Source organism: Chryseobacterium sp. 2P, from assembly GCF_059579425.1.
In genome coordinates, this window is record NZ_CM184194.1 from 4,321,537 (window position 1) to 4,379,207 (window position 57,671).

Sequence of the window (57,671 nt, forward strand, 5' to 3'; positions counted from 1 at the left end):
GACACGGAGTCGGAAAGATTTGTTCAGGATGCACTCGAAAAAATGATGGAAAACAGAACGTCTCTTGTTATTGCGCACAGGCTTTCTACTATTCAAAAGGCTGACTGGATTGTGGTAATGGAAAAAGGAGATATTGTAGAACAGGGAACGCATCATGATCTTATTGCGAAAAAAGGAGTTTATCACAAACTTGTGGAACTGCAGAACTTCGATTAATATCATAAAAAATATATCAGGAAAGAGTATTTCGAAAGGTTTTCAATTCCTTTGGAAATACTCTTTTTCAGGTTAAAAGATTTGATACTTTACAAATATAAATGTATTAAACTTACAGCAAAAAGCCTCAGTAAAACCAATTACTGAAGCTTTTAGATGTATATTAATTTGTGCTTATTATTGGGTATTTATCCCATTGGTTTCTGCCTGCTTTATTGCCCATGCTAAAGCATTTGCAAAGATGATAGAATTCTGTACCTGCATTCCGCCCAATGCATATCCGTTGCCTGCATATCCATACGTCGACTTTTGTACCGGCAAATATCCTCCTGAACTTGGTGCAACAAATGGCTCAATAGTATTACTTGGATATTGATTACCATTGGCATTTTCGTTACTTAAAAATCCACCGTCTCCGAACCAGATAAAATTAAGCGAACTGTGTCTTAACCCTGAAATTCCCGTTCTGGGAGTTGTGCTGTTAATGGGCTGTGCATAACTGTAAGGAATAAATCCACTGGTAAGACCTGTAATATTAACCGTTGTAGAAGCGTCTTCTCCCCAGTTCTTTCCTCTCACATCTCCGAAAGGTCCGTTAAGTATCGGATCATTTGTATTTACAAGAGCATATACCGAACCGGCTCCTGCTCCATTAGCTGCTGAAATAGTAGGATCAGAGAAAATTGCGCGCATCATATTTTGGGAAGAAGCAGCATCATCCTCAAACGCAATTACAACCCCTTTATTATTTAAATAATTTGCAATATACCCCGAAGCTGTTGCGTCTGGTGTATAAGCATAGCCGACAATAACAATATCCGGTTTGGTGTTCAGTGCTGCTAATAATGTTGCATTAGAAGGTGCACCGCCTAAAGAAGTATGAGTATAGCCGCCAGATTTTACAACACTGGCTGCTGAAGTTCCAAAGTTTGTCGGAGAATCCATTAAACTTCTCGATGGTCCTGTAAAAGCACTGTAGCCGTAAACTGTTTCTAATCCGATGTGTAAAATTTTCTTTGATGGTATTGTCATTACTACCGTTACATTACAGGTAGATTCACCATCCGCACTGTTGGATGTAATCGTTATTACTTTATCAGCTGTGGATGTTGGTTTGCCCGTGCCGGATAATGTTATGTTCTGATTTCCTGTAGCAGTAAATATTCCTGATCCGCTGAAAGAAATTCCGTCTACTGTATTTGTTGTGATAGAATAACTTCCCAACGCTGTTACTGTAACGGGTAGTGTTATCGTATTGCCCGCGCCAAGAGCCGTTCCTTTTGTGTAAACGCCATTTACTGTTGCACTTCCGCATGAGACAGAATAGATTGCTGCTGAACTTAGTACATTCACCGTTACTGCCGGTGTACAGCTTACACTTACACCGTTTGCAAACAACTGAACAGTATCAGACTGAACTGCAGAAGGTGTTCCCTGCCCTGCAACCTGCACTGTCTGTATTCCTGTGTTTAGAAAAACACCTGTTGCGTAAAAATTATAACCATTGGTTGTGGTTCCCGTAATTGTATAGCTTCCTTTTTTGGTGACATTTACGGTTACTGTAAGATAATGTGAAGTGTTAAGTGTTTTTCCCTGAATATAAGTACCACTGGCTTTTGTATTCGCACAATCTATTGTAAAAACAGACTTTCCTATTTGCCCGCAGACGCTTTTCCATTCATTGTCTGCAAGACTCCAGTAATTAAGACAGTCTTCTGTAGTATTGTAAACCGTAAGACCGTCATCATTCGCGGGATTGATGGTAATTGCATCCCGCTGTGTTACTGTAAGACGGGGAATTAAAATACCTTTGTTATTATTGACGGAAACAACGTCTAATACAGAATTTGGGTTGGGAGAAGCAGTATTAATCCCTACAGCACCATTGTTTTGGGCGAAAAAGTTTCCGAAAGAGAAGAACAGGGCAAAAAACAGAGTTCTTACCAAAAATTTTGTAGATTTTGTATTCATCATGTTTTATTTATGGATTAAAATTTGAAATAAAATATTTATTTTATAAGCAGAAGCAAAGTTATCATCTATCAGCTCGTTTATTAGCAAATTGTGGCACGCAATATCACGCGTACGTAGTAAAACTTACTGTTTTTCAATATCTGAAGAGAAATCATAATGACGAATAGTTATATCTTCATAAGAAAACTGTTAATATTGACATCCGAAGGAATATTCAGTTTTTTTCGTATTCTGTATTTTTTACTCTCTACTGCTCTTATGCTGTTATTAGTACACTGAGCAATTTTTTTCGTATCGAAATCCAGTTTCATTAATGCACAGAAATATAATTCAGAATGAATAAGATTAGGGTTAATCTGTAAAATTCCCGGAATAAAACCTGGAAAGAAAACCTGAAACCTCTCAAAAAACATTACCGAATTTTTCTCTGCCAGTCTGAATATTTCATCAATATTTTCATCGGTAAGCTGATTAGCCTGCATCTGACTTTTCATTAATCTAGAATTGGTCTTCATCAAATCTTCAATGGTTGAATCTTTAATTTGTGTATTTTCGAGAAGTCCATTTATTAACTCGTCTTTTTGGCTTATAAAAACAATATCCATTAAAAAAGAAACGACAGAAAATAAAATGTTAAGCAGCTTTATGGTAGAGTAATCCTTTTCTTTCAAAAACTTACTTCTCGGTAAAAAACTGAAATCAAAGTAAAGGCAGGCAATAAAATTAAAACTGATAAAAAAAGTCAGAAAATAAATTTCTTTTTTGTTTTTTCTGTAATTTAAAAAGAAAGGAATTGCAAAGAGAATACTGAAATAAAAATATTCTACTCCAACTTTTTTTGAACTGTAAATATTAAAAAAACTTACAATAAGGGTAAGTAAAACCAAAATGCCTACCACTCCGAATTTGAGGGTTTTACGAAATGTTGTGGTTTTATCTTTAATTGAGATTAAAAGAATCCAGAATAAGGTAATAGTAATAAGGAATATAGAAATAATAATATCCCTGAAAAAAGTAATGATAAAGATAGCATAGAATAGAAAAAGAAAAAAAAGAAAAAATAAATAACGATTGATAAGTTGGTTATAATCATTTTCAAAATTACTTCTCTCTCCTTTATTGAAGATAAGCTTGTAAATCATTTTATGTTTTTTTATTTGTAGTTCAAGTAGCTATTTGTACAATTATTCTATACAATACCCAAATTATTCTTAGTTATAAACAAATTTTACAGAAAACAACGAATTGATTCTGAAAATATCAATCTTAAAATGATTTGTATTTAAAATAATTGAAGATCAGCTATTTAATTATATCAAAACTCTACATTACAAATATAAATAATTAAATATTTACTATAATTTTGAAAATATTATTTTTTATTTCTAGCAAATCAAAAAAACAACTAATGAATTTTTCTGCAAAATTAGCTATTGCAGTCAGTTTTTAAGTTTTTACAAATACTCAATTCTACTCACGCGTAGTAAAGCGTAGCCTTTTAAACCTTTACAGAAAGTGTTTTGACTTTTAAAATTGATTTTAGCCGTTTATCTCTTTTAAATATTCTCTGGGAGATTTGCCCATAATTTTTTTAAAAGCTCTGTTAAACTGAGATTGATGAACGAAGCCTGCACTTGTATAGATAACCTTTAAAGTGTATTTTTTATGAATATCTTTTTCAAATTCCTGTATAACAAAATTTATTCTGTAGGAATTGATAAAATCATTAAAGTTGGTTTTCCCTTTTTGGTTCAGAGCTGCTGAAATATAAGTTCTGTTGGTGTTTAACGCCTGTGTTAAGTCATAAATACTGGCATTAGAATTCAGGTAAAATTTATCCTTTTCGGTATAATCAATAATCCGTCTGTATAAAAGCATTAATTTATCTTCTTTTACTTCGGAGACGGATAATAATGGAGTTTCTTTCTCTAAAGTTTCATTTTTCTGTTCAAAATTGTTCTGAATTTTTACACTATTAAATTCTATTGCATAATAGATATGGAATGTTAACAGAAAGAGGAAGAAGAAAAAGTGGAAGTATAAAGAAAATAAATTGTAAATCCAGAGGAAAAAAACAGTATTAACGTCCTTGCTTTTCCAGCTTGGGAAGCTGTTCCATTCGAAAGAGCTGTACACCAATAGAAATACAATGAAAAAAAATGCAGAATAAAGAAAAGTATATTTAAAATTATTTACATAAGAAAAAGATATAGGGAATAAAATTAAATAAATAAGAGTAATTGGAAAATCCGGAAATTTAGATATTGAATTATATACGATCATTGCCATCTGAACGCAGTTGTTAAAATTCACAAGATGTTTGAATTTGAAATTATTTAAAAAATCTATTTTCCACAGCAAAATCAAAGACGATAAAAAACTTACTAGCGCAAGCAGGGTATTGTATTTGGTAACAATACCATAGAAATAAAAATCTAAAATTTTTATCGTTATAATTACTAAATCTAAAAATAATTTAATCCACAAATATTGTCTGATGAATACCTGACGTTTATTATACAGAATTTCCTTACTATAATTCATAAATATTAAGTGCCTATATACTTTATTAAATAAACAGAAAATTTAAACATAAAATTGTAGTGAAATGGAGTTCTTATAATGTCTATCAGTATAACTGATAAAAGTATTTATTTTTTGAAACTATAGATTAATAACTGCCGTCATTATTATTTATCATGCTATACATTTAAAAATGACAAATACTAAATTTAATAACGGCTCCTTCGGAATATTGAATATTCAAAGAACGGCTTATTAAAAAACAATAAAATCATAATTATAAAAATAAACTCGAAATACGAAGCTGATTTATGTATCGGCAGAAATATTTCTGTCGATATAAAATGTCTGCAAATTTAACTGCTGCTCACAGTCTCTATTATTTATGAAAGAATCATTTTTAGAATTTGCTTCAATAAAGTATTTCGGATCATAAGTATTAATTCCTACTTGAGCGAAAAAAACCATTGAAGATATTAAAACCAGAGGAATAATATTTTTTTTCATTGTTGTTCTTAGTGTAAATATTAAATAGCTTTGAAATTATAAATAAGCAAAACAAAAATAACAGTTTTAAAATTATGTCACCCAAATGAAATTTTTCCAAGGTGATAAATTAAACTATTTAGTAAAAAACAAAGATAAAAAATGCTATTTTAACAAAACGAAATATTTACAAAAACTGCTGCTATACAATATTTTAGGCAGTAAATGAACTCATTCATCAATCCTCCGTTTATTTTTACATTTTAGTTTTTATTTGTATTTACTTTTACAAATGGATCAAACAATGAGGTTAACTCAAGTGTATGTATAATTTCAATATTAAATACTGCCGTTAAATAATTTCCACTTTTCATATCAATATATTATCAAAACTACAATTGTATTTTACCATATAATTCGTCTTCTAATGAAAGTATTGTGAACTTTATTGAGCAAAGTTTAGACTTTCTTTTATAATAATTTGGTAATAGTCTGCGCTGTTTTTGTTTCAGAATATGCTTGCAAAATCCATTTGGCTCTATCATTTCATGCGCAATGGCTATCAGAAAAAGTCAAAACAATGAGCAAAAACATTAAAATAAAAGGTAAATTATATCCTTCTACTATAAGTTTAGCAATGGATTTGGTAGGCGGTAAATGGAAAGCTTTGATATTATACCATCTAAAAGATGGTGAAAGACGCTACACTGAACTTAAAAACGAGATGGATTTTATTACAGATATGTCCTTAAGTTTATATTTAAAACAATTACGTGATGATGGTCTGGTTTCAAGAAAAGTTTACGGAAAGAAACCTCCATTAAAAGTAATCTACAGTTTAACCGATTTTGGTAAAACACTTATTCCTTTACTGGAAGCTATAGATAACTGGGGAAATCTTATATTAGAACAACAAAATAAAAACACATGATGAAATTTTACCAACCTTATTCCACGAAATTCAGCAGACAGATTGCCAATACATTCATCTGTCATGTTAAAATTAAATAATTGATCTCGGGATTTCCTTCAACGTTATAGTCTTTTCACGGAAAAAGCTCTTAAGGATAAACATTAAGAGCTTATATTTGTTTTCTAAGAACTCAGAACATTATGGAACCCTGAACTGTTCTATTCTAAGGTATCCTTTTGTTGCAGGACAAGTACCACTTGGGCAGCTAGTAGAGTTAAGATAAGGTGTACTTGAATAAACTGGACTTGAACCATCATTGGAAAAAAAGCACGTTAATACATAAACGATTTTTGAATTATCCAATGTAGACCAAGTATATGTCCTATATTGTGGTCGAGACCCGGCGAAGAATTCTTTATTACCCCAAATTGCTTGTGTGCCTTCTACAAAATCTCCCGGATAACTTTCACCAGTACCTCCGTTCCAAGCTCCTTGTGCTGTAAATACATTTACATTGAACGAATTTCCTCCACCATTCCAAGTTATACGCGGAGTACCTACATTACTTCTTATCTGCAATTTTATAATATCTATTAAAGCATCAGGCTCTATAAACATTCTTACGGAAAATTTTCCATCTGGGGAAGTGACATATTTATGATATCCTGCATAGGGACTAGAAGTTGAAACCAAAGGTCCCAAAATAATCGATTGGCTATATTCAGCAGCATCCTGATCGCCTACTGCAGCACTGCAATTCTGACCACTGGTAAGAAATGGCACTAAACCATTGCCGGAACTTCCCTGTATAGGAAAAGTAATTGCTGTAGGGGAAGAAACAGAAGGTGTTCCCCATACTGAGAAAGAAAGCTGACCACTGCCTGTTGCAAGCTCTCCCGGAAGAAGTTTTATGTTCAATCCATTTACGGTAACTGTAGTTCCTTCCTGATAGAGACCGCCGTTACCTTCTGTATACGGGATTTTTAAAATCCCATTATAAGCTACCCCGCTGGTATAGGTTGCAGGAGATAAAGTCGCAGCGTTGCAGGTTAAAGAAGTTATGGTAGGCGCTTTTGTAGATTGATTATTAATTGTTCTCCATTCGGTTCCATTCCAAAAAACAAATCCTTTATAAGTTAAAGCTGCTGATCCGTTATTGTAGACTAACATACTGGTTAATGGATTAGGAATGGTAACAATATCTGTGGTACTTGTAAGAGCAACTCTAGGAATTAAAATACCTTTATCTGCGGCTGTTAAATCTAATAATGCCGATGTATTCGGAGTTTCAGTTCCAATCCCCAGATTTCCGTTATCTTTTATAACAAAGGCGGTATTTAATGGTCTTACGGTAGATCCGTCAGATTTAGTTCCCAGTTTTACCATCTGGTTGGTATTGTCATTTACAAATGCATCATTTGTAAGATCTCCGGCACTTCCTCCCCCGCTTAAACCTACCCAGGAAGAGATTCCATCCCAATAGTAAAATCCTTTATTATAAATGCCGGAATTGTTTATTAGATATACCAGCTGTCCATTCACAGTACCGTTTACATTCAGTGCTGTAACTCTGGGAACAAGAATACCATCTTTACCGTGTACAACACCGGGAATGGCTACCCCCGCATTTCCGGTATCATTTTTTCCTCTGATATCCAGCGTCGCCTCAGGAGATGACGTATTAATTCCCACTTGGGCAAAAGAAGAACAACTCAGCCCGATCAGATAAAAAATATAAAAATTTCTCATTTCGTAGTGTTTAAGTTAAGGTTATTAAAAAAGCAGCTAATTACATAAAAGAAAATTAGATGAACTGAATCATGCCGTAATAATGCATAAACTAATTATTCATCTGATTATCCCACACTTAATGAGACAAAATTATAGTATATATCAATCTCTACCAATACCTATCATTTTTGATAGGTTAAAATATTTAAAGCTTTTTTTAAATTTAAATTTCAAAAAAATTTGGAAATCCTTTCAGATATTGATTTTTGAAAAAGAAAAAGAGAGGCTGAAAAACCTCTCTTTGTATTATAATAATTTTGTATCAATTTCTATTCATCCTTCATTCTGGCGATTACATCAAGACCTCCTTTCGTGATATCACCAATTTTACATACAATTTCTGTATCTAAAGGAAGAAATACGTCCATTCTGGAACCGAATTTAATGAAACCGAACTCATGCCCTGCTTTTGCAGTATCGCCTTCATTACAGTAGAAAACAATTCTTCTTGCCACATATCCTGCAATCTGTCTGAAAACCACTTTATGATTGGTTAAACTTTCCACCGCAACGGTTGTTCTCTCGTTTTCCGTAGAAGATTTTTCATGCCACGCTACAAGATATTTTCCCGGATGGTATTTTTTATAAATTACATTTCCTGAAACCGGATACCGGCAGATATGTACATTCAGCGGAGACATAAAGATAGAAACCTGAATGGCTCTTCCTTTGATAAATTCATCTTCTTCCACTTCTTTTATCATTACTACCTTTCCGTCTACCGGAGCAATCACATTCTCTTTGTGATCGAGAATTTCACGATTCGGAACTCTGAAGAACCAAAATACTAAACTGTAGATTACCAATAAAGGCAGAATGATCACCAACGACCACATTTCAAGAAAATAAATAGCCAGCGCACCCAAAATGATGAACAGGATAGTCGCAACGGTAATGGTTCCTTTTGATTCTCTGTGTAATTTCATGAGATTAAATAAATTTTTCTAAAATAAAGTACAAATATACGACAGGAACACAAATAATGAAACTATCCAGTCTGTCTAATACGCCTCCATGTCCCGGAATGATGTTTCCGCTGTCTTTCACGGCGAAATTTCTTTTCAGTTGGCTCTCCACCAAATCCCCGATCGGCGCGAAGGCAGCCACCAGAAAACCTACCACCATCCAGTTTCCGCGAAGATCCGGATGATAATGTTCTACAAAATAAGACAGGATTAAAGTAAGAACAACACCGCCAATATAACCTTCCCATGTTTTTTTAGGAGAAATTTTAGGCGCCATTTTATGTTTACCGAAGAATTTTCCGGTTAAATACGCAAAGGTATCGCTGCTCCAGATCAGGATGAACAGAAACAGAACTTCTAAAGAAAAACTGTTATCATAGCTTCTAAATTTGGGAAGTCCCAAAGCAAAGCTGAAAGGCAGTGCCACATAAATTACCGTGAAAATAAGCTTTCCGCTGTCAAAATATAATTCGTTCGGGAATTTAAATAATGTAACGGCTGCAATAACGATAAGAACCATCGCAAGGATTTCACTGAGTCTGAAATCGAAAAAGAAACCGTAATTAAAATACCTTTTCGAAAACACATAAAAAATAAAAATCACCAAAGGAAAAACAACAAACCGTTCATAGCCTTTCCCGAATTTCATGATTTTAAAACATTCCCAAGAACCAACTCCCATTAGAAGAGTGATTAATCCGTAATAAAGATATTGCTGCTTTACAAGATCCGGAGAAATACTGTTGATTAGCTGGGCTCCAAGCGGAGTGGTACAAAGAATAATAACTGCTACGTAAACAATTCCTGATAAGGTTCTTTGAATGAGATTTTTGTCCAAGATATTAAATTTTAAATCTGATGCTTAATCTTCAAGCAACAATAAAAACAGTTTTGTGTTGGTATGGGAAGAAGTATCCATTTTCGACTGTCCACCGCTGATGGAAGTCAGATTTTTAATATTTCCGTTTCTTTTGATCTTTCCCATGGCATCATTCAGGTTGTTCACGATCTGTGAAATATTCGCCATGATGATAATTTTATCCGGCAGTCTGGAAGAATGATAATGGAGGATATTATTGTGAGAAAGCATAATTCTTCCGTCGTACGCAATAAGATATTCACAGGTAATGAAACTTGCATCGTTATTGCTCTGGAGTTCAGAAGTATAAGGCGTTTTTACGACATTCAGGAAATTCTGAAGGTCTTTATCCCAACAGAACATATTATGTATTCCTTCAATTTTAATAATCTGGTTCAAAGTCTGTAACGCCTCCGCTTCATCTGCACAGTAATTAAAAAAACCTCCGGAATGCGTAAACAGTTGGGCAAACTTATAATCGAGATCCGCATTTTTCAGCGAATCCCCTAGCTTTTCCAGGCTTTGTCTTTCATCCTGCTCCGGCTGGTTCGTAAGTTTGCTTACAATCTTCTTAAATAAATTCAATTTGATCTATTTTTAGTCAACTTTATACAAAAATATAAATTAATCGTATAGAAATCCAAAAACATACCGAGAAATATAAAAAAACCCGACAATTTCAGAACTGTCAGGTTTTGTGTTATTTAAATTTAAAGAAATTTTAAAGCTGTGTCGGGCTTTCAGGAGCCTGAATTTCACTGTCTCCTTCTTTTTCTTTAGTCAGAATCTGTTCTTGCGGTTCCTTAGCATCCGGAATCGTATTGGTAACAGGTTTCTCTGTTAATTCAGGATCCCATGCTCTCTTTCCGAAAATTTCTTCAAGGTCTTCACGGAAGATCACTTCTTTTTCTAAAAGCTTATTCGCCAGAGCATCAAGCTTATCTTTATTTTCAGTTAAAATCTGAACCGCTCTGTCATACTGATTTTCGATAATTCCTTTGATCTCAATATCAATTTTCTTCGCAGTTTCTTCAGAATAAGGCTTTCCGAAAGAATATTCAGACTGACCTGAACTGTCATAATAAGAGATATTTCCAATATTCGGACTCAAACCATAAATGGTTACCATTGCCTGAGCTCTTTTGGTTACACTTTCAAGATCAGAAAGCGCTCCGGTGGAAATATTATTGAATATCACCTGCTCTGCTGCTCTACCTCCCAATGTTGCACACATTTCGTCCAACATTTGTTCTGTAGTTGTTAACTGTCTTTCTTCCGGAAGATACCAAGCCGCACCTAAAGAACGTCCTCTCGGAACAATCGTTACTTTCAATAGTGGTGAAGCGTGTTCTACCAGCCATGAAATCGTAGCATGTCCTGCTTCATGATAAGCAACTCTTCTTTTTTCAGAAGGTTTAATAGCTTTATTTTTCTTTTCAAGACCACCGATAATTCTGTCTACCGCATCAAGGAAATCCTGTTTCGTTACCGAAGCGTGGTTGTTTCTTGCTGCAATTAAAGCTGCTTCATTACAAACATTTGCAATATCTGCTCCACTGAATCCCGGTGTTTGTTTTGCCAGGAATTCTCTGTCTACAGTATCATCAAGTTTGATTTTCTTTAAATGAACATCAAAAATCTGTCTTCTTTCGTGCAGTTCCGGAAGGTCTACATAAATGGAACGGTCAAAACGTCCGGCTCTCATTAAAGCTTTATCCAGAATATCCGCTCTGTTGGTAGCAGCCATTACGATAACATTGGTATCGGTTCCGAAACCATCCATTTCAGTTAACAACTGGTTCAGCGTGTTTTCTCTTTCGTCGTTTCCGCCAGAGAAATTATTTTTCCCTCTTGCACGTCCGATGGCATCAATCTCATCAATAAAGATAATCGCAGGAGATTTTGCTTTTGCCTGAGCAAAAAGGTCTCTTACTCTTGAAGCTCCTACCCCAACAAACATTTCCACAAAATCTGAACCTGAAAGCGAGAAGAAAGGAACTTTCGCCTCTCCCGCTACTGCTTTTGCCAATAATGTTTTACCGGTTCCCGGAGGACCCACCAAAAGAACTCCTTTCGGAATTTTACCTCCCAGTTTGGTATATTTTTCTGAGTTTTTAAGGAAATCCACGACTTCCTGAACTTCTTCTTTCGCTCCTTCAAGACCTGCAACATCTTTAAATGTTACCTGAATTCTTTCTTTTTCATCAAAAAGTTTTGCTTTCGACTTTCCGATGGAGAAAATTTGTCCGCCGGGTCCGCCTCCGCTTCCCATTTTTCTGAAAAGAAGGAAATAAAAGATCCCTAGAATCGCAATCCAGATTAATGCCTGAATTAAAAAGCTCGTTAACGGGCTTTCGCCTTCCGCATAATCTTTAGACGTTTTTATCGCCGGATTTTGCATTCTGATGGCATCAAATTTTTCAAGGAAAAGTCTAAGATCTCCATATTTAAGCGAGTAATCTGCCTTTGGAGCCATTACAAGCCCCGAAAAAGGATTCGATTTGTCGTCTTTTTTTACAGTTGCCGTTTTGGCAGCCTGTGTTAAAAATACATCGGCTTTCTGAGCCTGTTTGTCAATTAAAACTCTCTGGACTTTTCCTGCCTGCATTTCTCTGAAGAAACCATCTTCATCGATTGTCTTACCACTGCTGTCGCCCATAGAATTGGCTACAAAGAACAGCACAAGTGCCACAATCATGATAGGAAAAAACCAGTTAAATCCTTTATTGTTCATTTATACTTTTTAAAATTTAATAATTAATTTTCGATTTTCGTAATCACAGCATCTCCCCAAAGTTCTTCAATATCATAATACTCTCTTACTTCTTTCTGGAAAATGTGGACTACTACGGAAACGTAATCTACCAAAACCCACATAGAGTTTTCGGTACCTTCTACGTGCCAAGGTCTGTCTTTAAGGTCGTTTCTTACTTTTTTCTCTACACTTCCCGCTAACGCCGAAACCTGTGTATTTGAGTTTCCGCTGCAAATGATGAAAGTTTCTGCTACTGAATTTTCGATATTGGAAAGATCAAAGATCATGATATCTTCACCTTTTACATCCTGGATAGCCTCTACAATTTTATCTATTAGCGCTTGTTTTTCTACTGTTTTATTCATTAAAAAATACTATAATCTGCAAATTTATTGTTTTTCTTTTACTTTAGCCTTATTTTTAGCCTTTTAAAGTCTTAAAGTTTTCTTAAATGAGCGCACTGTTTTATCTGAAAGAATGTTCTTCTACTAATGACGAAATATCTAAGTTTTTACTTTACGAAGATTCAGATTTTATTGCACTTCACACATTCAATCAGACGAAAGGTCGCGGACAGTACGGAAATACATGGTCTTCAACGGCTGAAAAAAATCTGGCGTATACTCTTGCTGTAAAGGCTGAACACTTTACAGTCTCGGGTTTTATGTTCAATTATTATACCGCAATTGTCATAAGGGATTTCCTTGCCAATTTGACTGACAGCGATGTGAAAATAAAATGGCCGAATGATATGATTGTTAAAGGTAAAAAAATCGTCGGAATCCTGATTGAAAAGAAAAAATTTAATCAAAATCAATATTTTATTGCAGGAGCCGGATTTAATATTCTTCAGGAAAAATTTGAAATTTCCAATGCAGGATCGCTTTTAACGCAGACCGGAAGGAGTTTTAACCTGAATGATTTCACTTTACAACTTCATGATTTTTTAACCGAAAAACTGAAAAATATTCCTTCGGAAGAGGAAATCCTCAAACTTTTCAATGAAAACCTGTTCCGAAAAGACGAAATATCGGTGTTCGAACTCGAAAAAACACGCCAAAATGGCATCATCAAAAAGGCTGATGAAAATGGTGAACTCTGGATTGATCTTGAAAATGACGGACTACAATCTTTCTATCACAAAGAAATAAAATTACTTTACTGATTGGCTCTTTTAATGTAAAGAAAAGCAGCAAGCGGGAAAAAGATCATATTGGGAAGCCACATCGCCAAAGCCGGAGATATACTTTTATTTTCCGAAACCACTTTTAAAGCTTCAAAGGAAAATACGAAAACAAAGGCTAAAGAAATCCCTAAAGCTAAATTAATCCCCAATCCGCCTCGTTTTTTCTGTGAAGAAAGCGACAGCGCCAAAAAGGTAAGAATAACGATGGAAAATGGCATCGAAGTCCTCTGATGAAGCTCGTTTAAGTGCGCATTCAAGTTGCTGTTTCCTTTTTCGGTTTCTCTTTTAATGAATTTTATCAGTTCCGGTGTTGTTTTATTTTGTCCTAAAAGTTCATTGGGGAAAAGTTCTTCCGGATCATGACCGTATTTTTTCTTCAGATCGAAACCGCTGGATAATTTCTCGGTATCGTCTTTATTGATGGTTTTTTCCGTATAGGAATTCAGTACAAATTCTTTTTTGTCTTTATCCCACGAAACATCAGAAGCCTTTAACTCGTACGTCATTCTTCTGTCCTTATCAAACTTCTGATAGACGAATCCGGAACCTCTTTTTTCTCTTTTATTCCATGAATTGATAAAGATATACTCCGTTTTGCTTAATTGCGCAGAAACGGGAGCCGTTCCTAAAACCTTTTCTTTATTGGTTGCATTGTAGGTATAGGCTTCCAGCTGATTTTTCTGAATATTCGCCCACGGAAGCAAAAAGTGATTGATTCCCAACGATAAAACAGCAATAAACAAAGACGTAAGCAGATACGGTCTTGCAAACCTGTGAAAACTCGCTCCACTACTGATGACGGCAACAATCTCGGTATTGTTTGCCATTCTTGAGGTGAAATAAATCACCGAAATAAAGACGAGGATCGAAAGGAACGTCATGACCAGATTCACGATCCAGAAAGGATAAAAGTGAATCAGGAAATACGTTACATTAAGTTTTGGGTCTAATGCCGTTGCATTTTCAATTCTTGGAATTTTCTGCTGAACATCGATTACCAAAACAACAATAGACAGCAATATCAGCATGAAACTGAATGTTCCAAGGTATTTTCTAACGATATATCGGTCTATTATCTTAAGCATTTTACTGCGTTTTATTTTTAATTATAATCTTTGACGAAGAATTGGAACCACCGAATTTTTCCACTGATAGAAATCTCCTGCCATAATATGTTCTCTTGCCACTTTTACCAGATCCAGATAAAAGGCTAAATTATGAATGGAAGCAATCTGTTTTGCAAGATATTCTTTAGAAACAAACAAATGTCTTACGTACGCTTTAGAATATTCTCTGTCTACGAAACTTGTTCCAAATTCGTCCAGAGGCGAAAAATCTTTCTTCCACTTTTCATTTTTCATATTCATTACCCCTTTCCAAGTGAAAAGCATTGCGTTTCTGGCATTTCTTGTCGGCATTACACAATCCATCATATCGATTCCCAAACCGATGGATTCCAGGATATTCCACGGAGTTCCCACTCCCATTAAATATCTCGGTTTTTCTTTTGGCAGAATATCGGTAACCTCATCTGTAATTCTGTACATTTCTTCTTCAGGCTCGCCTACGGAAAGACCGCCGATTGCATTACCTTCCGCTCCGGCTTCCGCAATGACTTCTGCGGAAATTTTTCTTAAATCGGAAAAAGTAGATCCCTGAACAATAGGGAAAAGTCTTTGCTTGTGACCGTACAATTCAGGATTGTTTTCCGTCCATTCAATACATCTTTTTAACCAACGGTGTGTAAGTTCCATGGATGTTTTTGCCTGATTGTATTCGCATGGATACGCCACACATTCATCAAAAGCCATAAAAATATCGGCCCCGATCTGTCTCTGGATCTCCATCGATTTTTCAGGAGAGAACATATGGTAACTTCCGTCGATGTGAGATTTGAATCGGGCTCCTTCTTCAGACATTTTTCTACTGCTCGCCAGCGAAAATACCTGAAAACCTCCCGAATCCGTAAGAATTGGCAGATCCCAGTTCATGAATTTATGCAAACCTCCGGCTTCCTGCATGACTTCCATTCCCGGACGAAGGTATAAATGATAAGTATTTCCCAGAATGATCTGAGCTTTGATATCTTCTTTTAATTCTCTCTGATGAACTGTTTTTACACTTGCAACGGTTCCTACAGGCATAAAAATAGGCGTCTGAATCTTACCGTGATCCGTGGTAAGTTCTCCCGCTCTCGCCTTTCCCTCAGAGGTTTTTTCTATATTAAAAAACTTTTGCATCTTAAATTATCTCGATAAAGCAGGAGGATTCTGAAGATTTCCTGATTTATTTTTTTTATCCTTTACATACTGATCCGCTTTGGGATCTTTCTTTAATACTATTTTCTGGGCATCATCTGCAATACCGCTCATCTCTTCCTTCACCACATAATATTTGAAGCTTTCCACAAAATCCTGAGATTTTACATTATGGGTTTTCAGGATATATCTTGTTCCTGCCTCCAGATTCGTGTTGGGATACATGAAAGTTGCCTGATCGTTAATGGAAAGATCAGCCAGAATTTCTGCCATCTGATCTTTCGGGATCAGATTTTTAGGCTTATCGATGTAGTCTCCGCATGAAAACAGACACATCAGAACGAAAATGAAGATCAGTTTTTTCATAATCTGTTGATGATGGATTTCCATTTTAAATTTAAAACTCCAAAAACCGCTTCATGAATGATACCGCCATTCATTTTGCTTTCTCCCAGAATTCTGTTGGTAAAAATAATAGGAACTTCTACAATTTTAGATCCTTTTTTAAAAGCTCTGAATTTCATTTCGATCTGAAATCCATATCCTTTTAATTTTACGTTATCCAAACCGATTTCTTCCAGAACCTTTCTTGAAAAACAGACAAAGCCTGCCGTAGTATCATGAATCGGAAGTCCCAAAACAAAACGAACATATTTTGAAGCAAAATAAGACAGTAAAACTCTTCCCATAGGCCAGTTTACCACATTTACTCCTTTGGAATAACGGGAACCGATTGCCATGTCTGCTTTTAAACAGGCTTCATAAAGCTTAGGCAGATCATTCGGGTTGTGCGAAAAATCGGCATCCATTTCAAAAATATAATCATATTTATTTTCGATCGCCCATTTAAAACCATGAATGTATGCTTTTCCCAAACCATCTTTCACCTTTCGTACCGACAGATGAAGATAATGAGGATAATTCTTCTGCAACTCCTTCACCAAGTCCGCTGTTCCATCAGGAGACGAGTCATCCACTACCAAAATATGAAAGTCATCTTCCAATGCAAAAACTGCGGAAATAATATTTTCAATATTTTCCTTTTCGTTGTAAGTCGGAATTATGACCAGTTTTTTCATTTCAGTTTGCAAAGATAGTTTATTTAACCTTTTTATTTTATACAAAATAATCTATAATTTTGCAAAAAAATTCCGTTGCCTTTATCACAAACATTTATAAATCATGTAAGAATACCTGAACATAACGATTGGGTAATCTTTATATTGTTGGGCTGTATCTTTTTATACCTTTTTATGATGAACGTCGTAGAAAGAGAAGCCAACCTGAAAGATTTTCTGCTTCAAAAATATTTTGATGCCAGTAACAACCTTCCGAGCTGGGTAATCACTTCCTGCGTTATTACACTCACGCTTTCGGTTTTAATTTCCCAGTATATTCCCGTAGTTCCAAAATATGTTGCCGATCTTCAGATTTTGGGGTATCAGCTTAATAAATTTGGCTTTTGTTTAATTGCGATCATATTTTTTTATGCAATAAAATCAACTTTAGGATTTTTATTTTTCCAAAGCATTGGCGACGGAAAGAAATGGACTGTTTTTTATTTTACCTCTACAAAATTTTATTTTGTCCTGTCTTTTTTGTTAATAATTTTATGTGTAACCCACTATTATTTCCCGATCGACAGAAATAAAATGTTTTTATATTACATTTTCTTTTTCTCTTTTGTATTCATTTTCAAGGTGTTTTTCTATTTATTTCACAAGAACAACATCTTACCTGAGAAATGGTATTATAAATTTTTGTATATTTGCACGCTCCAAATCGCACCCATTTTGTTGCTTTGGAAACTATTGTTTTTTTAATAACTGTCAATGATGAGAATAAAGTCTATATTGGTTTCTCAACCAGCGCCAAGTGAGTCGTCTCCGTACCTGGAAATTGCAAAGAAGGAAAAGATAAAGATTGATTTCCGCCCTTTCATCCACGTCGAAGGAGTTGACAATAAAGAGCTTAGAACACAAAAGATCGATCTTACGCAATATACCGGAATTATTTTCACGAGTAAAAACGCGATCGACCATTACTTCAGATTAGCTGAAGAGCTTCGTTTTTCGGTTCCTGATACGATGAGATACATCTGTCAGTCCGAAGCCATTGCGAATTATCTTCAAAAGCATATTGTGTACAGAAAAAGAAAGATCAGCTTCGGGGAAAAGAATTTCTCGGATCTTCTTCCGCTGTTTAAAAAATTCCCGAGCGAAAAATATCTTTTGCCATCATCAGATGTTTTAAGTCCGGATATTACCAAAACAATGGAAGCTTCTAATGTAGACTGGAAAAGAGCAATCATGTACAGAACAGTTTGCAGCGATCTTACAGACATCAATGTAAAGGATTATGATATGCTGATTTTCTTCAGTCCGCAGGGAATTAAATCTCTACAGCAGAATTTTCCGGATTTCAAACAGGAAGAAACAAAAATCGGCGTTTTCGGTGCAACTACTTCAGCAGCTGCAGAAGAAGCAGGGCTAACAGTAGATTTAATGGCTCCTACAAAGGAAACTCCGTCCATGACTATGGCATTGGAAAAGTATATTAAAGCATTACATAAATAAGTTTTTAATATAAAATATAAAGCAACCGTCTTTTCTTACCGGAAAGATGGTTTTTTTTTAACTAAATTTGAACAAGAATTAATATTGAATGGAAGCTCCAAAGGCAAAAAAAATAGAAAAAATACTTGAAACACACGGTGATAAAAGGTTAGATCCCTATTTCTGGCTCAACGAAAGAGAAAATCCTGAAGTGATACAATATCTTGAAGAGGAAAATGCATATGCAGATTTCATCATGAAAGATACAGAGTCTTTTCAGGAAGAACTTTTTGAGGAAATGAAAGCCCGTTATAAAAAAGACGACGAGTCTTTACCTTATTTCTTTAACGAATACTGGTATATCGTTCGTTATGAAGAGGGAAAAGAATATCCTATTTTCTGCAGAAAATACCAAAGTCTCGAAAACGAAGAAGAAATTATTCTGGATGTAAATATTTTGGCAGAAGGCGAAAATTATTTTGAGGTCGGAAGTGTTGCTGTTTCTCCAAACAACCAATTGGCATCATTTTCAACAGATAATGTGAGCCGAAGAATTTACACCATTAAATTCAAAAATTTACAGACTGGCGAAACACTTCCTGATGAAATTGAAAACACCACAGGAAAAGCAGTCTGGGCAAATGATAACGAGCATATTTTCTACATCAGAAAAGATGAAAGTTTAAGAGCTTTTCAGGTGTACAGACACAAGCTGGGAACAGATTCTTCGGATGACGTTCTGATTTTCCATGAAAAAGATGATACATTCGACGTAAATGTTTTCAAAACCAAATCTCTGGAATATATTTTCATTGCCAGTTCGAGTACCATTTCGGATGAGCACAGATTTATTCCTTCGGATGATGTTTTCGCAGACTGGACGATTATTCAGCCCAGAATAGATGATCTGGAATATTCGGTTGAACATTACGAAGATGAATTCTACATCATTACCAACGCAGACGAGGCTTTCAACTTTAAAATTGTAAAGACAAAGATCAATAACTGCGGAATAGAAAACTGGGTAGATGTAATTCCTCACCGTCCGGAAGTTTTACTGGAAGGTTTTGAGATCTTTAAAAACTATCTGGTTCTCGAAGAAAGAGAAGAAGGTCTTTTACAAATCAAGATTATTGACGAAAAAACGCAGGAATCGCATTATCTGCCATTTTCAGATCCTACCTATACTGCTTACATCGGAGTAAATCTGGAATTTGATACGGAAGTTCTCCGCTACGGCTACACTTCTCTTACACAGCCAAGTTCCACTTACGAATATAATATGAAGGAAAAAACCACAAAGCTTCTGAAACAGCAGGAAGTTTTGGGTGGAAAATTCTTTGCCGAAAATTATATTTCTGAGAGAATCTGGGCAGATTCCAGAGACGGAGAAACCAAAGTTCCCATTTCTCTGGTTTACCATAAAGATACCCCAAAATCTGCGGATACGCCTTTACTTTTATATGGTTATGGAAGTTACGGACATACTGTTGATGCAAGTTTTTCAAACGTGAGACTTTCTATTTTAGACAGAGGTTTCATTTATGCGATTGCCCACATCCGAGGTGGAGAATATCTGGGAAGAGAATGGTATGAAGACGGAAAAATGCTGTTCAAGAAAAATACATTTTTTGATTTTATTGATGCCGGAAAATTTTTAATTAAAGAAAATTATACTTCCTCAAAACATTTGTATGCGATGGGCGGAAGCGCAGGAGGATTACTGGTGGGAGCAGTAATGAATTACGAACCTTCCCTGTTTAACGGAATTGTAGCACAGGTTCCTTTTGTGGACGTTGTAACGACTATGCTGGACGAAACCATCCCTTTAACAACCGGAGAATACGACGAATGGGGAAATCCGAATGATGAAGAATATTATCATTACATGAAGGAATATTCGCCGTATGATAATGTGGAAGCTAAAGATTACCCAAATCTATTGATTACCACAGGATTACACGATTCTCAGGTACAATACTGGGAACCGGCAAAATGGACGGCAAAACTGAGGGAACTGAAAACGGATAACAATATCCTGATTTTCAAAACAGACATGAGCGCAGGACATGGCGGAGCTAGCGGAAGATTTGAATCTTTGAAAGAAGATGCTTTGGAATATGCTTTCCTGATGAAACTGGAAGGTAAAATATAGGGATTATGTTTATTTTCCCGAAAAAACAGAATAAACAATAAAAAGAATTGATATATAATGAACGAAGCGGAACTATGGCAAAAAATAGAGCAATTCTTTATTGAAAATTTCGATACGGAAAAAAATGCTCCGATAGAAACCTATCTTTTTCTGATCGGACTTCAGGAACTGGGAAGCGGACAGCAGAAATACACAAAAGACGATAAGGTAAATCTAATACACATTGCAGTGTGCAGACTACTGGAACCTTTCGGATATTATAAATTTTCGCATTACGACGACGACGGATATCCGCATTTTGATAAGCTGGAAGATCTTCCGGAACTGAAACCGAACGAACAGCAGCTTTTAATGAAAAAAGCAATTATTCAGTATTTTCAGGATGAAGAAATACTTTAGAAATAAAAAAAGGAGAGTAAATTTTTACTTTCCTTTTTTATTTTATACACGGTGTTTATTATAACAAAAATTAAAAATTTATAAAAAAACGTTAAATAACGCCTTTTTAAGAAAAATTACACAATTTATTGGCGCGTTTTTTGTTTATCAAGTCATAAAATAATTAATTTTAACACTCATTATTTCAAAATCGATTAAAATAAAGTAAATGAATAATAAGTTCATCCCAATAATTTCTGTGTTTATGACGATCTCTTTGATTGTATTCGTTACACTCCAGTTTTATTGGCTGAAAAATTATTACGGAGCACTGGAACAGGAGTTTTCCAATAAAGTGTATTCCGCACTGGAAAGTACTTCTAAAAACATGGAAGAAATTGAAGTAGACAAATATTTAAATATAGATAATAAGGATTTCAGAAACAATATTTTAGCAAACAGCGATCAGCCTACTTTAACCACGATTCAGCAGGTAGAAGATTCCGGAACGCAGAGACAGATTATTTACTCTAAAAATATTATTGAAAAAAGTCAGCTTCCGATTTCCAAACAGGGAGATTCAATCAAGCTTACAAAATTGTATTCTGACGAAGCTGCCTATAAAATAAAAAGAGACACCACGAAACGCGAAATCCTTACCGCAGACATTAATCAAGATCTGGAAAACGGAGATTATGCGATGAAGGAATATGCAAAGATCATTGGAAATAATTTACCGATAAGCAAAAGAGTTGACGCTAAAATTTTAGATTCTGTTATTTCCAAAGAATTAAAAATCAGAGGAATAAGCGCAAAATTCGGTTATGGAATTATTGATAAAAACAATAATCTGACTAAGGTTTTTAATAAAGATTATAAAGAAAAGAAAGACAACAATACATATAGTTATCCGCTTTTTACAGACCAAAAAGAAAGGACGCTGTACAGTCTTGCTCTGGTTTTTCCAAAGAAAGATTATTCTCTTGCAATGAACAACTGGCCTATGCTTTTGGGAACTTTTCTTTCGCTGCTTACCATTTTGGGAATTTATATCATTTCCATTAATTATATGATGAGACAGAAAAAACTGGCGGAAGTAAAGACAGATTTCATCAACAATATGTCTCACGAGTTTAAGACTCCTCTGGCAACAATTTCTGTAGCAACAGACTCTTTGGCGAATGATAAGATTGCAACCAATCCGGAAAAGGTAAAATACTATTCGGAACTGATTAAACAGGAAAATCTGAGGATGAAAAAGCAGGTGGAAAATGTTCTGAATATGTCTAAACTTGAGCGTAATGAGGTGAAATTATTCCTGAAGGAAACCAACGTAAGAGAACTGATCAGAAGAACGGCAGAATCTTTCAGCCTTATTGTAAAGCAGAGAAACGGTACGCTGAGAGAGGAATTTAATGCAACGAATTATAATTTTAAAATTGATGAATTCCACATCTCGAATATGCTGGTAAACCTTTTGGACAATGCCAATAAATATTCGCCGGAAACGCCGGAAATCTCTATTAAAACAAGAAATGAAGGTCATTTTTATGTAATAGAAGTTTCAGATAAGGGAATGGGGATGGAAACCCAGAATAAAACGAAAATTTTCGAAAAATTCTTCAGGGAAGAAACCGGAAATATTCATAATGTAAAAGGACAGGGTTTAGGACTGTCTTATGTAAAAAAGATTGTGGAACTCCATAAGGGACAGATTATCGTAGATTCTCAAAAAGGAAAAGGAAGTACATTTACAATAAAGCTTCCGATGGCATAGATAAAATTTTTATCCAATAAACAAATATTAGAAAAGAGGAGAATGACTTGTTCATTCAAAATTATTAACGATTAATAGTTACAACTATGAGCAACAGAATATTATTAGTAGAAGACGACCAGAGTTTTGGGGCAGTGCTGAAGGATTATTTAACGATAAATAACTTCGAAGTTACTCTTGCTACAGACGGAGAACAGGGGTTGAAAGAATTTACGGAAAACGAATTCGATATCTGTATTTTCGACGTGATGATGCCTAAAAAAGACGGTTTTTCATTAGCAGAAGACGTAAAAAAAATAGATAAAAATACACCGATCATTTTCTTAACTGCAAGAAATATGAGAGAAGATATCTTGAAGGGATATCAGTTGGGAGCTGATGATTACATCACAAAACCATTTGATACCGAGCTTCTTTTATATAAAATTAAAGCCATTCTTCAGAGAAGTTCCACCTTGGAAAATGAAGAGCAGGAACAGTTTAAAATCAGCAATATTTTCTTTGATTCTATGTTGAGACAGTTGAGAGTCGGCGACAACGAATACAAGCTTTCTCCAAAAGAAAATGAACTATTGAAACTTCTTTGCATCCACAGAAACGATTTCATGCCGAGAGACTTGGCGTTGAGAAAGATCTGGAAAAAAGAAAACTATTTTACGGCAAGAAGTATGGACGTTTATATTGCTAAGCTTCGTAAACTTCTGAAAGACGACGAAGGACTGGAGATCATCAACGTACACGGAGAAGGATTCAGGCTTTTAGTTAAGAATTAATTCTAAAAAACGACTATTATTATAAAATTAGCAAAGCATTTAAAAATGTTTTGCTAATTTTGTTTTATATGAAAACTACATTGTTGGGCATACTTGCCATTTCTATATTTACGGTATCGTGTAAAAAGGATGAGAGAGCTACTTATCTTAAAGAAGAAGCCGGAGTTCCGCAGGCTCCTGTAGCGGTTAATCAGGCTCCTAAAGCTTCTATTCTGGATCAGGCGGGAATTAAAACAACAACAGGATCGGGAACGTCAACCGTTACTTCTCCGGGAATGAATCCACCACACGGTCAACCCGGTCACAGATGCGATATTCCGGTAGGACAGCCATTAAATTCTGCTCCTGCACAACCTCAACAGGGAACTCAGAATGTTGCGGTAAATGCTCCGCAGGGACAGACCATTCAGATTGATCCGAATTCTCTGAAACCCGGAAAATTTGCCGTAGACCAAAGCGGAAAAGCAAAAACCGTAAAAACTCCGAAAGGGATGAATCCGCCTCACGGAGAACCGGGACACCGATGCGACATTCCTGTAGGACAACCTTTGAACAGCAAACCGGCTCCAATTCAGCAGCCTGTACAGCAAAATATCGCACAAAACGCTCCCGCTCCGGCTCCGACACCTGCTCCAACAGGTCCGAAACCGGCGGTAAATCCTCCGCATGGAGAGCCTTGGCATGACTGTGCGAAGAAAGTGGGAGAGCCTTTATAAGAAATTTTGTACTTTTGTGTTATGAAATTATTTCAGATAATAACTGTTATTTTCTGTCTGGGAATCTTTCTGATTCCTAAAGATAATTTCTATGCACAGAATATGCTGGAAAACTGTTGCAAAAAAGATTCTGAAATGAGCTGCTGTAAAAAAGAGCATTCTCAAAATTCCGAAAATAATCATCACAGAAAAGAGCAGAAATCAAATTGTAACGACGATTGCTGTTCAACCTGTTTAGCCTGTTATACTTTTATAGAAACTCCTTTTTCAAAGAGTTTACAGTTAGAATATTCATACTACAAATCGAATAAAAATTCACAGTTCGAATATTCTGATCCATACCTTTCAAGCCGTTTAAAAGAAATCTGGCAGCCGCCGAAAATAGCTTAATTAAAAGTGAAATACAACATCAGTTTACAAGCATAACAATGATTGCTTGTGTTATCTGATTATTACATGGCTATATTCAAGCTTCAGTTAATTTAAATTTTAAACAAAATGAAATTATATATTTCCAGGATTATTCTTGGTGTATTCTTATTATCCATACAATTTATTTTTGCCCAGAATCTTTCAAAAAACCAGTTCAAAGTAAAAGGAAACTGTGAAATGTGCAAAGAAAGAATCGAAAATACCGCTAAGAAAGCAGGTGCAAAAAAAGCAAACTATTCAATTGATTTACAGATATTAACCATTGAAACAGACAGCAATGCTTCTTCTGATGAAATCTTAAAAAAAATCGCCGAAGCAGGTCATGATAACGAAAAATTCAAAGCCTCTGCTGAAACGTATGAAGCTCTTCCGGAATGCTGTCATTACACCAGAGACTTACAGCCACAAACCATTGAAAATCATGAAAATCATGCTAAAAAAGAAAATGAATTTTATGTAAAAGGCAATTGCGAATCCTGCAAAGCAAGAATTGAAAAAGCCGCAAAAGATGCAGGAGCAGATTCCGCAGAATGGAATGCCGAAAGACAAATTGTAACGCTGAATTTTGATTCGAATAAAACATCATCAGACAAAATTTTGAAGAAAATTGCGGAAGTTGGGCATGATAACGAGAAGTATAAATCCAGCGACAACACGTATAAAAATCTGCCTTCATGCTGTCTTTACGATAGAGAAATTCCTTTTGGAGAAGCAAATCCGAAAGTTCATGCGGAAGAAGGAAATCCGTCAGAAAACACAGATCACTCTGATCATCATGAAGCGGGTGAAAATCACGGCAGTCATGAAAAAAATATAGAAGGCGTTACAGTAACCGGATCAAAAGCGGCAACGTCTTTAAACAAAAAAGAAGCAGGACTTATTTTTAATATTGATAAAAAAGAACTCCTGAAAGCAGCATGCTGTAATTTGTCTGAGAGTTTTGAAACCAATGCAACCGTTGATGTTTCATTCAGCAATGCCGTTACAGGAACAAAGCAACTGAAAATGTTAGGTTTAGACCAAAAATACACGAGCTTAACAAAAGAATTACTTCCTGAAATCCGCGGATTGGCTTCCGCTTACGGGCTGAGTTTCATTCCCGGAAGATGGATTGAAAGCATTCAGCTTACCAAAGGCGGAAGTACCGCAACGAACGGTTACGAAAGCATCACAGGACAAATAAATACAGAACTTCTGAAAAATGCAGAAAAGCCGGAAACTTCACTGAATTTATTTTCAGATTTTAACGGAAGAGCAGAAGCCAATATCACCAGTGTTTCGCCCATCAACGAAAAGTGGTCGCAGACATTTTTGCTGCATGGAAACGGAACTTTTGGAGATACCGATATGAATGATGACGGATTTCTGGACAGACCAAAAGGAACACAGTTAAACGCAGCTTATTTACTGAATTACAATGACCTGCAAAAGTCAGGTTTCGGTTCACATTTTGGAATTAATTTCATCAAAGACGAAAGAACTTCAGGACAGACCGGATTCGATAAAAAAATTCCGCAGGAAAAACAATCGCTTTACGGAGTCGGAATTGATATCTCAAGATTTCAGGTTTGGAATAAAACAGGCTATGTTTTTAAAGGAAAACCTTACCAGAGTCTGGGCTGGATGAACCAGTACACTTTTCATCAGCAGGACAGCTTTTTCGGACTGAGAAATTATTCCGGAAAACAGCAGACGTATTATTCCAATTTAATTTTTGAAAGTATTTTGGGAAATACCAATCATAAATACAAAGCCGGAGCAAGCTTCATGTATGATGGATATGACGAAAACTATTTAACCTCAGCCATCAAAAGAAACGAGATTGTTCCGGGAGCTTTTGCGGAATATACTTTAACGGGTTTAAAATACACTTTGGTTGCGGGAGCGAGAGTGGACTTTCATAATCTTGCCGGAACGCAGTTCACGCCGAGACTGAATTTTAAATATGATTTTACACCGCAGACGATTTTGAGGCTTTCCGCAGGAAGAGGGTTCAGAACGGCAAACATTTTTGCCGAAAGTCAGCAGTATTTCGCATCTAACCGATCCATTCAGGTTTTACAGAACGGAGGAAATATTTATGGTTTAAGACCTGAAATTGCATGGAATTACGGAGCCAGTTTACAGCAGGAATTCAAACTTTTCGGAAGAAAATCTACCGTGGTAGCCGATTTTTTCAGAACAGATTTTCAGAATCAGGTGATGGTGGATCTGGACCGGTCTCCTCAACAATTAACTTTCTATAATCTTGACGGAAAGTCTTTTGCCAATTCTTTCCAGACTCAGTGGGATTTCATTCCTTTCAAAAATTTTGAAGTGAGACTAGCTTACAAATATTACGATGTTCAGGCAGATTATCTGGATGGAAGACGTGAAGTTCCTTTCATGGCGAAACACAGAGGTTTTGTGAATTTTGCCTATTCTACCAACAAAAACACTAAAGGCGCATTCTGGAGTTTCGACACCACACTGAATGCAGTCGGAAAACAGAGACTTCCTAATACATCTTCGAGTCCTGCTGAATTCCAGCTTCCAGCCTATTCTGAATCTTATGTTGTTTTAAATGCACAGATTTCAAGAAATTTCAATAAGAAAATCAGGGCTTATCTTGGAGGAGAAAATTTAACGTCCTATTATCAGAAAAATGCCATTGTTGATGTTAAAAATCCTTTCGGAAATTATTTTGACGGCGGAATGGTATATGCTCCGATCATGAAAGCTAATTTTTATGTAGGACTGGATGTTAGTTTTTAAGTTTGAGAGTTTGAAAGTTTGAGGGTTCTAGGGTTAGTGAGTTGGAGTCTTAGCTAAAAACCAGAATTAATATTATTTGCAATTAGTTTAAACCATTAAGATTTCTGTTAAGGAGTTTAGAATATTAAGAGGAACTTTACTTTTTTAGTTTTATATTTATTGAAAGTAATTTGTTTTTCTAAACTAAACTTAACCTCTTAAATTCTCTTAATAGTTCAGAAATCAGCAATTAAGTTTATATTATTAAGCATGATTTCAATAATTAATAGGGTTGGAATCATGCTTTTTTGTACATTTATAGGAAAGCAAAAGGATGTCGCAAACACTTATCTTTGAAGACCAGTACAAGAAACTGGGATTCGAAACTTTTTCCGAAAACAATCTGCTCAATTTTAAAGACCACAAATACAAATCTGAAATTAAAATTTTCTATATTCCTGCAGGATACGAACTTTCTGTAGATTTCAGGAATTATAAAACAGAAAGTCCTGCCTTATTTTTTCTGACGAATCAGCATCTGCAAATGGAAAATGGAAACGACGAATCGCATCTGATCTATTACAACCGTGATTTTTACTGCATTCAGATTCATGATAAGGAAGTTGCCTGTGATGGCCTGCTTTTTCATAACGTGTTTGAAATTCCTTTTGTTGAACTCGATGCCGAAGAAAATTCTGCAATCCAACATTTATTTCAAAACATCAAAAACGAATTGGAATGGAAAGATTCTTCCGCAGAAGAAATGATCCGAACCTACGTTAAACAAATTATCATCCGCGCCACCAGAAAATGGAAAAAGCAGAATCTGAATAATGATGAAATAAAAATTCCGGCGCACGAACTGGATGTTTTCAGGGATTTCAGCCGTTTGCTTGAAGTTCACTTTCGCGAAAAACATAATGTGGCAGATTATGCAGAAATGCTTCACCTATCCCCAAAAACACTTACGCACAAATTTAAAAATCTGAATCTGGAATCTCCCAACCAGTTTATCATCAACAGAATCTTACTGGAAGCCAAAAGACTATTATTCTATACCGACAAAACGGTAAAAGAAATTGCCTACGATCTCGGCTATGAAGATCCTGCCTATTTCAACCGGCTTTTCAGTCAGAAAACAGGAAGCACACCTGCAAGTTTCAAAAAAAATTATATCTCGGGAAAAAAGTACAATAGTTAGTTCTTTTTGTGTATTTATCTGGAACGAAATCTGCAATACCTTTGTCACATCAAAATAACAATATTAAAACAAAAATATTATGAGACGTAACGCAACAGCCGTTTGGAACGGAACCATTAAAGAAGGAAAAGGACATCTTACCACACAAAGCACCACTTTAAACCAGACTCAGTATTCATTTAACAGCCGATTTGAAGACGGTGTAGGAACAAATCCTGAAGAATTATTAGCAGCGGCTCACGCAGGATGTTTCACGATGAAATTAAGCGCAGAACTTTCTCAGGCAGGCTATACTCCGGAAGAATTAACTACAAAATCTGTTATTACTTTGGATCCAAGCGCAGGAAAAATTACAAAATCTGAATTGACATTAACAGCTAAAGTTCCCGGAATTTCAGAAGAAGAGTTCCAGAAATATGCAAAAATTGCGGAAGAAGGCTGTCCGGTAAGTGCAGCATTCAACTTCGAAATTACTTTGGAAGCGACTTTGGCTAACTAAGAGTTTGAACGATTAAGATTTTAGTTAAGAAGTTAAGACTATTAAGCTCTTCACGTAAATTATTTAAAATCTTAATATCAGCATGAATAGGAACGGGCTTCAGCCCGTTTTTTCATTAAAAGAACAAATCAAAAGGCTTTAGCCAAAACTTAAAAAACTGAAGATTCAACTTAATTAACCTCAGTTCAGGATAAGAAATAAATTTAAACAATTAATTTATCGCAAAGAAAAACAAAAGATTTTTTTTTACTTATTGAAAGTTTACAAGCTAAACAAAGGCACTTCGTTTATTTAAAAAAGACAAAAATGGTATTACTTTGATAAGTTTTACGCCTTTGTATATCTTAAAAGCTGTATTCTTGATAATTGAATCTCTTTGTTTAACCTTGCGGTTAAGAAGACTTATCCCGGACTCAGGTTAATCTAACCTTTTTATTGGAAATTTAATGGTTTGATATAGATGGATATATTTAATCTCATTACAAAATATACCAATCGGTATATTTTGTATATATTTGCATCAATTCAACAGAAAATGTCAAAAGCAGAAAAGACAAGACAATTCATCATCGAGAAAACCGCAGCTTTGTTTAATACCAAAGGGTATAATTCTACATCACTTTCCGACATTACACAAGCGACGGGTTTAACCAAAGGAAGTATTTACGGAAATTTCGAAAACAGGGATGAAGTAGCTCTAAAAGTATATCAGTTTAACGCAGGTCTTCTGAAGAAAAATCTGCAAAAGTCTTTTGGTGAAGAATATCCTACCATGACTTCAAAATTATATGCTTTCATCGCATTTTACAGAAAAAACTGGAAAGTTGTCTTTCAGCACGGGGGTTGTCCTTTAATGAATGCTGCCACAGAATGTAATGATTCCTTTCCGGAATTAAGAAAAAAGGTCCGTCATTCTTTTCAGGACTGGATAAAAATGATTTCAGATACTATAGGGGAAGGACAAAAAAACGGAGAATTTAAGCCTGAAATTAATGCGGAGGAATTTGCATCCTTATTCATCATGATGATTGAAGGCGGTATTCTTTTATCCAAAACCACAGAAGACGAAAAATATCTCAACATCGCCTTAGACAGGATCTTACAGGTTATCGACAAAGAAATTAAACAAAATATCTCATAATTCATATGGATAAATTACAAATATTAAAATCATTCATCGGAAAAGAGTTTACAGAATCTCCTTCTCCCTTTATGAAATGGCTGAATCCTGTCGTTCTTTCGGCAGAAGAAGGACAATTGGAATTTCAGTATACAGTACGGGAAGAATGGCTGAATCCCATGGGAAATCTTCACGGAGGAGTTACCGCAGCCATTTTTGACGATGTTATCGGAGCCACCATGTTCTCTTTGAATGAAAAAAACTTTATTGTCACCATAAATAACAGCATCGATTATTTTTCAACAGCAAAAGAAAATGATATTATTGTAGCTGAAACTAAAATCGTCAAAAGAGGAAAGCAGTTTGTAAACGCACAGTGCGAAATCTGGAATGCAGATAAAACGCGCCTTATTGCAAGAGGAACCTCTAATTTATTCAAAATCAATAATTAAATGAAAAGAGTTGTCATTACAGGACTTGGCGCAGTGACGCCTTTAGGAAATAATGTTGAAGAATTCTGGAACAACAGCATCAACGGTGTAAGCGGAGCCAACAAAATCACCCACTTCGATACAGAAAAATTTAAAGTTCATTTTGCCTGTGAGGTTAAAAATTTTGATCCGAAAGTTCATTTAACACATAACGAAATCAAAAGAAGCGATCTTTTTTCCCAATACGCGATGTATTCCACAGCAGAAGCATTAAAAGATTCCGGATTGGAGCTTGAAAAAATGGATCCGTTCGACACCGGAGTAATCTGGGGAACCGGACAGGGCGGAATGTGGACGTTCGAAAGTGAAGTAATGGAATTTACCAAAGGAGACGGAACCCCAAGATTCAATCCTTTCTTCGTTCCTAAATTTATCGCCAACATGGCTTCGGGAATAATTTCAATGAAATTCGGACTTCAGGGAATCAATTATACAACGATTTCAGCATGTGCAACCGGAAATACTGCGCTGATGGATGCCTTTAACTACATCAGATTAGGAAAAGCCAAAGTGATTGTGAGCGGTGGTTCTGAAGCTGCGATTACCCCTGCTTCCATTGGAGGTTTCTCTATTATGAAAGCGATGTCTACAAGAAACGATGATTTTACAACCGCCAGTCGACCTTATGATGCAGAACGAGACGGCTTTGTGATGGGAGAAGGAGCCGGAGCCTTAATTCTTGAGGAATACGAACACGCCAAAGCAAGAGGTGCAAAAATGTATGCAGAATTGGTGGGAGCAGCCATGACAGCCGACGCGTATCACATGACGGCACCTCATCCCGATGGAGTCGGAGCCATTAAAGCGATGCAGTTGGCTCTACATGAAGCAGGAATCAACACAGAAGATATTGATTATATTAATCCTCACGCTACTTCTACTCCAATGGGAGATTTGGTTGAATTAAACGGAATCAATAAATTATTTAAAGGAAGTAAAAATCTCGACATCAGTGCCACAAAATCCATGACGGGGCATTTGCTGGGAGCAGCCGGAGCTGCGGAAGCCATACTTTCAATCAAAGCGATAGAAAACGGAATTATTCCGCCAACGATCAATCTTCACAGGATTGATGAAAACATCCCAAAAGATCTGAATATTGTTTTTGGAGAAGCGAAAGAAAAGAATATCAATTATGCTTTAAGTAACGCTTTTGGATTCGGAGGACACAATGCCACGTTGATTTTTAAGAAGTTTTCTTAAGCTTTTTGAATAAATCTCTGGAAGATTGAGCAGATAAAACAATTCTGTATCATCCACTCTTAATCAACGAAAAATAGTAATTTAATAGATTCTTCCTTCGTCAGAATGACAAACGTGCAGGAAATTTTTAATTTAGAAATAAAAAAAGCAGTCAAACCGACTGCTTTTCTGTTATGCTTTTAACCACTCCGATTTGGAAAGGTAATTCTGATCAGGATAATAAATAAAAAGAAGATTTCTTCCTTTAATGGTATTAATGATCGGTTTTGTTAAATCTCTCGGAACAGCAGGACAACCCCAGCTTCTGCCAATTCTTTTGTGCATAGCGGCAAATTCTTCGCTTACGTAATCTGCACCGTGCATAACGATAGCTCTTCTGTAAGCAGCATCATTAAATCCTTTGTCCATTCCAAGTAGTCTAAGAGAATAACCGTTGTCTCCGTCATACGTTGCATCCGTGATATAAAATCCTAAGCTGCTCTGCAACGAACTTTCCGTGTTAGAAAAATTCGTAGCAAATTCTTCGCCTGTATTTTTTCCGTGTGCTACTAATGAATTAAACAATACTTTTTTCTCATTCATGTCAATTACCCAAAGTCTTTTTGTGTTCGAAGACATAGAAAAATCGCATACCGTAAGTAAATGCGAATCTTCGTTAAGCAAACCTGCTTTCTTCATATTTTCAAAACCTGTTACCGCTTTGAAAAAAACTTCCTCATTAAGTTCGTGTCCCTGCTCGAAAACAATAGATCTGTATAATTCTTCTGATGAACTTACTGCTTTTTCGGCAGATTTCTCAGATTTCGTGTCGGCTAATCTTACAATTTTTTTTGTACTGATTTCATTCTTTTCGATTGCCTTTTTTGGAGACAAATAGAATGAAGTAGTAACGATGTAAGCTGCACCTAATAAGCTATACAATGCTTTCATTCACTATTTCACTATTATGTTAAATCCAATTGAGTCAGCAAATGTATAAAACATAATTAGGGTAAGCGTAATAACTCCACGAAGTTTAACGCAATTTAAGAAACTTTAACTTACTGATTTCGTGGGTACAAATCGGATTATTTTTCAGAATCTGCAACAAATTCAAGACTTACAGAATTCATGCAGTAGCGCAATCCCGTTGGCTGAGGACCATCATCAAAAACATGTCCCAGATGAGAATCGCATCTTTTACAGAGCACTTCTACCCTTTCCATTCCATAGGTAGTATCTCTTTTGTAATACACTCCTTCTTTATCTGCTTCAAAAAAACTTGGCCAGCCACAACTGCTGGAAAATTTGGATGTAGAACGGAATAAATGGTTTCCGCACACGGCACAGTAATATTCTCCAAATTCATCAAATTCATTGTATTTTCCGGTAAAAGGTCTTTCCGTAGAAGCTTCTCTTGCAATGGTGTATAAATCCGGAGCAAGAATTTTTTTCCATTCATCATTGGAAATATCGAGTTTTGAAGTGTCTGTTCTGGAGTAGTATGGATTGTTTTTTGCTTGGTTTTCCATAGAATTTTAAATATTTTTTATCAAAGACAAAATGTAAGCATCAAAACCGATGCCTTTGAGAAATGAAAATAACGAATTAAAAATTTTCACAACAATATTAACAGGTGAAATTTCACAACCAAATTTACTAAATTTGAGGATATGAATGATGAAGCCAAAAGAAAACAGCTCAGAAAATACAAAGCTTTTGCCACAGGATTATTTGTGTTGATGGCCGTTCTGTTTATCGGGACAACGTTGTTGCAAAAAACCATAGATTCTCATTGGATAGGTTACGTTCGTGCCTTTTCCGAGGCTGCAATGGTAGGAGCTTTAGCAGACTGGTTTGCCGTAACAGCCCTTTTCCGTCATCCGCTTGGTTTACCGATTCCGCACACCAATCTTATTGAAAACAGTAAGCAAAAACTGGGAGACAATCTTGGAAATTTCGTCGTAACGAATTTTCTTTCTCCGGAAAACATCAGACCTTATATCCAGAAATTAAAAATCTCGAATTTTGTGGGAGAATGGCTCGGAAAAGAAAAGAATCAGGATGTTTTGCTTAAAAACCTTTCGGATATTGTTCTGGATATTTTAAATAAGCTCGACGATTCGGAAGTAAGCCGTTTTATCAGCAAAAAAGTGTCTGAAATGACGGATACTATCAAACTGAACGCCATTTTAGGCAGCGGAATCAACTATCTTTTAGACAAAAACGATCATCAGAGGATTATTACCAATCTTTCTTCTCAGATTAAAAATTACATCGCTGAAAATGATGAAATGATTAAAGACCGCGTGAAAAAAGGAAGCTATACTTTTATCCCTGCTTTTGTGGATAATAAAATTGCGGATAAAATTACCACCGGACTTTCTGACTTTTTCAAAGAGATTGAACAGGATCCGAACCACGAAATACGAAATCTGATCACCCAGAAAATCTATGATTTCTCCCATGAACTTAAACAGGATCCGAAATGGGAAGAGGAATTTAAAAACATTAAAAATGATCTCCTCAAAAATGAGAAGCTGAATGAATATTCCAACGACATCTGGATTTCCATTAAAAATACGTTAACGAAAGAACTTCAGGACGATGAATCTTCATTAAAAAAATATCTGTCTAAAAATCTGAATGAATTTTCACAGAATTTAAAAAATGACGAAAATTTTCAGAAAAAAATCGACGATTGGGTTCGTGTTACCGCTTACAAATATATTCTTAAAAACACCCATCAATTCGGAAACCTCATCAGTTCTACCGTCGGAAACTGGCAGGGAAAAGAATTAAGCGAAAAGCTGGAGCTGGAAGTAGGAAAAGATCTTCAGTTCATCCGTGTGAACGGAACGATCGTCGGTGGTTTGGTAGGGCTGATTATTTATACGATTGCGCATTTTTTTCTTTAAAATCATAAAAAAAGAGTTCAGGCGAACTCTTTTTTGTTTTTCAGAAATTTCAACAAATTATACAGAGAGGCGACTTGCTCTCGTCAAAATTTCCTTATTAATATCTTGAATCAATTCCGGACCTTCGTAGATGAAACCTGTGTACAACTGAACCAACGTTGCTCCTGCATCCAGCTTTTCAAGCGCATCTTTTGCAGAATGAATTCCGCCTACTCCGATGATCGGGAATGCTCTGTTGCTTTTATCAGAAAGATATTTGATCATTTTTGTGCTTCTTTCACGAATAGGTTTTCCACTTAATCCGCCGTTTCCGATTTCCGCTAAAACTTCAGGTGACGTTTTCAGACCTTCCCGGTTCACTGATGTATTGGAAACTACGATTCCGTCGATTTTTGTTTCTGCAATCAGTTCAATGATTTCATCTAATTGATTGTTATTCAGATCCGGAGCAATTTTCAGCAGAATTGGTTTCTGTACAGATTTCGACTGGTTGATTTTTTTCACTTCCGTAATCAGTTCACGAAGGTAATCTACATCTTCCAGTTTGGCGTGGCTTCCAACATTCGGACAGCTTACATTCAGCACAAAATAATCTACGTAAGGATGAAGCCCTTCAAAACATTCCAGATAATCCTGCGTGTAATTTTCGGGAGAAGTATTCGTATTTTTTCCGATGTTACCCCCGATGATAATTTTTCCTTTGTTGCCTTTCAGTTTTTCAATCGCTGCTTCCAGACCGTCGTTGTTGAAGCCCATTCGGTTGATAATTCCGCCATCTTCAATTAAACGGAACAGTCTTTTCTTAGGATTTCCCGCCTGAGCTTTCGGCGTTACGGTTCCGATTTCTACAAATCCAAAGCCTAAATCTCCCAATTCATTAAATAAAACTGCATTTTTATCGAAACCTGCCGCTAAACCAACAGGATTTTTAAATTTCAACCCAAAAACTTCTCTTTCCAGACGTTTATCCTGAATAGGTTTCGGAAAAAATAGTTTGGTAAGAAATCCAAAATTTTTAAGCATCGAAAAAGTAAAATGGTGTACTTCTTCAGGATCGAATTTAAAAAGAATCGGGCGAATAAGCGATTTGTACATTGAAAAAAAGTTTTACAAAAATACTCATTTTAAAATTAATGTTCGGTTAATGTATGATATTTTATGGAAAAAGGTATTATCAATGGTATCTATAAAAATAAATATCTCATTGGCAAATCAATGGATAATTTTTGACGTAAAGTTTCAATTTTCTATGTTCTTGTATAAGAGCAAAGAGGAATCAACGAGTTGATTTGATGAAGCAATTTAGTTATTCGGTAAAATATAAACCTCATAGGTTTTTAAAAACCTATGAGGTTTGAATGAGTTCTAATAGATTTACAACAACAAGAAAGAGCCAGAATAATAGCTGTAAAAGTTAAGAATATGTACTCAAATCAAAATTCAAAATATCCCCTACTTTTTTGAAATCATCATCTATCGTGGCATTTACAGTAATTCTTTCGTTAGAAACCGGATGATTAAATGTCAGTTGATGCGCATGAAGTGTCATTTTGTTGATCTCAAATGTCTGAAGCCACAATTTATTCTGTTTATTGCAGCCATGTTTTCGGCATCCTAAAATCGGGTGTAAAATGTGTTTAAAATGTTTTCTCAGCTGATGAAATCGTCCCGTTTCAGGGATGGCTTCCACCAAACAATATCTGGAAGTCTGATGTTTTAAAAAGGGTAAATCGATCTCTGAAGTCTGCAGACGGCGATATCGAGTGACTGCATTTTGTTTGACTTCATTTTCGTTAACCAGATCATAATCAATTGTTTCCTCTTCCTTTGTCCAGCCTCGAAGAATGGCAATGTATTTCTTTTCAACCTGTTTTTCTTCAAACTGAGTGCTCATCATTCTTAGTGTATCTTTATCTAAAGTAAACAGCAAAACGCCCGAAGTTTTCCGGTCTAAACGATGGACAGGATACACTTTTTGTCCGATCTGCTTTCTCAGTTCCTGAATCGCATACGTATCGGCTTCTCCCGAATAAAAAGATTTATGAACCAACAATCCGCTGGGTTTGTTGATGGCAATAAGATGTTCGTCGCGATAAAGAATTTCTAACATCAGGCAAAAGTAGAAGATTTATATTTATTCTTCAAACATATGACCAGATCATTAAGAGAATGTTTTGAATGATTGATTCATGGTATACTCTGCCAAATACTGAAATTTTAACATTTAAAGTGTTTTTTTGAAAAATATAATTTCTATTTTCGCGCAAATTTTTAACCATGAAAAAGCTATTATTTACTTTACTGCTGAGTATTTTTCCATTAATTTCTTTCGCCCAGAACTCAGATTCACTGAGGTTGGGAAAATCCAACAGAGAGTTTTTTATCAAAGGAAATCAGAAATTTAAATTTTCCGAATATAAAAAGGTATTTACCAATCCTGAAGCGCTGAACTATATGAAGAAAGCGAACACCAACAGTACGGTTTCTCAGATTTTCGGAGCGATTGGCGGTGGTTTTATCGGTTTCGGATTAGCAAAACAGATATTACGCACCAAAACAGCTTATCACAATGGCGTAGCTTACGAAGTAAAAGATAAAAGCGGCTGGGGATTGGTAGGAATTGGAGCAGGATTTGTGGGAATCGGGATTCCTTTCGCGATCAGTTCCGGAAAAAATCTGAAGAAAGCTGTGGATACGCAAAACCAGAATCCGGAAGGCGGAGAGGCAAAAACTGCTTCTTACAGGTTAGACATCACAGGAAACAGCATCGGATTATCCTACAATTTCTAAAATATACAGGAGCAGTTTTTACAACTGCTTTTTTTATGCTGTTCTTAGTAGTCCTGATTGAACGGCATGTCTGAGCTCTTTTTCTTTATTCAGCGTGGCGGCTCCGCCGCCACGCTGAATAAAGAAAAAAGCGAGTAGTGAAAGCAGGTTCCCGACTCCTGAAAATTAAAAATGTAAATATTTGCTGTCTATTGACGGCTTTTTTTATTGAATTTCATGGAATTGGGATTCAAATTCATATTTTTGCACTTTCAGACGTTAAAAAATTATGGCAAAGCAAGAAGATGTTTTCAAGAAAGTGATTTCTCACGCTAAAGAATATGGTTTTATTTTCCCTTCGAGTGAGATCTACGATGGTTTATCCGCAGTTTATGATTATGGACAGAACGGAGCCGAGTTAAAAAATAATATCAAGCAATACTGGTGGAAAGCGATGGTACAGCTTAACGAAAATATTGTGGGTATTGATTCGGCGATCCTTATGCACCCAACAACATGGAAGGCTTCGGGGCACGTAGACGCTTTCAACGATCCATTGATTGATAATAAGGATTCTAAGAAACGTTTCAGAGCAGACGTTTTGGTGGAAGATTACTGTGCTAAAATTGAAGATAAGGAGAATAAGGAGATTGAAAAAGCAGCAAAAAGATTCGGTGAGGCTTTTGATAAAGAACAGTTTGTGGCAACTAATCCAAAAGTATTGGAATACAGAGCCAAAAGAGAAGCGATTCTTTCCAGACTGGCAAAATCTTTAGAAAATGAAGATCTTGCTGATGTAAAAGCGTTAATTGAAGAGCTGGAAATTGCTGATCCTGACACGGGTTCTAAAAACTGGACGGAGGTAAGACAGTTCAACCTGATGTTCGGGACTAAATTAGGTGCTTCTGCAGATTCTGCAATGGATCTTTATTTAAGACCGGAAACTGCGCAGGGAATTTTCGTTAATTTCCTGAATGTACAGAAAACATCCCGTCATAAGCTTCCTTTCGGTATTGCACAGATCGGAAAAGCGTTCAGAAACGAGATTGTTGCAAGACAGTTTATTTTCAGAATGCGTGAATTCGAACAGATGGAAATGCAGTTTTTCGTTGCTCCGGGAACAGAATTGGAATTCTACGAGCAGTGGAAGCAAAAACGTCTGAACTGGCATTTAGCTTTAGGGTTGGGTGACGAAAATTACAGATTTCATGACCATGAAAAACTGGCTCACTATGCGAATGCTGCCGCAGATATTGAATTTAATTTCCCGTTTGGATTTAAAGAACTGGAAGGTATTCACTCAAGAACGGATTTCGATTTAAAAGCGCATGAAGAATTTTCAGGAAGAAAACTTCAGTTCTTCGATCCGGAAAGAAACGAAAACTATGTTCCGTATGTGGTGGAAACTTCGGTTGGTTTAGACAGATTATTCCTTTCTATTTTCTCTCACTGCTTAAGAGATGAAGTTTTGGAAGATGGTTCCGAAAGAACGGTTTTATCTTTACCTCCGGCTTTAGCTCCAATTAAAGCAGCGATTCTTCCGTTAATGAAGAAAGACGGATTAGCAGAATATGCAGAAAAAGTTTTCAATGATTTAAAATACGATTTCAATTTATTCTACGAAGAAAAAGATGCGATCGGAAAACGTTACAGAAGACAGGATGCGATCGGAACACCTTACTGTATCACGATCGACCACGATTCTTTAACGGATCACACGGTGACGATAAGAGACAGAGACACGATGGAGCAGGAAAGAGTTCCGGTTTCTGAGTTGAGAAGAATTATCGACGAAAAGACAAGTTTCAGAAATTTACTTTCTAAAATATAGACCGAAAGCCTTGAGAAATCAGGGCTTTTATTTTTTTTAGAACATATCCCCGAATTTGCTATTTTTGAAATTCAAATTTTAACCATGAAAAAATTAACATTTTTGGTTTTTGGTCTTATTCAGACAATTGCTTATTCTCAGACTCAGGATCTGGCTTCTTTAGCATCGGGAAAAAATGTAGGAATGAATGCGCTGTTTGATACCAAAGACAATCTTTACGGCTATGTTTCTATCTATTCCTACGGAAAAACAGACAATAAAAAACAGAAATTCGAATACGTTATTTTAGATAAAAACCTGAATCCGGTTGCCAATAAAGAATTTGAAGCGGGACTTCTGGTTTCCAATTATTTCGGATATGTGGATTTTAAAGGGCAGATTATTCTTCAGCCTTCGGACATCAATTATCTTCAGGCTTTTTCCAAAGATGCAGCGGCTCCGGTTTCTATGGTCATAGATCCTAAAACCAATACAGTAAAGCCAAAAGTGTATTACGATTATCAGGAAGACGGAACGTTTAAAGAAATCTCACAGCCCAAAACTTTTAAAGAAGAAAGAAAAGAAAACCGCGCCGAGAAGAAAGAAAAAGGGTACAATTATGTTTCCGTGGTCGGAGAAATTAAAGAAGGCGGTTATCTGGCTTTAGAATACAACGATTACGGAAAATACATCAATAAAAACAGCCTGATAAAATTTGATGATAATAAGAAAGAAATCTGGCGATACAGCTACAATACAAACGGAGATAAAAAAGTATTTTCCGACCTTTCCATTTTGGAAAAGGACGAAAACCGCATCTACGGAATCCTGAGAAAGGTGAACGATGACGACAAAACTTTTTCTCTTCTGGTGATTGATATGAAAACCGGAAAGGAACTTTCCAACAAACCGATAACGGGACTTTCGCCGGAAACCATTTATAATATTGATGCTTTAAGCGGAATTGATAATGATAAAACTTTTGATGATAAAGTAGTTTTGCTGGGAAGAAACTATATTTCCAAAGAGAACAGAGGCTTTGCAAGATTTATTCTTGATAAAAACAATTATAATGTAGATCTGAAAACCATCAGCTACAAACCGGATCTTTCCAACCACATTCCAAAACTGAGTGCAGACGGAGGCGTAGAAAACGGCTATTATCTTCAGACGAAGGATGCGTATTTTATGAGCGACGGCAGTGTGGGAATTCTTTCGGAGAAATTCAAACCTGCAGGACAGTACAATGCTCCGAAAACAACTGATCTGGTTTACATTAACACCGATAAAGATTTTAAGGTAAAAGATGTACAGGTTTTTGAAAAAGAAAAATCCAAGTGGGTAAACAGCGATTATCTTTTTTCTCAATATCTGAATGATGGTAAAGATGTTGTCTTTTTCTTCCGCGATTATCAGAAAGATCAGGTGACCAAAGAAAAGAAGTGGAATCTTTTCATCAATACGATTATTGACGGAAAATTCAAGCAGGAAGTCGTTCCTATTTCAGAAAAAGATAATTATGTGGTAACGCCGTATGTTGCGAAAGAAGGCTACATTCTGCTTCGCGAATTCAATGAAAAAGAAAAATTCAATAAAATCCGTCTGGAAAGACTGAATTATTAAGCGTTGATTTAAATTTTATACTCAATAAGAATCCTGACCTTCGGTCAGGATTCTGTCGTTTGATAATAATCTGCAATATTTTTAATTTCATCGAGACTCAGGTTCCACATAAAATTCAGGAACTGCTGATAACTTTCACTTTGATTTTTGGGATCTACACGATCTAAATATCGATTTAAATTGTAGTTTTTTCTCGCTTCATAAATCTTGGCAAAACATTTTCCGAGCCAGTTTTTATAATACTTTTCCTCTTCGTTATCCTGCAAAAACTGAAGACTTGCATAAATTCCGACTCCATAATCTTCAGAATGATAAAAATTAGGCAAGGTTTCCATTCTTGCGATTTTTTCTACCGCAGAATAAGAATCGGAAGGTTTTTCATCCGGAACATCATTTTTAAGTTCAGGAAATACTTTTTTGAGGTTATTGATTCTTAAAACCATTTCAGGATGCGATCTCAGAGAATCTTTATTCAGCTTTTCCTTGAAATGATTGTAATTATACAGAGAAAAATCTTCTTTTTTCAGCCATTTGTCTTTAAATTCCTGCTTCGGAAGATTGAAATATTTTTTGTAAGTTTCCACTTTCAGCTCTCTTGGCGAAATGGTATCAAAATCTTCCAGTCTTTTCAGAGCATTAACGTATTCAGCTTTTTTAAAATCGCTGTTTTTAAAAACCACATATCCTAGAGAATCCGCCTGCATTTCCTGCTTTCTGTTCTCCGCTCCTTTTCTGTAGATTCTGTTTTTCATCACATCAAAAGCCCTCTGATTACGGTTTTCCTTCGTCGATTTTATATCCTGAACCACCATTTTGTCCATTTTATCCTGTTCGATCATGCTCAGAAAAGTTTTCAGCGTATGCTCAGAAATTTTATGTCCTAATTCGTGGGAAATTACAGCAGCAAGCTGATCGTCATTATTCAGCCAGTTGAAAAGCCCCATATTGATGACAAAAGTGCCGTCTGCAAAACAGTATGCATTCGGCGTATTGTCTTTGGCGATAAGGATTTTTAAATTTTGCGGAATCTGGGAATTGTTTTTTCTTAACCGTTCGATAAGATTTTTAACCTTTGCATCAAACACAGAATTGAAAGCAAAATCTTTTTCTTTCACTTTTTTTTCAAACTCTTTGTCGAATTCTTTATAAATTTTAGAAAGCTCATTGCCCGTCTTTCCGGGATAATCGGATCTGCTTTTTTTGCTTAAACTTTCTGTATTCGCCGTGAAATTTCTCAGAAATTCTTTTCTCTGGGCATAATCTGCCGTATCAAGAGGTTTATACATCTGTCCGAAAGCGATGATAACGAAATGGATAAGCAATAAGGAAATTAGTTTTTTCATCATCTTTTACATCAATAATCACAAAAATAAATCATTTCGTTTCATGTTTTCAAATTTATTTTAAATTTGTTTAAGATCAATTGCTATGACAATTCTTATTTATTTTGTGACATTTATTGTCATTGCCGTACTTCTCTTTTATGTTTTGGGATATGGTTATATTTTCAACGGAATATCCAAAACCTATTTAAGGGGAAAACTCAGCGCCAATATTGATGACGGCACCTTGTTTTCCGGCAACCTCATCGCTACAGAATCTCCTGAACTTTGGGAGGAATCTCCCGAATACAACAAAAAACAATTACCGAAAAATATCGTTGAAGATTTAACACATTCCAATACCGCATCTTTTATTGTGGTGAAAAACGGAAAGCTGCTTCACGAAGAGTATTGGAACGGCTACAATCAACTGTCGAAAACCAATTCTTTCTCTATGGCAAAAGCAGTTACGGTAATGCTTTTGGGCAAAGCACTGGAAGAGGGAAAAATTAAAAGTCTTGATGATAAGTTTTCGGATTATTTTGAGGAATTCAAGAATAAAGATTTTGCTAAAAATTTAACATTAAAAAATCTGGCTCAGATGGAATCGGGACTGGACTGGGATGAAAATTACAAGAATCCTTTTCTGCCCAATGCGAAAGCTTATTACGGAAAAAATTTAATGAACGCTACTTTTTCAAGGAAATTTAAAGAAAATCCGGGAGAAAGATTTGAATATCAGAGCGGTTCTACGCAACTTTTAGGGTTTGCCATTAAAAAAGCTGTCGGACAGTCCTTGGCAAGTTATTTATCCGAAAAATTCTGGATTCCGATGGGAATGGAACAAAATGCAACATGGAGCACGGACGAAAGCGGAATGGAAAAAACATATTGCTGCATTCATTCCAACTCAAGGGATTTTGCAAAATTGGGACAGTTATTTCTTAACGATGGAAAAGTTGAGGATAAGCAAATTTTAAATCCGGACTTCATCAATACAATGCGTACTCCGACTAAAAATTCTGAGGAAATTTACGGAATGGGATTCTGGATCAATCATGACCATCCTATAAAGCATTATTATTTTTTGGGACTTCAGGGACAATACATCATTATGATTCCGGAACATGATATGGTGATTGTAAGGACAGGAAGCTATAATAATCTTCCGAAAAACGACAGAGGAAGACCGGATCAGGTGAAATTTCTGGTGAATGAAACGGTAAAAGTATTTCAATAAAAATATGGAAAAATACAGCCCAAAAGTTGATGAATACATTGAAAAATCTCAGGATTTTGCAAAACCTATTCTGAATTATATCCGAGAAACCGTTCACGAATTCTGTCCTGATGCAGAAGAAGCAATCAAGTGGAAGTTTCCCACGTTCCTGTATAAAGGGAAGATTCTTTGTTCAATGGTTGCTTTTAAACAGTACTGCAGTATGGGATTCTGGCTTCATGATGAGATGACATCGCTGAAAGAGTTTGAAACGGAGACTGAAAAAACGAATATGTTCAGTTTGGGTAAAATTACAGAAACAGAAAATCTTCCTTCAAAACCTCAGCTTAAAAAGATGATTACTGAAGCAATGGAACTGACAGATATGGGCGTTACTTTGAAAAAAGCAGCTCCATCGAAAACAGAAACAGAGGTTCCTGATTATTTTCAAAATGCTTTGAATGAAAATGAAAAAGCTCTGGAAATTTTTAAAAAAGCTTCACCCTCTTTCCGTAAAGAATATATCAACTGGATTACGGAAGCTAAAACGGAATCAACCAGAAACAAAAGAATGGAACAGGCTTTAGAGTGGATCTCTGAAGGAAAAGGCAGAAACTGGAAGTATGAAAAAAGATAGTTTTAAATTTAATGAAATCTAAAATTTGCCTCTTTAAGCGTATTATTTTTTAGAAAAGCTTCATATTCGGGAGACATCTGTTTTCGTCCGAAAGTATTTTCGCCGCTCATGCTTCCGAGACGTACTTTATCTTTGCCGTATTTTCTGTTCATGGCATCCATTGCTTTCATCACCGGCAAATGCAGATTCTGGGTATCTTCTTCAAAAAGATTAATCAATCTTTGATCTTCCGGCACAAAATCATTCACAATAACGCCTGCTTTTTTATAATGAAATCCTTCTTTAAAGATATCTTCAAACAATTCATTCACGACTCTGCCAATTAAAATTGATGAATTTGTGGGATTGGGAAGAATTCGGGTTGCGGCATTCCGATATTCGGGAAGATCTTTTCTGAATCGGTTGGTCTGTATAAAAACGGTTACCATTTTGCAGCAGGTATTTTGTTTTCTGAGTCTTTCTGAACAATACATCCCGAAGGTTTCCACACGTTCGCGAACGTCTTCTTTTTTGGTAAGCATTTCCATGAAACTTCTGGTGACGGCAATGGATTTTTTGGGAGACGGAGCATCCAGTTCTAACTGACGGATTCCTTTCAGTTCGTTCACCATTCTTACTCCGTGAATTCCCATGATCTTCCGAACCCACATTTCAGGCTTTTGAAGAAGATCCCATGCTTTATGCACTCCATTTTCATGCATTTTTACGGCAAGACGTCTTCCGATTCCCCAAACGTCACCAATTTTTAACCATTTTAAGGCTTTTTCAATTTTTTCAGGGGCATCTAAAATATAAATTCCGTTAAACTTTTCGGGAAATTGCTTTACAATCCGGTTTGCCACTTTACATAGAGTTTTTGTAGGCGCAACTCCTATACTTACCGGAATTTTTTCCTGCTCATCAATCTCATTTTTGATTCTGAGACAGTAGTCGTAAATATCGATATATTTGAAACTTTTCAGATCCAGAAAAAGCTCATCAATTTTATCGAAAGCTTTTGATAAAGTGGATTATCGAAACTTAAAAAAAATCAAAAGCCCAAAGAATAAAAACATAATTATCAAACATTTAAACAATTAGCTTAGGACTTAGGCTTTTGATTTTAATATTTTTAGCCTAAACTTTTAAGAAAATCTTTAAGTTTAGGATTCTTTTCCCAAGATCTTTCTGTATTGCTTTCAGGAAGAACATTTACATAGACAGACTCTAAAGCCTCTCTTTTTTGTTTTGAATCAGCACGCGCATATATTTCAGTAGTCTGTATACTTTTATGACCTAAGAAATCTCTGATATAAACTATGTTAACACCGCCTTGTAACAAATGCATAGCTTTTGAGTGTCTTATAATGTGAGGACTAATTGTTGCTGGTATTAGATTTTCATTTTGTAATCTGGCTATCGTCGCATATTTTTTTAAAATATATGTTATTCCAGCGGTTGTCAACTTTTCTCCTACTCTATTAAAAAATAATGGGCTCTTTTCTTTTCCAAACCTGTTCAATCCGAAATCTTCAATATATCTTTTTAAGAGATCTATTTGATTCTTTTGTAATGGAATAATCCTTTGCTTATTTCCTTTACCAATTAATCTAACGGTACTAGGATTGTCAAATCTAATTGAATCCGGTGTTAGATCAGCGATTTCTTGAACACGAGCACCACTGTCGTATAAAAGTGCAATTAAAGCTAAATCTCTTCTGGAACTTCTTGAGTCTAACGGAACCTGATCTAAAAGTAATTTTATCGCATCTATAGACAAGTAAGTAAGTTTTTCAGTTGTGTACTTCTTTAATTTTATAGAACGTATGTTCTGCCATTCCGAAATTCTCATAGGTTCCTCATACTGCAGATATTTACAAAAAGATTTAATCGCTGCACATCTTTGATTTCTAGTTGAAATTTCATTTTCATGTTCTACCTCAAGCCATTTTAAAAAATCTAAAACTGCATTTTTATTTAAATGTTTGAGCTCTAAATTATCTGCATTTATATTTTTTACATTCTTCATAAATATTAGTAAAAGCGTGAAAGAATCTCTGTAAGCTCTTATAGTATGCTTTGACGAATTACATTCTCCTATAAGGTATCTTATAAAAAAGTTTTCCAAATGTTTAGCAAAATCTGTCATAGCTATTCGTATTTATTATATTTCATATCTGGAAAAACAAAGGATGTTATACTTCCTTTCTGTATTAAATCCGGGAACATTTCATCTGTTAGCCTAACATATGCTTCTGTGGATTTGATATTTTTATGTCCTAAAAAAACAGATATCATAGGTAAAGCACAATAAATATCTTCTCCACTTTTTACAAGTTTTTCCAAAGCATGTACCGCTGCAGTATGTCTAATATCATGTATTCTTGGCCTATTAAAGCATGGTTGTTTAGGAACATCACTATGTAATAATAATTGTTCAAACCATTTATAAATACGATTTGATAAACAGGGTTTTCCATTCTGCGTTACAAAAAAACTTTTGTCTGCGTCACATATTCCTCTAATAGGCATTGACTCTTTAAATTTTTGATATTGCAAAAGAACTTCATACAGCGAATCATTTATCGCAACTATTCTTTGTCTATCATTTTTAGAATCATTAATTTCAATAACTTTCTCTTTGAATTTTATATCTTCATTAGTTATACTTAATGCTTCACCAATTCTTATTCCTGTACTATAAAGTAGACGAAGGAAAGCTGGCAGAATGAACATTTGAGTTTTATGCTTACAATTATTAATTCTTAACTTATCAACATTGGAAAAAAGCAAATTTATTTCCTCATGAGTATATATATATGGAATATAATCGTTTTGTCTACCCTCTTTTGGAGTATGTGGAATATAACATTCAATACCCATACGACACATATACTTGCAAAAACTTACCCATGTAGTATATTTTTTGTACAGATTAGTTGCTTTGTCGTTAAGACGTGTATCTTTCCATTGCAAAATCACCTCTCTTGTTATATGTAAGTTAGTTATATTATACTCAATAAAGAATCTGTCAAATTCAAGCATATAACATTTTAACATTAACCCTCTTAAAAGTCCTTTTTGTTCCTTTTCCCGTAAAAACCCTTCAATATACGAGGAAAAAAAACTTTTGTACGTAAAATATTCATTTATCTTATCCATGACAAACCTTTTCCTTTTTGTGTATAAAAATTAATATCTACACTAGGCACATCCAATGTGCATCTCAACAAAACCGAGATATTAATATGCAAATATTGCATTGTGCTTTGTGAGCTTTGATGCCCCAGAGTCTCTGCAATAATTGGTAGTGGTGTTCCGTTATTCAACAGATTTGTTGCAAGACTATGTCTCAAAGAATGTGGTCCGTGCTTTTTTCTACTAAAATCTATATTCGCTTTTGTGAAATATTTATTAATTATGACATGTAGTCCTCCCTGTGTCATAGGAATATAGGGCGCGTTACATCTTAAAAATATATATTTAGAATCTGACTTCGCTCTACCATTTTTTATGTAATCTACTATAGCTTCACCTACATCTATGGATAATGGCAGCTCTATTCTATCCTTTGTTTTGTATTGTTCAAATATTATCAAATTATTATCCCAATCAATATTAGAAAACTTTAAAAATCTTATATCCGATGATCTTAATCCTAATCTGGTAGCTAATAGAATCATTGCATAGTCTCTCTTACCAGTTGCATACCTCCGGTCGACGGAGGATTCTATACATAAAATTTCTTCCAATGAGTAATGCGATGATAATTTTGTTCTTTTCTTAACTTTTATACCATCAAGAATATGTGCAGTATTATAACTAATAAGTTTCTGACTATACAAATCCTTTAATAAAGCTCTTAAAATAATTGCTGCATGATCTTTCCCTGCTGTCACAGAATTGATAAATGCTAAAATAAATTCTGATGAGATCTTAGAGAGAGAAAATAAACTTTCCTCCTCCATTCTGTGACAAAACTTCTCCAAGGCTATGTAATAGTTTTCGCGTGTTTTTGAATTTAATCTTCTTTCAGTTGAGTATCTGTTTAAAAAGTCAAAAAGCATAGGACCTATTTTTGTAGGTAAAACTATATAATAATCTTTTTTACTTTTTTTAACAATCCATTTTTCTTGAAGCATTCCATTTAGTAAATCAACATATCTACTATCAATTCTAAATTTACATTCTTTTGTTATTTTGCTATTGCCTGGTTCTTTTCTGTATTCTAAATACTTCGCTCCTACGTCTTTATTATATAAACTAATTGAAGAATCTTGCATAAATTTTTGAAGTTTTAGAAATTGAATAGAAAATTTCTTCTGAAGAGGACTTGAATTGATATACTTGTTCATATACGTTTCAAGTTGTGAATGTAGTTCGTGAATGTTTTTTTCCATAAATATTAATATAAAGTTTAACAAATTGTCAGTTTGCTTGTGAAAAAATCAATTTTGTCTATATATCAATATTATATTCTAAAACCAGATTTTATTTTCAAAAATCCACTTAGATATTTTTTTATTCAGTAATATTTTTTATATTTGCTGTAATAAAATAAGATATACGGGACAAAAGAATTCTCTTTTTTCCATATGATTTTTTATCGAACAATAAAAATCTGTTAGTGGTGGAATACTAGGCAGATTTTTTTGTTTGTACAAACTTAAAAAAAATTCGCATAAAATTTTATATTTTTTTGAAAAATAAATAAAAAAATATAAAATTTAACAAAAAATCAATACCAAAAAAACTACATTTATATTAATTATATAACTAATATAATTAATTTTGATAACTACAGCTAAAACCTGTAATAAAATACATTAAAGAAATTCAATATTTTATTTAGCCAACCTGAAAGTAGGATTAATCCTTTCTTTCATCGGAGTTAAAAATTTCACAATCCAATATCCCGATGTTCCTGTAGGCTAGCTTTCATAATAAGTAATGATCCGTTAGAAAGGGGCAGGCTTTATTTGCTCTGGTGATGATCTTTTTCTGAAATCAAAGTTTCACGTTTATCTCATGCTAACCGAAGTAATTACAGGTCTTTTCTCGTATCTCGCTTTCAAAAGATCCCCTTGAGAACATAAGCTTCCTCCTGACTAAAAAAATTTTCTTTATATTCTAAAAAGATCTTCAGGAGATGCATAAAAATTTCTCTGCATTAAAAGACTTAACTGCTTCAGTTTAATTAATTTTAAATTATCATCTCTATTCTCATTTATATTTTATGTCTGGGTAATGCAATCTCATGCGTCTGCGGATAAGGCTTTCGAGAGGTCATGCTTACATCTTCCTTAATCTGGCGATGGATATCATATTGTTTTTCTTTATCATAAGAATACCGGGGATCGGGGATCATCGGCATCTTTGCCATTTTATGAATAGTAATGGTAGGAAAGTGAAAATCAACTTCAACCGTCCCTAGTAATAAATAACAACCACCTCCCTGAAAATCATATTCCTTTAAACTATTGGGAAAATGTGCGGTATCAAAATAATCACCGTTGATATCGATCCAAGTACCAAAATACATCGTCCCTTTTTTAGTGGGAACGTGTTTTCTGGAAATAAGATATGCTAACATTTTTACCTGTCTTTTATGAAATTTCAACAAGTCTTTTACAAATACTGATCCTCTGTATTTTGTCTTTAATAAATCAAAAGGACTACATGAAACCGGAAATCCAATTAATTCAATTTCATCAAATGCATCCTCGAAATTTTCTCTTTTCAGTTGTGGAAGTTTAAATTCCTGAACAGGTTCTTCAATTAACATTAACCCTCTATTCTCAGGTTTAAAATTTATTAATAGTAATCTTGCTTCAACAAGCAATTCATTTTTTGGTTTACAAGTAAACCGGAATGCTCCAATAAAAATTAGAATCTGTATCGTTTCAATCCCAATATTAATTCGTCTGATAAAGTCTTCTAATGATAAGTAATCTCCATTGATTTCACGTTCATTCACAATATCATGTGATACTTTTGTTTCCAATCCTTCTAATAGCATTAATCCCAAATAAATATCTGTTCCTTTTAATGTAGTTTGAATCTCACTTGAATTAACACATGGAACCTGAATATTTCCTCCTGACATTTTTGCTTCATGAATATAAACTTCTGTTCGATAAAACCCGCCTTGATTATTGATCACCGAAACCATAAATTCCAAAGGATAATATACTTTTAAATAAAGACTTTGATAGCTTTCTACGGCATACGATGCTGAATGTGCCTTACAGAAAGAATAGCCTGCAAAAGATTCGATCTGTCTAAAAGCTTCGGCAGTTAATTGTTCCGAATGTCCTTTTCTCTTACAGGAATTAAAGAAATTATCTTTCACCTGTTGAAGTTTTTTCAGTGATCTTCCTTTTCCACTCATCGCCCGTCTCAAGATATCACCGTCAGCTAACGATAATCCCCCAAAATACTGTGCAATCTTAATTACATCCTCTTGGTAAACCATAATCCCGTAAGTCTCCTTTAAATTTTCCTCGAATACGGGATGGAAATATTCAAATTTATCCGGATTGTTGTGTCGGAAAATGTATTCTCTCATCATTCCGCTTTGGGCAACCCCCGGTCTGATAATCGATGAAGCAGCAACAAGCGTACGGTAATTATCACATTTTAATCGTCTTAACAATCCGCGCATTGCCGGAGATTCAATATAGAAACAGCCGATCGTTCTTCCTATTGCTAAATACTCATTGCACTTTACTTCATCTTTTGACAATGCTGTATCACGAATATCCACCTTAATTCCTCTTGTCTTTTTAATGAGATTAACAGTATCATTAATGGTTCCTAAACCTCTTTGGGAAAGAATGTCGAATTTTTCAAGTCCAATATCTTCTGCCACATTCATATCAAACTGAACGATAGGGAATCCTTTTGGTGGCATTTCAAGTGCCGTATAATTGGTAATTGGTTCTTCGGAGATTAAGATCCCACAGGAATGCATACTCCTTTGATTAGGGTACTTTTCTAGTAATCTACCATATTTCTGAACCATTTGTACCACAGAATTTCGGTCATGAATTTCCATCGGTTTTGTAGCCAGGTCATCCAATTCTTCCTTGGGCAAACCAAATACTTTTCCTACCTCTCTAAAAATTGATTTGTATTTAAACTCAACATTAGTTCCACAAAACGCAACATGATCTCTTCCATATCGATCAAAAATATACTCCAATATTGTATCCCTGTTCTGCCAAGACCAATCGATATCAAAATCCGGTGGTGTTTTTCGGTTAAGGTTGAGAAACCTCTCAAAATAAAGATCCAGTTCCAAAGGACAGATGTCAGTAATTCCTAAACAGTAACTTACAATAGAATTCGCACCACTCCCTCTACCCACATGCATAAATCCCATACTATTACTGTAACAGATAATATCCCACGTAATTAAAAAGTATGAACAGAAATTAAGTTCATCTATTACTTTTAATTCCTTTTCAATTCTTTTCTTTGCGATTTCATGATTTAATCCATATCTTTTTTCCAGACCCGAATATGCTAATCGGCTGAGAAGTTTCAAATCTTCTTCTTTAGATTTGGTATAAAACTTTTTATTTTTAACTTGTTTAAAATTAAACTCAAAACTGCATGCATCAAGAATTTTTTTCGTACTGCTGATAATCTCAGGATATCTTTCAAAGATTTTAAGAAGTTCTTTGACAGAAATAAAATATTCAGATTGCCTACAAATTTCTTTCTTCGTTAATTTTGAAAGTAATGTATTATTATCGATTGCTCGTAAAATTTTATGTAATTCATATTCTTCATCAGTCCCGAAAGTAACAGAATGGAGAACCACCATTTTAGAAATATGTTTTTTATATTCAGGTCTGATTAAAAAATTCAATTCATCGATCCGTACACCTATAAATTCATCTTCTTTCAATATAGGTGGAATATTACTCATAGGATATATCACAAAAACATTTTTAAATTGAGGTGCAACCTCTGAAAGTTCTTTATTTTCACAATTATACTCTGTGATCATTTTATTCACTTCAGCGATGCCTGAAAACTCTTTTGAGATGGTTAGATAAAGAAGTTTACCATCTTTTCTTACTTCCATTCCTACAATAGGTTTAATTCCTACTGCTTCACATTCTTTCTTAAAATCATAAATCCCTGTGACCGTATTAATATCGGTTAATACCAATTGTTTGATCTCTAATTCATCTGCCTGTTTTACCAATTCTTCGATTGATAAAGTACCGTAACGCAGACTATGGTAGGAATGACAATTCAAAAACATAACTGAAAGATTTTTAGCGTTTATTTTCCAAATCAAAACCCGAAGCACGACCAACTGCATTAATTCCGAATCGGTTTTTTAGATAATCCATTGTTTGATATAAACTCATTTGTTCTTCGGTATCTTCAAATAGATTCATTTGATGATTACCATGCACAAGTCCTGTAAACCTTATTCCTATTAATCTAAGTCTCATTCTTCTAGTGTAAACCTTATTGAAAAGTTCCAGGGCAACTCTTGACAAAGTATGATCAGCGGATGTATATGGTACTTTGCACTGTTTAGTTTCAGTATCGAAATTGGCATACCGTATTTTAACTGTTACTGTTGAAGTCAGCCATTTTTCCTGTCTTAATTGATAGGTTAATTTTTCGACCATCCCGGATATAAGTCTTTTTAATTCGATAATATCCATTGTATCATTAGTAAATGTGGTCTCTGTTGAAATTGATTTTCTTTCAGAATAAGGTACAACGGGATTTTCATCGATACCGTTCGCCTTCTTCCAAAGTTCTTTCCCATTTACACCAATCATTTGTTGAAGAACCAATACCGGCATTTCTGATAATGTATGAATAGTACGAATTCCAATTCGTGACAATAACTGAAATGTTTTATCTCCAACCATTGGAATCTTTTTAATGGATAATGGATTTAGAAAAGGTTTTATTTCCGTTTCTTGAATTTCCAATCTTCCAACCGGTTTTGCTTCGCCTGTACCTATTTTTGAAACTGTTTTATTGGTTGATAAAGCAAAACTTATTGGAAGTCCGGTTTCTTTAGTGACAGCCGATGCTATTTCTTTTGTCCACTGATAACATCCGAAAAACTTATCCATTCCTGACAGATCCAGATAAAATTCATCAATACTCGCTTTCTCCATCACCGGAACTTTCTGTTGGATAATTTCTGTTACGGTATGGGATAAGTTAGAATACATTTCATAATCACCACGAATTACCTTTGCATCTGGACATAGTCGAAGTGCCATCCTTATCGGCATGGCTGAACGCACACCAAATTTCCTTGCTTCATAGGAACATGATGCAACAACTCCACGGTCTCCACCTCCTATAATTAGAGGAATACCGTTAAGTTGAGAGTTGTTAAGCCTCTCGCATGATACAAAAAAAGTATCCATGTCCATATGTACAATCGCACGATTCACTTTACAAAATTAGATACTATTTGTATCATTTTTTATATATTTGTAGATACAATTTGTATCAATGTCGATTTTTTCAGATAACATAAGGTTTTTAAGGACTCAGAAAAATTTATCACAGCAGGAACTTGCGGATCAAATTTTAATGAGCCGGGTGCGTTATTCTAAATATGAGGACGGACGTTCGGAAGCTCCTTATGAGCTGCTCATCAGAATTTCGAAATATTTTAATTTAAGTATTGATCTGCTTCTTACTGTGGATATTAGGAAATATCCGCTAGAAGATGTATTGAAACTACCGGACAACAGGATTGTCCTGCCAGTGGTCGTAGATCAATTGGGAAACAACAGCATTGAAATTGTCCCTCAGAAGGCATCTATGGGATATTTGTCAGGTTATAGTGATCCAGAATATATTGAAAGTTTACAAAGGATTTCATTACCCTTCCTTACAAATGGAAAATACAGAGCTTTTCCAGCTCAGGGAGATTCGATGCCACCATTTAAAGATGGCTCTTATATTATCGGAAAATATGTTGAAAATATTGATGACCTGAAACCAAACAAAAGTTATGTTTTTGTGACTTTGAATGATGGTATTTCTTATAAAAGATTTAAAGCTAAAAAGGAAAAATCAATAACTGTTGCTGCCGATAATTCATTCTACCAGCCTTATGATATATCTTTAAGCGAAATTGTAGAGATATGGCAATATGCTTCAGGAATCTTCCCTAACGATTTTGAACCTGATAACTTTGAAAACTATAACTTGAAGGATATGTTTTTAGTTTTAAGGAAGGATATTGAGCTGTTAAATGACAAACTATCAAAAAACTAATTATATTTTAACACTCGATAATCATACAAATGAAGAAATTAAGGAAATGGAAATTAAAAAAAGATAACGATTGAGCATTTTTAGGATAGAAGACGAACTTTCACATCTGGAAATGTATAGATTTTTATTACCTATAAAGTGCGCAAAATCAATGCGTATTTACTTATTTATTTTGTATTATAAACAGGTCAACTCCATTATATTATATACATAGAATATATGATAACATTCCATAATTTAATCCAGATGGTGAGCAGTACACTTAAACTGATTCACATTTTAAATAAGAATTGCAGACCAATAGATGTGAAAAATGTTCTTTTACTTAATTCAGATACACTTTGCTGTGAATTTTATCCAGTTGCAAAAAATTCAGATGATATAAAACTTGAAATGTCATCAATTATAGGATGCTTCAATGGTATTTTCAAAGATAAAGAGTATGAGAATTTGAATATTAAGAACTATGCCATAAGAGCTTTTGATAAAAATAATATTGAATTAATGTATTCATTATCATCAAAACCTATTGCAGAATTTATTGGGACTAGTATGTCAATTGAGTGGTATACAAGAGCCCTTTTTCAAGAAAATACAGAAGATTTTCGTCTTTCACAAGCAAAGAAAATAATTTCCGAAATTGAAAATGCACTAAGGGAAATTGTTAAAATAAAACTTAAAGATAAATTTGGAATTGATTGGTGGGAAGTTAGTTTAAATACTAAACTAGGTAAGGATGTTAAAGACGTTTATTTTAATCAATTTGGAACAGTTTGTACTGATGGAGACATTTTAATTGCATATACATATACCTTACAACTTAAAAAAATTATACTAACACATTTCAATTTGTTTAAATATTATTTTAGTAATCCTCGTCAGTTTGAAATGTTAATGGATAATCTGAATCAAATAAGAAGAGAGGAAGCTCACAATCGAGTTATATCACAATTAGATTTAAAAAATCTGGAAAGTCTACACGAAAATTTACTATCTCGGCTTTTGAGTGATCTAAAGTCTTTTCAATCTGCTTTCTTGATAAGAAATTGGAAAATAAAAATAAAACAGATCATGATTGAAAATCAATATAAAACTATTTATAGTGAAAAAGATATTGATAATGAATTAGATCATGTACAAAAATTTTATATGAGAAAAGAAAATATAATCAACCTTATTTCTTATCTGGATGAAACTATCATAAGGCTGCAATCAGTGATTGTCCCCATATATAAAGGGAAGCTACATCAGGAATTATTGTTTTACTATGAGAAGCGCAAAGAATTACAAAAATCTTTGCTTAAGGAGACTTTATCTTTAAATAATGAAAAGCTTAACAATATAATTAACGAAATAAATTTACACGAAAGGAAAATGGATGAGTTTGCAACAAAATTTTTACTTAGTGAGAATTAACATATAATTGATTGGATAGTACATTTAACTATAATACGTAGCTTAAAATGAAAAAAAATAATATTATGGAAGATGATATTTCTGAAATAGACTATAATGAGTTGTCATTATTTACAACTCCTATTGGTCAAGTTGTTCAAAAAGAAAAAATTGATATAGTCTTAGGACGTATTAAAAATGATACTGATAGGTCAAAATACATTTCAAATGTTAATGACTGTTTATATTCTATATCTCAAAGTTTTTGGGATATAGACTTAACTATTAAATTAATAAAATTTGCAGATCCCAAGATTAAATCTTTTAAAATGACACGAGTTGATAGAGGTGAATATCTTAAATATCATTTCGAAAATTATTTTTTTCGTTTACCAAAATTAAAAGATCAAGTGCTAAACTTATTAAATGTAGTTTTTCAATTAGACTATGCTCAATCAAACGGATTAGAAAGAAAAATTTGCAGCAATCCAATATTGCAGGAAAAAAAATTATTGATATTCATAGACTATTTTAATGATGCATTTTCCAAAATTAAACCTTTAAGAGATATTATTGCTCATAGAGGAGATTTCTCTGATTTTAACTTAACTATGTTAACAATCTATCCATCATTAAAATATGATGTAAATGAGTATGATTCTAGACTAAAAGGACAGATTGCTTACACATATATCTTTGAGAAAAATCAAGGAATTTTGAAAAATGCAGTGATTACTCTTTTGTTGTTATTACATAATGAATTGATAGAGCAATTAAGAATAATTGGTCAAAATTAATTATAGTCAACCCGTAGTGCATTTGGAGGAAGCCCTTTAAAATGGGACTTTTTTGAATTAGCTTTTTAGTTATGTTTAAAAAAATTACAAATTTTGTATTATTTGATCGGAATCTGTCGCTTTTTTAGTATGAGATTTAAATTTCCAATTTCTTAATAATATAATTATAATTGAAAATCAGCATATTAAAAAAATTCCCTAAATGCACTACGGGTTATAGTCAATATTATCTCCTAAAAAATACATTACGATGCAATTTACAAATCTAGAATCTTATTATACTTATCTGGAAGAAGATGAAAATTTTTCTGTTCATGATTTTAATACAACTAAATATCTAAAAATTCTTGGTGACAGCTCTTCTGAAGCAGAGCTTAAAAAATTATATTCTTACGAGCAGTTTTTTTGCGATTTTTCAATTAAAAAAGGAGAACACGTACCCCAATATCAAATGGGAGACTATAAATATCCAACATTGGAACTATTTGATGATGATTTCGTTTATCTTAAGAAAAGAGCTGAGGAAACTATTAATCCCAAATACAAATCTAGATATAATCATATACTTTGGCTGAGTCCACAAAAACACTATAATTATGCAAAGCAAGCGATTGAAAGTTACATGACACTTCTTGAAAATTCAAATTTTGCTGCTGATGATAATCTGTTAAATAATTCTTTTAGAACATATTTCGAAAATCTTTTTCTTTTAAGCCAAAGTATAAACTATAAAACTGCTGAAACTATTGACTATTTTACCACACTTTTAGCAGGAAGTAAAATAAGCGAGTTCTGCAAATATGCAATCATGAGATTTATAGTTGAAAATATAAAAAAAAATGATGCTGTGCTTTTTGAGAAGTTTTTCGATTATGCCAATAGTCAGTTGGAAATTGCAGAAGATAGATTGTTAGGAAGTTTTCTCAAATTATTGATAATTATCAGTCAAAAATTGAAAAAGTCTCCAGCTATTTTTCACGAAA

Annotated in this window: 52 protein-coding genes and 1 pseudogene (2 of these 53 only partly in view); 27 read left to right on the forward strand and 26 right to left on the reverse strand. The window is 34.6% G+C overall.

Going from position 1 to position 57,671, the window contains the following annotated elements; translation table 11 throughout:
• Positions 1–216, forward strand: partial view of an ABC transporter ATP-binding protein gene (locus AC52CF_RS19770; protein WP_496517592.1) — the 3' portion only. 1,623 nt of this gene lie to the left of the window's left edge; 216 of the gene's 1,839 nt are visible here — the last part of the coding sequence; the start codon falls outside the window, past its left edge; the stop codon is at positions 214–216.
• A 177-nt stretch (positions 217–393) separates the two neighbouring features.
• On the opposite strand, the gene AC52CF_RS19775 is transcribed toward AC52CF_RS19770, so the two are convergent.
• The 4 genes from AC52CF_RS19775 to AC52CF_RS19790 all read right to left on the reverse strand — a co-directional run bounded on the left by AC52CF_RS19775 (position 394) and on the right by AC52CF_RS19790 (position 5,220).
• On the reverse strand, positions 394–2,190 hold the full coding sequence (locus tag AC52CF_RS19775; RefSeq protein WP_290264520.1) for a phage tail-like protein: 1,797 nt from the start codon (positions 2,188–2,190) through the stop codon (positions 394–396).
• A gap of 167 nt (positions 2,191–2,357) precedes the next feature.
• A complete protein-coding gene (locus AC52CF_RS19780; protein ID WP_375180730.1) occupies positions 2,358–3,332 on the reverse strand; it encodes a helix-turn-helix transcriptional regulator in 975 nt (324 codons plus the stop codon).
• A gap of 397 nt (positions 3,333–3,729) precedes the next feature.
• Positions 3,730–4,734, reverse strand: a complete 1,005-nt coding sequence (locus AC52CF_RS19785) for a helix-turn-helix domain-containing protein (RefSeq protein WP_496517593.1) — start codon at positions 4,732–4,734, stop codon at positions 3,730–3,732.
• Between the two features lie 288 nt (positions 4,735–5,022).
• Positions 5,023–5,220: a hypothetical protein gene (locus AC52CF_RS19790; RefSeq protein WP_290264510.1), complete on the reverse strand. Its 198-nt coding sequence runs from the start codon at positions 5,218–5,220 to the stop codon at positions 5,023–5,025.
• A gap of 559 nt (positions 5,221–5,779) precedes the next feature.
• Between AC52CF_RS19790 and AC52CF_RS19795 the strand changes: the two genes are divergently transcribed.
• Positions 5,780–6,130, forward strand: coding sequence for a winged helix-turn-helix transcriptional regulator (locus tag AC52CF_RS19795; RefSeq protein WP_290264506.1), 351 nt, complete (start codon positions 5,780–5,782; stop codon positions 6,128–6,130).
• A gap of 180 nt (positions 6,131–6,310) precedes the next feature.
• On the opposite strand, the gene AC52CF_RS19800 is transcribed toward AC52CF_RS19795, so the two are convergent.
• The 6 genes from AC52CF_RS19800 to rsfS form a co-directional block, all read right to left on the reverse strand.
• Positions 6,311–7,861: a phage tail-like protein gene (locus tag AC52CF_RS19800; RefSeq protein WP_496517594.1), complete on the reverse strand. Its 1,551-nt coding sequence runs from the start codon at positions 7,859–7,861 to the stop codon at positions 6,311–6,313.
• Between the two features lie 311 nt (positions 7,862–8,172).
• Complete coding sequence (locus tag AC52CF_RS19805) at positions 8,173–8,829, reverse strand: phosphatidylserine decarboxylase family protein (protein ID WP_496517595.1); 657 nt, start codon at positions 8,827–8,829, stop codon at positions 8,173–8,175.
• A 4-nt stretch (positions 8,830–8,833) separates the two neighbouring features.
• Positions 8,834–9,706: a phosphatidate cytidylyltransferase gene (locus AC52CF_RS19810; protein ID WP_496517596.1), complete on the reverse strand. Its 873-nt coding sequence runs from the start codon at positions 9,704–9,706 to the stop codon at positions 8,834–8,836.
• Positions 9,707–9,730: 24 nt separating this feature from the next.
• Positions 9,731–10,312: an LUD domain-containing protein gene (locus tag AC52CF_RS19815; RefSeq protein WP_214588202.1), complete on the reverse strand. Its 582-nt coding sequence runs from the start codon at positions 10,310–10,312 to the stop codon at positions 9,731–9,733.
• A 136-nt stretch (positions 10,313–10,448) separates the two neighbouring features.
• Complete coding sequence (gene ftsH, locus AC52CF_RS19820) at positions 10,449–12,461, reverse strand: ATP-dependent zinc metalloprotease FtsH (protein WP_214588201.1); 2,013 nt, start codon at positions 12,459–12,461, stop codon at positions 10,449–10,451.
• Positions 12,462–12,484: 23 nt separating this feature from the next.
• Positions 12,485–12,847 carry a ribosome silencing factor gene (rsfS, locus tag AC52CF_RS19825; RefSeq protein WP_076391563.1) on the reverse strand — a complete coding sequence of 121 codons (363 nt, stop codon included), beginning with the start codon at positions 12,845–12,847 and terminating at the stop codon, positions 12,485–12,487.
• Positions 12,848–12,933: 86 nt separating this feature from the next.
• On the opposite strand from rsfS, the gene AC52CF_RS19830 reads away from it, so the two are divergent.
• Positions 12,934–13,647: a biotin--[acetyl-CoA-carboxylase] ligase gene (locus AC52CF_RS19830; protein ID WP_375180735.1), complete on the forward strand. Its 714-nt coding sequence runs from the start codon at positions 12,934–12,936 to the stop codon at positions 13,645–13,647.
• Here AC52CF_RS19830 and AC52CF_RS19835 read toward each other — a convergent pair.
• Genes AC52CF_RS19835 through AC52CF_RS19850 form a run of 4 tightly spaced genes read right to left on the reverse strand, consistent with a single transcriptional unit; the run spans position 13,641 to position 17,005 of the window.
• Positions 13,641–14,753 carry an LptF/LptG family permease gene (locus tag AC52CF_RS19835; protein WP_214588198.1) on the reverse strand — a complete coding sequence of 371 codons (1,113 nt, stop codon included), beginning with the start codon at positions 14,751–14,753 and terminating at the stop codon, positions 13,641–13,643. The two genes, AC52CF_RS19830 and AC52CF_RS19835, sit on opposite strands and share 7 nt — an antisense overlap.
• Before the next feature lie 21 nt (positions 14,754–14,774).
• Complete coding sequence (gene tgt / locus AC52CF_RS19840; protein ID WP_235132536.1) at positions 14,775–15,908, reverse strand: tRNA guanosine(34) transglycosylase Tgt; 1,134 nt, start codon at positions 15,906–15,908, stop codon at positions 14,775–14,777.
• 6 nt (positions 15,909–15,914) lie between these two features.
• Positions 15,915–16,292, reverse strand: coding sequence for a DUF4296 domain-containing protein (locus AC52CF_RS19845; protein WP_214588196.1), 378 nt, complete (start codon positions 16,290–16,292; stop codon positions 15,915–15,917).
• Positions 16,289–17,005, reverse strand: a complete 717-nt coding sequence (locus AC52CF_RS19850; RefSeq protein ID WP_214588195.1) for a polyprenol monophosphomannose synthase — start codon at positions 17,003–17,005, stop codon at positions 16,289–16,291. Before AC52CF_RS19850 ends, AC52CF_RS19845 begins: the two co-directional genes overlap by 4 nt.
• 174 nt (positions 17,006–17,179) lie before the next feature.
• Here AC52CF_RS19850 and AC52CF_RS19855 point away from each other — a divergent pair, with 174 nt between their 5' ends.
• The 14 genes from AC52CF_RS19855 (at position 17,180) to fabF (ending at position 31,959) form a co-directional block, all read left to right on the forward strand.
• The gene (locus AC52CF_RS19855) at positions 17,180–17,749 is read left to right on the forward strand and encodes a DUF4271 domain-containing protein (RefSeq protein ID WP_250902078.1); all 570 of its coding nucleotides are present in this window, start codon (positions 17,180–17,182) and stop codon (positions 17,747–17,749) included.
• Between the two features lie 12 nt (positions 17,750–17,761).
• Positions 17,762–18,502 carry a uroporphyrinogen-III synthase gene (locus AC52CF_RS19860; protein ID WP_108411599.1) on the forward strand — a complete coding sequence of 247 codons (741 nt, stop codon included), beginning with the start codon at positions 17,762–17,764 and terminating at the stop codon, positions 18,500–18,502.
• A gap of 88 nt (positions 18,503–18,590) precedes the next feature.
• Positions 18,591–20,636 (forward strand): S9 family peptidase, encoded by a 2,046-nt coding sequence (locus AC52CF_RS19865; protein WP_496517597.1) that lies wholly within the window; start codon positions 18,591–18,593, stop codon positions 20,634–20,636.
• A gap of 57 nt (positions 20,637–20,693) precedes the next feature.
• Positions 20,694–21,035, forward strand: a complete 342-nt coding sequence (locus AC52CF_RS19870) for a hypothetical protein (protein WP_214588192.1) — start codon at positions 20,694–20,696, stop codon at positions 21,033–21,035.
• Positions 21,036–21,243: 208 nt separating this feature from the next.
• Positions 21,244–22,791, forward strand: coding sequence for a sensor histidine kinase (locus AC52CF_RS19875; protein ID WP_214588191.1), 1,548 nt, complete (start codon positions 21,244–21,246; stop codon positions 22,789–22,791).
• Positions 22,792–22,877: 86 nt separating this feature from the next.
• Positions 22,878–23,564: a response regulator transcription factor gene (locus AC52CF_RS19880; protein ID WP_027380477.1), complete on the forward strand. Its 687-nt coding sequence runs from the start codon at positions 22,878–22,880 to the stop codon at positions 23,562–23,564.
• A gap of 68 nt (positions 23,565–23,632) precedes the next feature.
• Positions 23,633–24,280, forward strand: coding sequence for a hypothetical protein (locus AC52CF_RS19885; protein ID WP_235132531.1), 648 nt, complete (start codon positions 23,633–23,635; stop codon positions 24,278–24,280).
• 21 nt (positions 24,281–24,301) lie between these two features.
• A complete protein-coding gene (locus AC52CF_RS19890; RefSeq protein WP_496517598.1) occupies positions 24,302–24,670 on the forward strand; it encodes a hypothetical protein in 369 nt (122 codons plus the stop codon).
• Positions 24,671–24,778: 108 nt separating this feature from the next.
• Entirely contained in the window at positions 24,779–27,466 is a 2,688-nt protein-coding gene (locus AC52CF_RS19895; RefSeq protein ID WP_496517599.1) for a TonB-dependent receptor domain-containing protein, read from the forward strand.
• 313 nt (positions 27,467–27,779) lie between these two features.
• Entirely contained in the window at positions 27,780–28,646 is an 867-nt protein-coding gene (locus AC52CF_RS19900) for a helix-turn-helix domain-containing protein (protein WP_496517600.1), read from the forward strand.
• A 79-nt stretch (positions 28,647–28,725) separates the two neighbouring features.
• The gene (locus AC52CF_RS19905) at positions 28,726–29,145 is read left to right on the forward strand and encodes an OsmC family protein (RefSeq protein ID WP_076391534.1); all 420 of its coding nucleotides are present in this window, start codon (positions 28,726–28,728) and stop codon (positions 29,143–29,145) included.
• 535 nt (positions 29,146–29,680) lie between these two features.
• A complete protein-coding gene (locus tag AC52CF_RS19910; RefSeq protein ID WP_214588185.1) occupies positions 29,681–30,286 on the forward strand; it encodes a TetR/AcrR family transcriptional regulator in 606 nt (201 codons plus the stop codon).
• Between the two features lie 5 nt (positions 30,287–30,291).
• A complete protein-coding gene (locus AC52CF_RS19915) occupies positions 30,292–30,717 on the forward strand; it encodes a PaaI family thioesterase (RefSeq protein ID WP_214588184.1) in 426 nt (141 codons plus the stop codon).
• The gene (gene fabF, locus AC52CF_RS19920) at positions 30,718–31,959 is read left to right on the forward strand and encodes a beta-ketoacyl-ACP synthase II (RefSeq protein ID WP_496517601.1); all 1,242 of its coding nucleotides are present in this window, start codon (positions 30,718–30,720) and stop codon (positions 31,957–31,959) included. It abuts the gene before it with no gap.
• 171 nt (positions 31,960–32,130) lie between these two features.
• On the opposite strand, the gene AC52CF_RS19925 is transcribed toward fabF, so the two are convergent.
• Both AC52CF_RS19925 and msrB read right to left on the reverse strand, forming a co-directional pair.
• Positions 32,131–32,889, reverse strand: coding sequence for a murein L,D-transpeptidase catalytic domain family protein (locus AC52CF_RS19925; protein WP_214588182.1), 759 nt, complete (start codon positions 32,887–32,889; stop codon positions 32,131–32,133).
• A gap of 137 nt (positions 32,890–33,026) precedes the next feature.
• The gene (gene msrB / locus AC52CF_RS19930) at positions 33,027–33,470 is read right to left on the reverse strand and encodes a peptide-methionine (R)-S-oxide reductase MsrB (protein WP_214588181.1); all 444 of its coding nucleotides are present in this window, start codon (positions 33,468–33,470) and stop codon (positions 33,027–33,029) included.
• A gap of 141 nt (positions 33,471–33,611) precedes the next feature.
• On the opposite strand from msrB, the gene AC52CF_RS19935 reads away from it, so the two are divergent.
• Positions 33,612–34,856 (forward strand): DUF445 domain-containing protein, encoded by a 1,245-nt coding sequence (locus AC52CF_RS19935; RefSeq protein ID WP_214588180.1) that lies wholly within the window; start codon positions 33,612–33,614, stop codon positions 34,854–34,856.
• A 57-nt stretch (positions 34,857–34,913) separates the two neighbouring features.
• Here AC52CF_RS19935 and AC52CF_RS19940 read toward each other — a convergent pair whose 3' ends face one another.
• Positions 34,914–35,951, reverse strand: coding sequence for a quinone-dependent dihydroorotate dehydrogenase (locus AC52CF_RS19940; protein WP_214588179.1), 1,038 nt, complete (start codon positions 35,949–35,951; stop codon positions 34,914–34,916).
• A 319-nt stretch (positions 35,952–36,270) separates the two neighbouring features.
• Positions 36,271–36,966 (reverse strand): pseudouridine synthase, encoded by a 696-nt coding sequence (locus tag AC52CF_RS19945; RefSeq protein ID WP_214588178.1) that lies wholly within the window; start codon positions 36,964–36,966, stop codon positions 36,271–36,273.
• 167 nt (positions 36,967–37,133) lie between these two features.
• Between AC52CF_RS19945 and AC52CF_RS19950 the strand changes: the two genes are divergently transcribed.
• The 3 genes from AC52CF_RS19950 (at position 37,134) to AC52CF_RS19960 (ending at position 41,058) form a co-directional block, all read left to right on the forward strand.
• Positions 37,134–37,646: a hypothetical protein gene (locus tag AC52CF_RS19950; RefSeq protein ID WP_214588177.1), complete on the forward strand. Its 513-nt coding sequence runs from the start codon at positions 37,134–37,136 to the stop codon at positions 37,644–37,646.
• A 268-nt stretch (positions 37,647–37,914) separates the two neighbouring features.
• On the forward strand, positions 37,915–39,456 hold the full coding sequence (locus tag AC52CF_RS19955; RefSeq protein ID WP_375180738.1) for a glycine--tRNA ligase: 1,542 nt from the start codon (positions 37,915–37,917) through the stop codon (positions 39,454–39,456).
• 84 nt (positions 39,457–39,540) lie between these two features.
• Positions 39,541–41,058: a hypothetical protein gene (locus AC52CF_RS19960; RefSeq protein WP_336717148.1), complete on the forward strand. Its 1,518-nt coding sequence runs from the start codon at positions 39,541–39,543 to the stop codon at positions 41,056–41,058.
• Positions 41,059–41,102: 44 nt separating this feature from the next.
• Here the strand turns inward: AC52CF_RS19960 and AC52CF_RS19965 are convergent, their stop codons facing one another.
• A complete protein-coding gene (locus tag AC52CF_RS19965; RefSeq protein WP_496517602.1) occupies positions 41,103–42,404 on the reverse strand; it encodes a M48 family metalloprotease in 1,302 nt (433 codons plus the stop codon).
• A gap of 82 nt (positions 42,405–42,486) precedes the next feature.
• Between AC52CF_RS19965 and AC52CF_RS19970 the strand changes: the two genes are divergently transcribed.
• The gene (locus AC52CF_RS19970) at positions 42,487–43,620 is read left to right on the forward strand and encodes a serine hydrolase domain-containing protein (RefSeq protein WP_496517603.1); all 1,134 of its coding nucleotides are present in this window, start codon (positions 42,487–42,489) and stop codon (positions 43,618–43,620) included.
• Positions 43,621–43,624: 4 nt separating this feature from the next.
• Positions 43,625–44,236, forward strand: coding sequence for a YdeI/OmpD-associated family protein (locus AC52CF_RS19975; RefSeq protein ID WP_496517604.1), 612 nt, complete (start codon positions 43,625–43,627; stop codon positions 44,234–44,236).
• A gap of 8 nt (positions 44,237–44,244) precedes the next feature.
• Here the strand turns inward: AC52CF_RS19975 and AC52CF_RS19980 are convergent, their stop codons facing one another.
• The 7 genes and pseudogenes from AC52CF_RS19980 to dinB all read right to left on the reverse strand — a co-directional run bounded on the left by AC52CF_RS19980 (position 44,245) and on the right by dinB (position 53,661).
• On the reverse strand, positions 44,245–45,078 hold the full coding sequence (locus AC52CF_RS19980) for a DinB/UmuC family translesion DNA polymerase (protein ID WP_496517605.1): 834 nt from the start codon (positions 45,076–45,078) through the stop codon (positions 44,245–44,247).
• Positions 45,079–45,081: 3 nt separating this feature from the next.
• Positions 45,082–45,219: pseudogene (locus tag AC52CF_RS19985) on the reverse strand (Y-family DNA polymerase); the annotation flags it as partial.
• Positions 45,220–45,347: 128 nt separating this feature from the next.
• Positions 45,348–46,364, reverse strand: coding sequence for a site-specific integrase (locus AC52CF_RS19990; protein ID WP_290264420.1), 1,017 nt, complete (start codon positions 46,362–46,364; stop codon positions 45,348–45,350).
• 2 nt (positions 46,365–46,366) lie between these two features.
• Positions 46,367–47,377, reverse strand: coding sequence for a tyrosine-type recombinase/integrase (locus AC52CF_RS19995; protein ID WP_496517606.1), 1,011 nt, complete (start codon positions 47,375–47,377; stop codon positions 46,367–46,369).
• The gene (locus AC52CF_RS20000; RefSeq protein WP_290264416.1) at positions 47,365–48,615 is read right to left on the reverse strand and encodes a site-specific integrase; all 1,251 of its coding nucleotides are present in this window, start codon (positions 48,613–48,615) and stop codon (positions 47,365–47,367) included. The genes AC52CF_RS19995 and AC52CF_RS20000 overlap by 13 nt, the downstream gene beginning before the upstream one ends.
• 827 nt (positions 48,616–49,442) lie before the next feature.
• Complete coding sequence (locus AC52CF_RS20005; RefSeq protein WP_214588169.1) at positions 49,443–52,493, reverse strand: DNA polymerase III subunit alpha; 3,051 nt, start codon at positions 52,491–52,493, stop codon at positions 49,443–49,445.
• A gap of 13 nt (positions 52,494–52,506) precedes the next feature.
• Entirely contained in the window at positions 52,507–53,661 is a 1,155-nt protein-coding gene (gene dinB / locus AC52CF_RS20010) for a DNA polymerase IV (protein WP_290264411.1), read from the reverse strand.
• Positions 53,662–53,722: 61 nt separating this feature from the next.
• On the opposite strand from dinB, the gene AC52CF_RS20015 reads away from it, so the two are divergent.
• From AC52CF_RS20015 to AC52CF_RS20030, 4 genes are all read left to right on the forward strand, one after another.
• Positions 53,723–54,496 (forward strand): XRE family transcriptional regulator, encoded by a 774-nt coding sequence (locus AC52CF_RS20015; RefSeq protein ID WP_076391490.1) that lies wholly within the window; start codon positions 53,723–53,725, stop codon positions 54,494–54,496.
• A 246-nt stretch (positions 54,497–54,742) separates the two neighbouring features.
• Positions 54,743–55,912 (forward strand): hypothetical protein, encoded by a 1,170-nt coding sequence (locus tag AC52CF_RS20020; protein ID WP_290264408.1) that lies wholly within the window; start codon positions 54,743–54,745, stop codon positions 55,910–55,912.
• Positions 55,913–55,959: 47 nt separating this feature from the next.
• Complete coding sequence (locus tag AC52CF_RS20025; protein ID WP_496517607.1) at positions 55,960–56,688, forward strand: Cthe_2314 family HEPN domain-containing protein; 729 nt, start codon at positions 55,960–55,962, stop codon at positions 56,686–56,688.
• Positions 56,689–56,938: 250 nt separating this feature from the next.
• A protein-coding gene (locus AC52CF_RS20030; protein ID WP_496517608.1) for a DUF7380 domain-containing protein crosses the window boundary here: on the forward strand, positions 56,939–57,671 show its beginning. The gene runs 1,034 nt beyond the window's last position; only the first 733 of its 1,767 coding nucleotides appear in the window; its start codon is at positions 56,939–56,941; its stop codon lies off the right edge, out of view.

Excerpts from the sequence above, each read along its gene's own strand:
- AC52CF_RS19775 (WP_290264520.1), bottom strand. The coding sequence starts at position 2,190 with ATGATGAATACAAAATCTACAAAATTTTTGGTAAGAACTCTGTTTTTT.
- AC52CF_RS19780 (WP_375180730.1), bottom strand. The coding sequence starts at position 3,332 with ATGATTTACAAGCTTATCTTCAATAAAGGAGAGAGAAGTAATTTTGAA.
- AC52CF_RS19785 (WP_496517593.1), bottom strand. The coding sequence starts at position 4,734 with ATGAATTATAGTAAGGAAATTCTGTATAATAAACGTCAGGTATTCATC.
- AC52CF_RS19790 (WP_290264510.1), bottom strand. The coding sequence starts at position 5,220 with ATGAAAAAAAATATTATTCCTCTGGTTTTAATATCTTCAATGGTTTTT.
- AC52CF_RS19795 (WP_290264506.1), top strand. The coding sequence starts at position 5,780 with ATGAGCAAAAACATTAAAATAAAAGGTAAATTATATCCTTCTACTATA.
- AC52CF_RS19800 (WP_496517594.1), bottom strand. The coding sequence starts at position 7,861 with ATGAGAAATTTTTATATTTTTTATCTGATCGGGCTGAGTTGTTCTTCT.
- AC52CF_RS19805 (WP_496517595.1), bottom strand. The coding sequence starts at position 8,829 with ATGAAATTACACAGAGAATCAAAAGGAACCATTACCGTTGCGACTATC.
- ftsH (WP_214588201.1), bottom strand. The coding sequence starts at position 12,461 with ATGAACAATAAAGGATTTAACTGGTTTTTTCCTATCATGATTGTGGCA.
- rsfS (WP_076391563.1), bottom strand. The coding sequence starts at position 12,847 with ATGAATAAAACAGTAGAAAAACAAGCGCTAATAGATAAAATTGTAGAG.
- AC52CF_RS19830 (WP_375180735.1), top strand. The coding sequence starts at position 12,934 with ATGAGCGCACTGTTTTATCTGAAAGAATGTTCTTCTACTAATGACGAA.
- AC52CF_RS19835 (WP_214588198.1), bottom strand. The coding sequence starts at position 14,753 with ATGCTTAAGATAATAGACCGATATATCGTTAGAAAATACCTTGGAACA.
- tgt (WP_235132536.1), bottom strand. The coding sequence starts at position 15,908 with ATGCAAAAGTTTTTTAATATAGAAAAAACCTCTGAGGGAAAGGCGAGA.
- AC52CF_RS19845 (WP_214588196.1), bottom strand. The coding sequence starts at position 16,292 with ATGAAAAAACTGATCTTCATTTTCGTTCTGATGTGTCTGTTTTCATGC.
- AC52CF_RS19850 (WP_214588195.1), bottom strand. The coding sequence starts at position 17,005 with ATGAAAAAACTGGTCATAATTCCGACTTACAACGAAAAGGAAAATATT.
- AC52CF_RS19855 (WP_250902078.1), top strand. The coding sequence starts at position 17,180 with ATGATGAACGTCGTAGAAAGAGAAGCCAACCTGAAAGATTTTCTGCTT.
- AC52CF_RS19860 (WP_108411599.1), top strand. The coding sequence starts at position 17,762 with ATGAGAATAAAGTCTATATTGGTTTCTCAACCAGCGCCAAGTGAGTCG.
- AC52CF_RS19865 (WP_496517597.1), top strand. The coding sequence starts at position 18,591 with ATGGAAGCTCCAAAGGCAAAAAAAATAGAAAAAATACTTGAAACACAC.
- AC52CF_RS19870 (WP_214588192.1), top strand. The coding sequence starts at position 20,694 with ATGAACGAAGCGGAACTATGGCAAAAAATAGAGCAATTCTTTATTGAA.
- AC52CF_RS19875 (WP_214588191.1), top strand. The coding sequence starts at position 21,244 with ATGAATAATAAGTTCATCCCAATAATTTCTGTGTTTATGACGATCTCT.
- AC52CF_RS19880 (WP_027380477.1), top strand. The coding sequence starts at position 22,878 with ATGAGCAACAGAATATTATTAGTAGAAGACGACCAGAGTTTTGGGGCA.
- AC52CF_RS19885 (WP_235132531.1), top strand. The coding sequence starts at position 23,633 with ATGAAAACTACATTGTTGGGCATACTTGCCATTTCTATATTTACGGTA.
- AC52CF_RS19890 (WP_496517598.1), top strand. The coding sequence starts at position 24,302 with ATGAAATTATTTCAGATAATAACTGTTATTTTCTGTCTGGGAATCTTT.
- AC52CF_RS19895 (WP_496517599.1), top strand. The coding sequence starts at position 24,779 with ATGAAATTATATATTTCCAGGATTATTCTTGGTGTATTCTTATTATCC.
- AC52CF_RS19900 (WP_496517600.1), top strand. The coding sequence starts at position 27,780 with ATGTCGCAAACACTTATCTTTGAAGACCAGTACAAGAAACTGGGATTC.
- AC52CF_RS19905 (WP_076391534.1), top strand. The coding sequence starts at position 28,726 with ATGAGACGTAACGCAACAGCCGTTTGGAACGGAACCATTAAAGAAGGA.
- AC52CF_RS19910 (WP_214588185.1), top strand. The coding sequence starts at position 29,681 with ATGTCAAAAGCAGAAAAGACAAGACAATTCATCATCGAGAAAACCGCA.
- AC52CF_RS19915 (WP_214588184.1), top strand. The coding sequence starts at position 30,292 with ATGGATAAATTACAAATATTAAAATCATTCATCGGAAAAGAGTTTACA.
- fabF (WP_496517601.1), top strand. The coding sequence starts at position 30,718 with ATGAAAAGAGTTGTCATTACAGGACTTGGCGCAGTGACGCCTTTAGGA.
- AC52CF_RS19925 (WP_214588182.1), bottom strand. The coding sequence starts at position 32,889 with ATGAAAGCATTGTATAGCTTATTAGGTGCAGCTTACATCGTTACTACT.
- msrB (WP_214588181.1), bottom strand. The coding sequence starts at position 33,470 with ATGGAAAACCAAGCAAAAAACAATCCATACTACTCCAGAACAGACACT.
- AC52CF_RS19935 (WP_214588180.1), top strand. The coding sequence starts at position 33,612 with ATGAATGATGAAGCCAAAAGAAAACAGCTCAGAAAATACAAAGCTTTT.
- AC52CF_RS19940 (WP_214588179.1), bottom strand. The coding sequence starts at position 35,951 with ATGTACAAATCGCTTATTCGCCCGATTCTTTTTAAATTCGATCCTGAA.
- AC52CF_RS19945 (WP_214588178.1), bottom strand. The coding sequence starts at position 36,966 with ATGTTAGAAATTCTTTATCGCGACGAACATCTTATTGCCATCAACAAA.
- AC52CF_RS19950 (WP_214588177.1), top strand. The coding sequence starts at position 37,134 with ATGAAAAAGCTATTATTTACTTTACTGCTGAGTATTTTTCCATTAATT.
- AC52CF_RS19955 (WP_375180738.1), top strand. The coding sequence starts at position 37,915 with ATGGCAAAGCAAGAAGATGTTTTCAAGAAAGTGATTTCTCACGCTAAA.
- AC52CF_RS19960 (WP_336717148.1), top strand. The coding sequence starts at position 39,541 with ATGAAAAAATTAACATTTTTGGTTTTTGGTCTTATTCAGACAATTGCT.
- AC52CF_RS19965 (WP_496517602.1), bottom strand. The coding sequence starts at position 42,404 with ATGATGAAAAAACTAATTTCCTTATTGCTTATCCATTTCGTTATCATC.
- AC52CF_RS19970 (WP_496517603.1), top strand. The coding sequence starts at position 42,487 with ATGACAATTCTTATTTATTTTGTGACATTTATTGTCATTGCCGTACTT.
- AC52CF_RS19975 (WP_496517604.1), top strand. The coding sequence starts at position 43,625 with ATGGAAAAATACAGCCCAAAAGTTGATGAATACATTGAAAAATCTCAG.
- AC52CF_RS19990 (WP_290264420.1), bottom strand. The coding sequence starts at position 46,364 with ATGACAGATTTTGCTAAACATTTGGAAAACTTTTTTATAAGATACCTT.
- AC52CF_RS19995 (WP_496517606.1), bottom strand. The coding sequence starts at position 47,377 with ATGGATAAGATAAATGAATATTTTACGTACAAAAGTTTTTTTTCCTCG.
- AC52CF_RS20000 (WP_290264416.1), bottom strand. The coding sequence starts at position 48,615 with ATGGAAAAAAACATTCACGAACTACATTCACAACTTGAAACGTATATG.
- AC52CF_RS20005 (WP_214588169.1), bottom strand. The coding sequence starts at position 52,493 with ATGTTTTTGAATTGTCATTCCTACCATAGTCTGCGTTACGGTACTTTA.
- AC52CF_RS20015 (WP_076391490.1), top strand. The coding sequence starts at position 53,723 with ATGTCGATTTTTTCAGATAACATAAGGTTTTTAAGGACTCAGAAAAAT.
- AC52CF_RS20020 (WP_290264408.1), top strand. The coding sequence starts at position 54,743 with ATGGTGAGCAGTACACTTAAACTGATTCACATTTTAAATAAGAATTGC.
- AC52CF_RS20025 (WP_496517607.1), top strand. The coding sequence starts at position 55,960 with ATGAAAAAAAATAATATTATGGAAGATGATATTTCTGAAATAGACTAT.